The sequence below is a fragment of the Nonomuraea sp. SYSU D8015 genome, from assembly GCF_008065375.1.
In the GTDB taxonomy this organism is placed as follows: Bacteria; Actinomycetota; Actinomycetes; order Streptosporangiales; family Streptosporangiaceae; genus Nonomuraea.
In genome coordinates this window covers 1-57319 of record NZ_VJYI01000009.1, presented here as the reverse complement: position 1 = coordinate 57319, position 57319 = coordinate 1, and the positions used below count along the sequence as shown (strand labels likewise).

The 57319-nt window shown below is 71.9% G+C and carries 53 protein-coding genes, 1 pseudogene and 1 riboswitch (1 of these 55 cut by a window edge); of the genes and pseudogenes, 44 read left to right on the top strand and 10 right to left on the bottom strand.

What is annotated here, in order from left to right; all coding sequences use genetic code 11:
* On the top strand, nt 1-610 hold the end of the coding sequence (locus ID574_RS32450) for an RsmB/NOP family class I SAM-dependent RNA methyltransferase (RefSeq protein WP_188192807.1). The gene continues 935 nt to the left of window position 1, outside the view; only the last 610 of its 1545 coding nucleotides appear in the window; its start codon lies beyond the left edge, outside the window; its stop codon occupies nt 608-610.
* Nucleotides 611-718: 108 nt separating this feature from the next.
* On the opposite strand, the gene ID574_RS62965 is transcribed toward ID574_RS32450, so the two are convergent.
* Complete coding sequence (locus ID574_RS62965) at nt 719-925, bottom strand: Arc family DNA-binding protein (RefSeq protein WP_188192806.1); 207 nt, start codon at nt 923-925, stop codon at nt 719-721.
* A 17-nt stretch (nt 926-942) separates the two neighbouring features.
* Here ID574_RS62965 and ID574_RS32440 point away from each other — a divergent pair, with 17 nt between their 5' ends.
* From ID574_RS32440 to ID574_RS32380, 13 genes are all read left to right on the top strand, one after another.
* The gene (locus ID574_RS32440; protein ID WP_188192805.1) at nt 943-2172 is read left to right on the top strand and encodes an RNA-guided endonuclease InsQ/TnpB family protein; all 1230 of its coding nucleotides are present in this window, start codon (nt 943-945) and stop codon (nt 2170-2172) included.
* Nucleotides 2173-2225: 53 nt separating this feature from the next.
* Nucleotides 2226-2888: a ribulose-phosphate 3-epimerase gene (gene rpe / locus ID574_RS32435; protein ID WP_188192804.1), complete on the top strand. Its 663-nt coding sequence runs from the start codon at nt 2226-2228 to the stop codon at nt 2886-2888.
* 30 nt (nt 2889-2918) lie between these two features.
* Complete coding sequence (locus tag ID574_RS32430) at nt 2919-3728, top strand: oxygenase MpaB family protein (protein WP_188192803.1); 810 nt, start codon at nt 2919-2921, stop codon at nt 3726-3728.
* Nucleotides 3729-3805: 77 nt separating this feature from the next.
* Nucleotides 3806-3936: riboswitch (FMN riboswitch) on the top strand.
* 104 nt (nt 3937-4040) lie between these two features.
* Nucleotides 4041-5390, top strand: a complete 1350-nt coding sequence (gene ribD, locus ID574_RS32425) for a bifunctional diaminohydroxyphosphoribosylaminopyrimidine deaminase/5-amino-6-(5-phosphoribosylamino)uracil reductase RibD (RefSeq protein ID WP_223167291.1) — start codon at nt 4041-4043, stop codon at nt 5388-5390.
* Nucleotides 5390-5980, top strand: a complete 591-nt coding sequence (locus ID574_RS32420) for a riboflavin synthase (RefSeq protein WP_188192802.1) — start codon at nt 5390-5392, stop codon at nt 5978-5980. The genes ribD and ID574_RS32420 overlap by 1 nt, the downstream gene beginning before the upstream one ends.
* The gene (locus ID574_RS32415) at nt 5977-6639 is read left to right on the top strand and encodes a nicotinamide mononucleotide transporter family protein (protein WP_188192801.1); all 663 of its coding nucleotides are present in this window, start codon (nt 5977-5979) and stop codon (nt 6637-6639) included. The genes ID574_RS32420 and ID574_RS32415 overlap by 4 nt, the downstream gene beginning before the upstream one ends.
* Nucleotides 6636-7853 carry a bifunctional 3,4-dihydroxy-2-butanone-4-phosphate synthase/GTP cyclohydrolase II gene (locus ID574_RS32410; RefSeq protein ID WP_188192800.1) on the top strand — a complete coding sequence of 406 codons (1218 nt, stop codon included), beginning with the start codon at nt 6636-6638 and terminating at the stop codon, nt 7851-7853. Before ID574_RS32415 ends, ID574_RS32410 begins: the two co-directional genes overlap by 4 nt.
* 112 nt (nt 7854-7965) lie before the next feature.
* The gene (ribH, locus tag ID574_RS32405) at nt 7966-8433 is read left to right on the top strand and encodes a 6,7-dimethyl-8-ribityllumazine synthase (RefSeq protein ID WP_188192799.1); all 468 of its coding nucleotides are present in this window, start codon (nt 7966-7968) and stop codon (nt 8431-8433) included.
* A gap of 19 nt (nt 8434-8452) precedes the next feature.
* The gene (locus tag ID574_RS32400) at nt 8453-8905 is read left to right on the top strand and encodes a PH domain-containing protein (RefSeq protein WP_223167290.1); all 453 of its coding nucleotides are present in this window, start codon (nt 8453-8455) and stop codon (nt 8903-8905) included.
* Nucleotides 8906-8949: 44 nt separating this feature from the next.
* Nucleotides 8950-9816, top strand: a complete 867-nt coding sequence (locus ID574_RS32395) for an AAA family ATPase (RefSeq protein ID WP_188193117.1) — start codon at nt 8950-8952, stop codon at nt 9814-9816.
* Nucleotides 9809-10882 (top strand): vWA domain-containing protein, encoded by a 1074-nt coding sequence (locus tag ID574_RS32390; RefSeq protein ID WP_188192798.1) that lies wholly within the window; start codon nt 9809-9811, stop codon nt 10880-10882. The genes ID574_RS32395 and ID574_RS32390 overlap by 8 nt, the downstream gene beginning before the upstream one ends.
* Complete coding sequence (locus ID574_RS32385; RefSeq protein WP_188192797.1) at nt 10875-11966, top strand: XdhC family protein; 1092 nt, start codon at nt 10875-10877, stop codon at nt 11964-11966. Before ID574_RS32390 ends, ID574_RS32385 begins: the two co-directional genes overlap by 8 nt.
* The gene (locus tag ID574_RS32380) at nt 11963-12535 is read left to right on the top strand and encodes a nucleotidyltransferase family protein (protein WP_223167289.1); all 573 of its coding nucleotides are present in this window, start codon (nt 11963-11965) and stop codon (nt 12533-12535) included. The genes ID574_RS32385 and ID574_RS32380 overlap by 4 nt, the downstream gene beginning before the upstream one ends.
* Before the next feature lie 415 nt (nt 12536-12950).
* On the opposite strand, the gene ID574_RS32375 is transcribed toward ID574_RS32380, so the two are convergent.
* Nucleotides 12951-13838, bottom strand: a complete 888-nt coding sequence (locus tag ID574_RS32375; RefSeq protein WP_223167288.1) for an endonuclease/exonuclease/phosphatase family protein — start codon at nt 13836-13838, stop codon at nt 12951-12953.
* A gap of 82 nt (nt 13839-13920) precedes the next feature.
* Between ID574_RS32375 and ID574_RS32370 the strand changes: the two genes are divergently transcribed.
* Nucleotides 13921-14961 (top strand): LLM class F420-dependent oxidoreductase, encoded by a 1041-nt coding sequence (locus ID574_RS32370; protein WP_188192796.1) that lies wholly within the window; start codon nt 13921-13923, stop codon nt 14959-14961.
* Between the two features lie 224 nt (nt 14962-15185).
* Nucleotides 15186-16475 carry a dicarboxylate/amino acid:cation symporter gene (locus ID574_RS32365; protein WP_188192795.1) on the top strand — a complete coding sequence of 430 codons (1290 nt, stop codon included), beginning with the start codon at nt 15186-15188 and terminating at the stop codon, nt 16473-16475.
* Between the two features lie 16 nt (nt 16476-16491).
* Here ID574_RS32365 and ID574_RS32360 read toward each other — a convergent pair whose 3' ends face one another.
* Together ID574_RS32360 and ID574_RS32355 are read right to left on the bottom strand one after the other, a co-directional pair.
* On the bottom strand, nt 16492-16701 hold the full coding sequence (locus ID574_RS32360) for a helix-turn-helix domain-containing protein (RefSeq protein ID WP_188192794.1): 210 nt from the start codon (nt 16699-16701) through the stop codon (nt 16492-16494).
* Complete coding sequence (locus ID574_RS32355) at nt 16701-17306, bottom strand: DUF2975 domain-containing protein (RefSeq protein ID WP_188192793.1); 606 nt, start codon at nt 17304-17306, stop codon at nt 16701-16703. The genes ID574_RS32360 and ID574_RS32355 overlap by 1 nt, the downstream gene beginning before the upstream one ends.
* A 113-nt stretch (nt 17307-17419) precedes the next feature.
* On the opposite strand from ID574_RS32355, the gene ID574_RS32350 reads away from it, so the two are divergent.
* From ID574_RS32350 to ID574_RS32315, 8 genes are all read left to right on the top strand, one after another.
* Entirely contained in the window at nt 17420-19168 is a 1749-nt protein-coding gene (locus ID574_RS32350; protein WP_188192792.1) for a protein kinase domain-containing protein, read from the top strand.
* Nucleotides 19169-19201: 33 nt separating this feature from the next.
* Nucleotides 19202-20239 (top strand): M24 family metallopeptidase, encoded by a 1038-nt coding sequence (locus ID574_RS32345; protein WP_188192791.1) that lies wholly within the window; start codon nt 19202-19204, stop codon nt 20237-20239.
* A gap of 29 nt (nt 20240-20268) precedes the next feature.
* On the top strand, nt 20269-20829 hold the full coding sequence (gene efp / locus ID574_RS32340) for an elongation factor P (protein ID WP_188192790.1): 561 nt from the start codon (nt 20269-20271) through the stop codon (nt 20827-20829).
* Nucleotide 20830: 1 nt separating this feature from the next.
* A complete protein-coding gene (gene nusB / locus ID574_RS32335; RefSeq protein ID WP_188192789.1) occupies nt 20831-21241 on the top strand; it encodes a transcription antitermination factor NusB in 411 nt (136 codons plus the stop codon).
* Between the two features lie 235 nt (nt 21242-21476).
* Nucleotides 21477-21815, top strand: coding sequence for an MmcQ/YjbR family DNA-binding protein (locus ID574_RS32330; RefSeq protein WP_188192788.1), 339 nt, complete (start codon nt 21477-21479; stop codon nt 21813-21815).
* Nucleotides 21816-22785: 970 nt separating this feature from the next.
* Nucleotides 22786-23505, top strand: coding sequence for a methyltransferase domain-containing protein (locus tag ID574_RS32325; protein ID WP_188193115.1), 720 nt, complete (start codon nt 22786-22788; stop codon nt 23503-23505).
* A gap of 54 nt (nt 23506-23559) precedes the next feature.
* On the top strand, nt 23560-24801 hold the full coding sequence (locus tag ID574_RS32320) for a DNA polymerase IV (RefSeq protein WP_188192787.1): 1242 nt from the start codon (nt 23560-23562) through the stop codon (nt 24799-24801).
* A gap of 228 nt (nt 24802-25029) precedes the next feature.
* On the top strand, nt 25030-25437 hold the full coding sequence (locus ID574_RS32315; protein WP_188192786.1) for a DUF3040 domain-containing protein: 408 nt from the start codon (nt 25030-25032) through the stop codon (nt 25435-25437).
* Nucleotides 25438-25907: 470 nt separating this feature from the next.
* Here the strand turns inward: ID574_RS32315 and ID574_RS32310 are convergent, their stop codons facing one another.
* From ID574_RS32310 to ID574_RS32300, 3 genes are read right to left on the bottom strand one after another with little or no spacing between them, the layout of a single operon-like run.
* A complete protein-coding gene (locus tag ID574_RS32310; protein ID WP_188192785.1) occupies nt 25908-28427 on the bottom strand; it encodes a transglutaminase TgpA family protein in 2520 nt (839 codons plus the stop codon).
* Nucleotides 28424-29689: a DUF58 domain-containing protein gene (locus tag ID574_RS32305; RefSeq protein WP_188192784.1), complete on the bottom strand. Its 1266-nt coding sequence runs from the start codon at nt 29687-29689 to the stop codon at nt 28424-28426. The genes ID574_RS32310 and ID574_RS32305 overlap by 4 nt, the downstream gene beginning before the upstream one ends.
* A gap of 55 nt (nt 29690-29744) precedes the next feature.
* Nucleotides 29745-30782 carry an AAA family ATPase gene (locus ID574_RS32300; protein WP_442939339.1) on the bottom strand — a complete coding sequence of 346 codons (1038 nt, stop codon included), beginning with the start codon at nt 30780-30782 and terminating at the stop codon, nt 29745-29747.
* A gap of 409 nt (nt 30783-31191) precedes the next feature.
* Here ID574_RS32300 and mraZ point away from each other — a divergent pair, with 409 nt between their 5' ends.
* From mraZ to ID574_RS32200, 20 genes and pseudogenes are all read left to right on the top strand, one after another.
* Complete coding sequence (gene mraZ, locus ID574_RS32295) at nt 31192-31623, top strand: division/cell wall cluster transcriptional repressor MraZ (RefSeq protein ID WP_188192782.1); 432 nt, start codon at nt 31192-31194, stop codon at nt 31621-31623.
* 217 nt (nt 31624-31840) lie between these two features.
* Complete coding sequence (gene rsmH, locus ID574_RS32290) at nt 31841-32806, top strand: 16S rRNA (cytosine(1402)-N(4))-methyltransferase RsmH (RefSeq protein ID WP_188192781.1); 966 nt, start codon at nt 31841-31843, stop codon at nt 32804-32806.
* On the top strand, nt 32796-33332 hold the full coding sequence (locus ID574_RS32285; protein WP_188192780.1) for a hypothetical protein: 537 nt from the start codon (nt 32796-32798) through the stop codon (nt 33330-33332). The genes rsmH and ID574_RS32285 overlap by 11 nt, the downstream gene beginning before the upstream one ends.
* Before the next feature lie 710 nt (nt 33333-34042).
* On the top strand, nt 34043-36229 hold the full coding sequence (locus tag ID574_RS32280) for a peptidoglycan D,D-transpeptidase FtsI family protein (protein WP_223167287.1): 2187 nt from the start codon (nt 34043-34045) through the stop codon (nt 36227-36229).
* A 40-nt stretch (nt 36230-36269) separates the two neighbouring features.
* Complete coding sequence (locus ID574_RS32275) at nt 36270-37808, top strand: UDP-N-acetylmuramoyl-L-alanyl-D-glutamate--2,6-diaminopimelate ligase (RefSeq protein ID WP_188192779.1); 1539 nt, start codon at nt 36270-36272, stop codon at nt 37806-37808.
* Nucleotides 37808-39037, top strand: a pseudogene (locus ID574_RS32270) (UDP-N-acetylmuramoyl-tripeptide--D-alanyl-D-alanine ligase); the annotation flags it as partial. The gene ID574_RS32275 and the pseudogene ID574_RS32270, both read left to right, overlap by 1 nt.
* A gap of 935 nt (nt 39038-39972) precedes the next feature.
* Nucleotides 39973-41028 carry a phospho-N-acetylmuramoyl-pentapeptide-transferase gene (gene mraY / locus ID574_RS32265; RefSeq protein WP_188192778.1) on the top strand — a complete coding sequence of 352 codons (1056 nt, stop codon included), beginning with the start codon at nt 39973-39975 and terminating at the stop codon, nt 41026-41028.
* Nucleotides 41028-42404, top strand: coding sequence for a UDP-N-acetylmuramoyl-L-alanine--D-glutamate ligase (murD, locus tag ID574_RS32260; RefSeq protein WP_188193113.1), 1377 nt, complete (start codon nt 41028-41030; stop codon nt 42402-42404). The genes mraY and murD overlap by 1 nt, the downstream gene beginning before the upstream one ends.
* A complete protein-coding gene (ftsW, locus tag ID574_RS32255) occupies nt 42388-43674 on the top strand; it encodes a putative lipid II flippase FtsW (protein ID WP_188192777.1) in 1287 nt (428 codons plus the stop codon). Before murD ends, ftsW begins: the two co-directional genes overlap by 17 nt.
* A 12-nt stretch (nt 43675-43686) precedes the next feature.
* A complete protein-coding gene (gene murG, locus ID574_RS32250) occupies nt 43687-44763 on the top strand; it encodes an undecaprenyldiphospho-muramoylpentapeptide beta-N-acetylglucosaminyltransferase (RefSeq protein WP_188192776.1) in 1077 nt (358 codons plus the stop codon).
* Complete coding sequence (gene murC, locus ID574_RS32245) at nt 44760-46157, top strand: UDP-N-acetylmuramate--L-alanine ligase (RefSeq protein ID WP_188192775.1); 1398 nt, start codon at nt 44760-44762, stop codon at nt 46155-46157. Before murG ends, murC begins: the two co-directional genes overlap by 4 nt.
* 639 nt (nt 46158-46796) lie before the next feature.
* Complete coding sequence (locus ID574_RS32240) at nt 46797-47462, top strand: cell division protein FtsQ/DivIB (protein ID WP_188192774.1); 666 nt, start codon at nt 46797-46799, stop codon at nt 47460-47462.
* A 334-nt stretch (nt 47463-47796) separates the two neighbouring features.
* Entirely contained in the window at nt 47797-49260 is a 1464-nt protein-coding gene (ftsZ, locus tag ID574_RS32235; protein ID WP_188192773.1) for a cell division protein FtsZ, read from the top strand.
* Between the two features lie 98 nt (nt 49261-49358).
* Complete coding sequence (locus tag ID574_RS32230; protein ID WP_188192772.1) at nt 49359-50051, top strand: YggS family pyridoxal phosphate-dependent enzyme; 693 nt, start codon at nt 49359-49361, stop codon at nt 50049-50051.
* Between the two features lie 140 nt (nt 50052-50191).
* Nucleotides 50192-50692 (top strand): cell division protein SepF, encoded by a 501-nt coding sequence (locus tag ID574_RS32225; protein ID WP_188192771.1) that lies wholly within the window; start codon nt 50192-50194, stop codon nt 50690-50692.
* An 80-nt stretch (nt 50693-50772) separates the two neighbouring features.
* Nucleotides 50773-51060 (top strand): YggT family protein, encoded by a 288-nt coding sequence (locus ID574_RS32220; protein ID WP_188192770.1) that lies wholly within the window; start codon nt 50773-50775, stop codon nt 51058-51060.
* A 107-nt stretch (nt 51061-51167) separates the two neighbouring features.
* Nucleotides 51168-52037, top strand: coding sequence for a DivIVA domain-containing protein (locus ID574_RS32215; protein WP_188192769.1), 870 nt, complete (start codon nt 51168-51170; stop codon nt 52035-52037).
* A gap of 41 nt (nt 52038-52078) precedes the next feature.
* Nucleotides 52079-54385 carry a hypothetical protein gene (locus ID574_RS32210; protein WP_188192768.1) on the top strand — a complete coding sequence of 769 codons (2307 nt, stop codon included), beginning with the start codon at nt 52079-52081 and terminating at the stop codon, nt 54383-54385.
* 429 nt (nt 54386-54814) lie between these two features.
* Nucleotides 54815-55357, top strand: coding sequence for an ATP-binding protein (locus tag ID574_RS32205; protein WP_188192767.1), 543 nt, complete (start codon nt 54815-54817; stop codon nt 55355-55357).
* A gap of 69 nt (nt 55358-55426) precedes the next feature.
* The gene (locus ID574_RS32200) at nt 55427-55834 is read left to right on the top strand and encodes an STAS domain-containing protein (protein WP_223167286.1); all 408 of its coding nucleotides are present in this window, start codon (nt 55427-55429) and stop codon (nt 55832-55834) included.
* Between the two features lie 97 nt (nt 55835-55931).
* Here the strand turns inward: ID574_RS32200 and ID574_RS32195 are convergent, their stop codons facing one another.
* The 3 genes from ID574_RS32195 to ID574_RS62465 are packed head-to-tail and all read right to left on the bottom strand — an operon-like array spanning nt 55932 to nt 57302.
* Nucleotides 55932-56816, bottom strand: a complete 885-nt coding sequence (locus tag ID574_RS32195) for an aldo/keto reductase (protein ID WP_188192765.1) — start codon at nt 56814-56816, stop codon at nt 55932-55934.
* Nucleotides 56813-57184 (bottom strand): cupin domain-containing protein, encoded by a 372-nt coding sequence (locus tag ID574_RS32190; protein ID WP_223167285.1) that lies wholly within the window; start codon nt 57182-57184, stop codon nt 56813-56815. Before ID574_RS32190 ends, ID574_RS32195 begins: the two co-directional genes overlap by 4 nt.
* A complete protein-coding gene (locus ID574_RS62465; protein WP_336245581.1) occupies nt 57177-57302 on the bottom strand; it encodes a hypothetical protein in 126 nt (41 codons plus the stop codon). Before ID574_RS62465 ends, ID574_RS32190 begins: the two co-directional genes overlap by 8 nt.
* Between the last annotated feature and the right edge of the window lie 17 nt (nt 57303-57319).

The window sequence follows — 57319 nt, the reverse complement described above, 5'->3', positions numbered from 1 at the left end:
CGTGCCGGTGGAGCGGGAGGGCGAGGAGCTGTGGCTCGACATGTGCGCCGGGCCCGGCGGCAAGGCGGGGCTGCTCGACGCCATCGCCGCGTACGGCGATCCCTCGGGATTCCCGGGCGGGGCGCGGCTGCTCGCCGCCGACGTGCAGCACCACCGGGCGCGGCTGGTCTGGCAGACCACCCGGCGCGCCGTGGTCGTCACGGCCGACGGCACGGAGCCCGCGTGGCGACCGGGGGCGTTCGACCGCGTCATGCTCGACGCGCCCTGCACCGGGCTGGGCGCGCTGCGCCGGCGGCCCGAGGCGCGGTGGCGGCGCGATCCCTCCGGCATCCCCGAGCTCGGCAGGCTGCAGCGGCGGCTCCTCGCCACCGCTCTCGACTCTCTGCGTCCCGGCGGCGTCGTGGCGTACGTCACCTGCTCGCCCCACCTCGCCGAGACCCGCGTCGTGGTGGGAGACGTGGTAGGGCGCCGCGACGACGTCGAACAGCTCGACGCCCGCGACTACCTTCCCGGGGTGGACGGGCTGGGAGACGGCCCGCACGCCCAGTTCTGGCCGCACCGCCACGGCACCGACGCCATGTTCCTGGCCCTGCTCCGCAAGCGCCCCTGACACCCGGCCCGCTCAGCGGCTAACGGGAGACGCCGCGAGTGGAGCCCCCAAGCAAGAAGAAGAGGAAGCGCAGGTCGGCCTCCAGCAAACCGGAGGATGCCTTGGCTTTCATGCCTGGGAGGGATCCGGCTTTCCGGGGCGCGGGGTAGGAGAAGCCGGATCGTCGCCGGGCGATTCAGCTTCTGCCGCAGGAGTGCTGAGAGCGACCTCCAGCAGGGACAGGATCTCGGAGTTGATGGACCGCCGGTCAGCGGCCGCCCGAGCGGCCAGCCTGGCGTGGAAATCTTTGGGAATGCGCAACGCGCAACGAATCATGATGCTATTACGATGTCATGACGACATCGGCGATTGACGAGGACACCCGGCATGCCCGGTACACCTTCCGGCTTCGCCTGTCGTCCACCGCTCGCACGGCACTGCTGGCAGAGTGGGATCGTTGCCGCTGGATCTGGAATGAATGCGTGGCCAAGTCCAAGCAGATCAACGCCTCCAACACGACCCGCCCGGACGGTGAGCCCAAGCGGACCTGCGGTCCGGCACAGCTCGACAAGATGCTGACCGAAGCACGCCGGATAACGCCATGGCTGCGCGAAGGAAGCAGTGTTCCGCAACAGCAGATCATCCGCGACTTCAGCAAGTCCCGCGCCAAGGCGTTGAAGGACATCAAGGACCGGCTGCCCATGGCACAACGAGCCGGGATGCCCAGGTGGAAGACGAAGCGCGAGGCGCTGCCGACACTCGGCTACACCAAGCGGGGCTTCCGGTTGCAGGACAGTCGCCTGCACCTCGCGGGCGGGATCACACCGACGGTGGTATGGTCCCGCGGGCTCCCCGCCGAGCCGTCCAGCGTGCGCGTGTACCAGGACAACCTCGGTCACTGGTACGCCTCGTTCGTCCTCCCCGCCCAGGCTGAACCGCTGACGAAGACCGGCCGGGCGATCGGCATCGACTGGGGCGTGAAGGAAACCGCGACCACCACCAGCGAAGCCTACGACCTACCCCATGCCGAGCACGGTAAGAGGGCCGCCGCGAAGCTGGGCCGGTACGACCGGATGATGGCCCGGCGCAGGCCAAAGAAGGGGCAGGCCGGCTCGAAAGGCTACCGGGAGGCCAAAAGGTTGCGGGCCAAGCGTTACAAGAAGGTCGCCCGGCAGCGCCAGGACACCGGCCGCAAGTGGGCCAAGAAGGTTGTCCGCGACCACGATGCCCTGGCGGTGGAGGACTTCAAGCCGAAGTTCCTCGCCAGGACCACCATGGCCCGTAAAGCCGCCGACGCCGCCATCGGCGCCACCAAGGCGGCCCTGATCGAGATGGGCCGCAAGCACGCGCGTGACGTGCATCTGGTCCACCCCGCGTACACCACGATGGACTGCGCGCACTGCGGAGCGAGAGCCAAGCACGCATTGCCGCTGGGTGAGCGCACCTACACCTGCAGCGCGTGCGGAGCCGTCTCCCCCCGGGACAAGAACTCCGCACGCGTCATGCTCGTCCGGGCTGGTCTGAACCCGGCTGGTGTTGATCGCGGAAGACCTGACGTCCCGCCTGGACGCCAGGCAGCGTGAGCCAGGAATCCCGAGGCTTCAGCCGAGGGAGTAGTCAATAAACTTGGGGAATCATGGCCGTACAGATCTCGCCCAGCATCCTCGCCGCCGACTTCGCCAGGCTCGCCGACGAGGCCGCCGCCGTGCCCAATGCCGACTGGCTGCACGTCGACGTCATGGACTACCACTTCGTGCCCAATCTCACCCTCGGGCTGCCCGTGGTCGAGGCCCTGCGCAAGGCGACCTCGACGCCGCTCGACTGCCACCTCATGATCGAAGACCCGGACCGCTGGGCGCCGCAGTACGCGGAGGCCGGGGCTGGCAGCGTGACCATCCACGTGGAGGCGGCCAAGGCCCCGATCCGCACGCTGCGCGAGATCCGCTCGCTCGGCGCCCGCGCCGGGCTCGCGCTCAACCCGGCCACGCCCGTCGAGCCTTACGAAGACCTGCTCGGCGAGGTCGACATGCTGCTGCTGATGACCGTCGAGCCCGGGTTCGGCGGGCAGAAGTTCCTCGACGTCGTGCTGCCGAAGATCCGCCGGGCGCGGGCGCTCGTCCAGCGGCACGGCGGCGCCGTCTGGATCCAGGTGGACGGGGGAGTGGACGCCGACACCATCGGGCGCTGCGCCGAGGCGGGCGCCGATGTGTTCGTGGCGGGCAGCGCCGTCTACGGCGCCTCCGACCCGGTGGCCGCCGTCGACCGGTTGCGTGCCGCCGCCACCCGCGCCATGACATGAAAGGCCGCTCATCTGGGTAACTATCCACTTATGGGCGACTATGGGATCTTTGGTCCCTCCTCGGTGACGTGGCGGGTGATGGGCGAGCCGATCCTGCTGGTCGGCGGCATCCGTGCGCTGCTCATGCAGGGGCTGCACCCGCGGGCGATGCGCGGCGTGCTGCAGAACTCCGCGCTCATGGACCCGGACGAGGCCTGGTCGCGCTTCGTGCGCACCACCGAGTTCGTCCGGGTGCGCACGTACGGCACGACCGAGGAGGTCGAGCGCGCCGGGCGTCGGGTGCGCAAGATCCACGCCCGGCTGACCGCCTGCGATCCCGACACCGGAGACACCTTCCGCCTGGACGACCCGCCCGCGCTGCGCTGGGTCCACGTCGGCGAGGTCGACTCCTACCTGTCCGTCGCCCGCCGGGCGGGCGTGGGGCTGACGGACGCCGAGGCCGACGCGTTCGTGGCCGAGTGGCGGCGGGCCGCCGAGGTCGTCGGGCTCAAGGCCGACGAGGTGCCTGGGTCGGTGGCCGAGCTGCGCGACTACATCGAGGCCGAGCGGCCGGGGCTGCGCTTCGTCCCCGAGGCCGCCCACCCGCTGCGCCTGTCGCTCAACGCCCCGCTCCCGCGCCTGCTGCTCCCGCTCAAGCCCGCCGTGCCCGCGCTCATGCTTCTCTCCTTCGCCACGCTGCCACGCTGGGCCAGAAGACTGTACGGCCTGCCCGCCACGCCCGTCGGCGACCTGTGGGCGACGGCGACGCTGCGCACCCTGCACACCGGGCTCGGCCTGGTCCCCGCCCAGGTCCGCTACTCCCCGGCGGCCCGGCGCGCGCACCGGCTGACGGCCGCCTAAAGCGGACGCTTGGTCAAAAACGCGGGGGTGGTCGCATGTGTCGATTCGGGCATGGCACACTGATACCGGAAGAAAGCTAGCGTGCTCCGGGGTCGGTGAAACTCCGAACCGGCGGTGATAGTCCGCGACCCGGCCGATGCCATCGGCCGGTTGACCCGGTGAAACTCCGGGACCGACGGTTAAAGTCCGGATGGGAGGCAGCGCGCGAGGCGTCCGGTGTACGGCCGGATGCCTTCTGTGGTGCATTCGTGCACCACTCGAGTCCCCCGGGGCCCGCCGTGGCTAGGAGCTACTGGCGAGTAGGAGACCCGGGTGGAGATACCCGAGCAGGACGCCGCGCACATGGCGCGCGCCGTCGAGCTGGCCGCGCGCGGACACGGCACCACCAGCCCCAACCCCGTCGTGGGCTGTGTCGTGCTCGACGCCGCCGGGGCGGTGGCGGGCGAGGGGTTCCACGCGTACGCGGGCGGGCCGCACGCCGAAGTCGTGGCCCTGTCGCAGGCGGGGGAGCGGGCCCGGGGCGGCACGGCGTACGTGACGCTGGAGCCCTGCGACCACACCGGCCGGACGGGGCCGTGCAGCCGGGCGCTGCTCGACGCGGGGATCGCCCGGGTGGTGGTCGCGGTCGCCGATCCCAGCCCGAAGGCGGCGGGCGGGGCCGCGCGGCTGCGGGCCGCCGGGGTCGCCGTGACGATGGGGGTGCTCTCGGCCGCGGCGGAGCGGGTCAACGAGGAGTGGCTCACGTACGCGCGGCTCGGCCGGTCCCACGTCACCTGGAAGTTCGCCGCCACGCTCGACGGCAGGTCGGCCGCCGAGGACGGCACCAGCCAGTGGATCACCTCCGCCGAGGCCCGGGCCGACGTGCACCGCCTGCGCGCCGCCGCGGACGCGATCGTGGCCGGCATCGGCACCGTCCTGGCCGACGACCCCCGCCTCACCGCCCGCCCCGCCCCGGCGCCCTGGCCCGGCTCGGTCGCACGGTCTTCGCTGGACGGCGATCGTGATGGGAGCACGCGCTCGGACACCGCCGTCGCCGCCGCTCCGGGAGCCGCCGCTCGCGTCGGTGCCGGGGGTGCAGGTGAGGCGGACACGGTCCGCGCCGCCCCGCCGGCCGAGACCGGAGCCGCCGGCGTCGGCGCGAGCAGCCCGCGTGGGACAGATGCCGCGCAGGCGCTGAATGCCGGGCGTGTGGTGGGCGCAGGCGGAGGGGCGAACGGCCGCGTTCCGTTGCGGGTCGTCGTGGACACCGAGGCGAGGACGCCGCCGGGCGCCCGGGTGCTCGATGACGAGGCGCCCACGCTGATCGCCGTCGCCGAAGGCGTCGGCACCGAGCTCAAGGCCGACCTCCTGCGCCTGCCCCGCCACGGCGACGGCCTCGACCTGCACGCCCTCCTCCGCGAGCTGGCCGCGCGCGAGGTCGTCAGCGTGTTCCTGGAGGGCGGGCCGACGCTCGCCGGTTCGTTCCTGCGGCAGGGCCTGGTCGACCGCGTGGTCGCGTACGTCGCGCCCGCGTTGCTGGGCTCCGGCCGCTCCGCGCTCGGCGCGGCCGGGGTGGGCACCATCGGCCGCATGCACCGCCTGACCTTCGACGAGATTTCCCCCATCGGGCCGGACGTGCGGCTGATCGCCCGGCCCATCGCACACCCATGCAGGGAGCAGTGATGTTCACCGGAATCATTGAGGAAAAGGGCGAGGTCATCGCCATCGAGCAGGCCGGCGGCGGAGCCCTGCTGTCGGTGCGCGGCCCGCTGGTCACCTCCGACGCCAAGCATGGCGACTCGATCGCCGTCAACGGCGTGTGCCTCACGGTCGTGAAGGTCGAAGGCGAGGTGTTCACGGTCGACGTGATCAGGGAGTCGCTGGACCGCAGCTCCCTGGGCACGCTCACCGAGGGCTCGGCGGTGAACCTGGAGCGCGCCGTACGCGCCGACCAGCGCCTCGGCGGCCACATCGTGCAGGGCCACGTGGACGGCACCGCCGTGCTGCTGTCCCGCGACCCCGGCGAGAGCTGGGACGACCTGCGTTTCTCCCTGCCGGAGCCGCTGAGCCGGTATGTGGCGGAGAAGGGCTCGATCGCGATCGACGGAATCAGCCTGACGGTCACGACGGTTGACGACGAAAGCTTCGGCGTGAGCCTCATCCCCACCACGCTGAAGCTCACCACCATGGGCGAACGCCAGGTGGGCGACATGGTGAACATCGAGGTCGACGTGATCGCGAAGTATGTGGAAAGGCTGGTGGCGCGACAGTGAACTGGGCCAACGCCGGATTCACGATATTCGGCACACATGTGCTCTGGACCGACCTGATCGGCAACATCGCCGCTCTGTCCACGGTCCTGCTGGCCATGCGCAAGTCGATCTGGACGTGGCCGGTGCAGTTCACCGGCTCGGTGCTGCTGTTCATCGCCTCAGTCAACGCCCACATCACCGGCAACGCGCTCAAGCAGGCGATGTTCGCCGCCCTGGCCGTCTACGGCTGGTGGGCGTGGCGGCGCGGCACGCAGAACGGCAGGCAATTGGCCGTCCGCCCGGCCGACTGGTGGGAGCGGTCGTTGCTGATCGCCTTCATGCTGCTCGGCACCGTCGTCGTCGGGCTGCTGTTCTACTTCACCGGCCTGTCGTGGGGCGCCCATGAGCCGCTGCCGAAGGGCGCCTTCCTGGTGGCCGCCGACGCCTACATCTTCGTGGGCAGCGCCATCGCCACGTGGGCGCAGGGGCGGGCGCTGGTCGACTTCTGGATGGTGTGGGTGGCCGTGGACCTCGTCGGGGTGCCGCTGGCGTTCAGCTCGGGTCTGGTCGTGTCCGGCACCGTGTACGGGATCTTCTTCGTGCTGGTGGTGATCGGCTTCGTGAAATGGCTGCGCGAATACCGGTCCTCCTCGCTGGCCGTGGCGGCGGTGGCGCGATGAGCGAGATCAAGCTCGACCCGATCGAGCGCGCGATCGAGGACATCCGCGACGGCAAGGCGGTCGTGGTCGTCGACGACGCCAACCGGGAGAACGAGGGCGACCTCATCTTCGCCGCCGCCAGGGCCACGCCGGAGCTGTGCACGTTCACTATCAGGCACACCAGCGGGATGATCTGCGTCGCCATGGAGGGCAAGGAGCTCGACCGGCTCGGCCTGCCGCTCATGGTGTTCCACAACAAGGAGCGCATGCGCACGGCGTACACGATCACCGTGGACGCCCGCGACGGCGTCACCACGGGCATCTCCGCCGCCGACCGGGCCAAGACCATCCGCACGCTCGCCGACTCCGCCACCGAGCCCAACGAGCTCGTCCGCCCCGGCCACATCTTCCCGCTGCGCTACCACGAGGGCGGCGTGCTGGCCCGGCGCGGCCACACCGAGGCGGCCGTCGACCTGGCCAGGCTGGCCGGGCTGTCGGCGGCGGGCGCGCTGGCCGAGGTCGTCAACGACGACGGCACCATGGCCAGGCTGCCCGAGCTGCGCCGCTTCGCCGACGAGCACGACCTGGCGCTGGTCTCGATCGAGCAGCTCGTGGACTACCGCAGGCGCGTCGAGAGCATGGTCACGAGGGTCGTCGAGACCAAGCTGCCGAACGTGTACGGAATGTGGCGCACCTTCGGCTACGCCAGCGACCTGGACGGCGGCGAGCACGTCGCGCTCGTCTTCGGAGACCTCGGCGACGGCGAGAACGTCCTGGTCAGGGCCCACTCCGAGTGCCTGACCGGCGACGTGTTCGGCTCGTTGCGCTGCGACTGCGGCGTGCAGCTCGAAAACGCCATGTCGGCCATCGCCCACGAGGGCCGCGGCGTGGTCGTCTACCTGCGCGGCCACGAGGGCCGGGGGATCGGCCTGCTGGCCAAGCTGAGGGCGTACAACCTGCAGGACAACGGCAGCGACACCGTCGACGCCAACGTGGAGCTGGGGCTGCCGATCGACGCGCGCGAGTTCTCCAACGCGGGGCAGATCCTCGCCGACCTGGGGGTCAAGTCGGTGCGGCTGCTCACCAACAACCCGGCCAAGCTCAAGGGCATGGACGGGTACGGCATCAAGATCCTCGGCCGCGAGCCCATGCCCGTGGCCATGAACCCCCACAACGAGCGATACCTGACGGCCAAGCGCGACCGCCTCGGCCATGACATCTCGGAGGCGTCGTGAACACCTCCCCGACCCGCCGGCCGGGCCTCGCCCGGCCGGCGGGTCCCGCGGCGTCGTGCCGCGTTCCGTCCCCGGGGCCGAAGCCCGGGGTCTCCACACTCCAGGAGGTTCGATGAGCGGAGAAGGACGCCCCGGGATCGCGGTGCCCGACGCCTCGGGGCTGACGGTGGGCGTGGTGGCGGCCAGCTGGCACGCCAAGATCACCGACCAGCTGGTGGCGCGGGCCGTGCAGGCGTGCGACGACAGCGGCGCCCGGGCCACCGTGGTACGTGTGCCGGGCTCGCTGGAGATCCCGGTGGTCGCCCAGGCGCTGGCCCGCCGCTGCGACGCGGTGGTGGCGCTGGGCGCGGTCATCAGGGGCGAGACCGCCCACTTCGACTACGTCTGCGACTCGGTGACCTCGGGCCTGACCCGGATCTCGCTGGACGAGGAGACCCCGGTCGGCAACGGCGTGCTCACCTGCGACACGCTGGACCAGGCTCTGGATCGTTCCGGTCTGCCGGGCAGCAAGGAGGACAAGGGGTACGAGTCCACCGTGGCCGCGCTGGAGACCGCCCTCCTCCTGCGGACCCTCCGGTGACCTGAGGTAGGTTTCCCTCGTGTCAGAGCCCGTCCAGCCTCCGTCCCTGCCCGTCACCTGGCGTCCGCGCCGGACCAGGATCGTCGCGTACGGCTTCGCCGTGCTGATCGTGGCAGGGGCGGTGATCATGGCCGTCTTCATCGCGGAGCCGTTCAAGCTGCCCGACCGGCTGGCGATCGTGGCGTTCGGATGCGCGGTGGCGTACGTACTGCACCTGCTGGGCCGCGTGCGGGTGGAGGCCGACGAGGAGGGCGTCACGATCGTCAACGCCGTCCGCACGCACCGCTACACCTGGCCGGAGATCCTGGACGTCACGCTGCTGGTGGGCGATCCGTGGCCGCGGATCGACTTCTCCGACGGCCGCACCATCGGCGCCATGGGCATCCAGGGCTCGGAGAAGCCCCGCGCCCGCCGCGCGACGGCCGAGCTGGAGGCCCTGATCCGCGAGCGCGGGGAGGCCAGGGAACGATGACGCTGGCGTAGCCTGAAGGCGTGCTGCGGCGGACAATCAAGGCAATGGACATCGAGTCGCCGGACAGGCTCATCGAGCTCCTCGACCGGCACGCCTACCTCGCCGACGAAGGCCTGGCCACGGCCGCCTTCCTGGCGCTCAGGATGGGGCGGCCGCTCTTCCTCGAAGGGGAGGCGGGGGTCGGCAAGACCGAGCTGGCCAAGACGCTCGCGACGCTGCTCAAGGCGCCCCTGATCAGACTCCAGTGCTACGAGGGTCTGGACGCCGCGCAGGCGCTCTACGACTGGGACTTCGCCCGCCAGCTTCTCCACCTCAAGGCCGCCGAGGCCGCGGGCATCACCGACGTGAGCAGGCTCGAAGGCGAGATCTACGACCGGCGGTTCCTGATCGCGCGGCCGCTGCTGAAGGCCATCGAGACGCAGCCGAGCGTGCTGCTCGTGGACGAGATCGACCGGGCCGACGACGAGTTCGAGGCGTTCCTGCTGGAGGTGCTCTCCGACTTCACGATCTCGATCCCCGAGCTGGGCACGGTCAAGGCGAGCACGCCCCCGGTGGTCGTGGTGACCTCCAACCGCACGAGAGAGGTCCACGACGCGCTCAAGCGGCGCTGCCTCTACCACTGGCTCGAGCACCCGAGCTTCGACCGCGAGGTCGCCATCCTGCTGCGCCGCCTGCCCGGCTGCACCGAGACGCTCGCCACGCAGGTGGCGCGGGCGGCCGAGCGGCTGCGCCAGGCCGACCTGGTCAAGCCGCCGGGGGTGGCCGAGACGCTCGACTGGACGGAGGCGCTGCTGACGCTGGGCGCCAAGGAGCTCGATCCCGGGCTGGCCGCGGCGACGCTGGGGGCGGCGCTGAAATACCGCGAGGACGTCGCGACCGTCCTCGGGAACGGGCTGCTCGTCCATGGATGACCTGATCGCCACCGTGACGGGGTTCGCCAGGACGCTGCGCGCCGCCGGGGTGGGCGCCGATCACGACCGCACGCAGAACATGCTGCGGGCCCTCGACCACCTCGACGTCACCGACCGGGACGAGGTCTACTGGGCCGGGCGGCTCACGCTGTGCGCCACGCCCGACGACCTACCCCGGTACGACCGCTGCTTCGCCGCCTACTTCGGCGGGCAGCGGGCGGCGACGGCCCGTACGACCACGACGAGCGTCACCCGGCACCTGGCCATGCGCGAGGACGCGGGGGAGGGGCGGGACGACGGCACGGCGGCGCCCGCGACCGCGAGCCGGGCCGAGATCCTGCGCCACCGCGACGTGGCCAGGCTGACCGAGGCCGAGCGGGCCGAGGTGCACCGGATGCTGGCCATGCTCAAGAGCGGCCGGGCGCGGCGGCGCTCGCGCCGCTTCGAGAGCGCCCACCGGGGCAGCCTCGACCAGCGCCGCACCATCCGCGACGCGCTCAGGAAGGGCGACGTGGCCAGGCTCCGCCACAAGAGACATGCCACCAGGCCCCGCGCGGTCGTGCTGCTCGTCGACGTCAGCGGCTCGATGGCCCCGTACGCCGAGACGCTGCTGCGCTTCGCCCACGCGCTGGTCAGGAGCGAGCCGCGGGCCACCCGGGTCTACTCGGTCGGCACCCGGCTCACCCCCATCACGGCCGAGCTGCGCCACCGCGACCCCGGCACCGCGCTCAACGAGGTCTCGAAGGTCATCCCCGACTGGAGCGGCGGCACCCGGCTGGGGGAGGAACTGAAGGAATTCCTCGCCCGTTTCAGCGCCCGAGGGGCGATTGCGGTGATCGCCTCGGACGGGTGGGAACGCGGTGATCCGGAGCTGCTCGGCACGCAGATGGCCAGGCTGGCCAGGCAGGCATACCGGGTGATCTGGGTCAACCCACACAAGGGGTACGAGGACTACCAGCCGCTCACCGGCGGCATGCGGGCCGCCCTGCCGTACCTCGACGACCTGGTGGCCGGGCACAGCCTGGCCGCCTACGAGCAACTCAGCGAAAGGCTCGCCCATGCGTGACGTGCTCCCGGAGATCATGCGGTGGTGGAGGTCGGGGCTCAAGTTCGGGCTGGCGACAGTGGTGGGCACGTGGAGCAGCGCGCCGCGGCCGCCGGGCGCGGCCATGGCGGTGCGCGGCGACGAGGTGGTCGGCAGCGTGTCCGGCGGGTGCGTCGAGGGCGCGGTGTTCGAGCTGGCCGCCGAGATCGACCGGCCGGTCCTGCAGCGGTACGGCGTCAGCGACGACGACGCGTTCGCCGTCGGGCTCACCTGCGGCGGCATCATCGACATCCTCGTCGAGCCCGTCTCGATCGAGACCTTCCCCGAGCTGGGGGACGTCGCGGCGTCGGTGGACGCCCACGAGCCGGTCGCCGTCGCCACCATCGTCTCCGGCCCCGGCCAGGTCGGCGCCCGCCGGATCATCTGGCCGGACCGCTCCTCGGGCAGCCTCGGCCTGGAACGCCTCGACGAGGCCGTGGACGACGACGCCCGCGGCATGCTCGCCCAGGGCCTGACCGGCATCCGCCGCTACGGCGGGCAGGGGGAGCGGCGGCTGGACGACCTGGCGGTGTTCGTGCACTCGTTCGCGCCGCCGCCGCGCATGCTCGTGTTCGGCGCCATCGACTTCGCCGCCGCGGTGGCCAGGGTGGGCAAGTTCCTCGGCTACCACGTCACGGTCTGCGACGCCCGCCCGGTCTTCGCCACCGCCAAGCGCTTCCCCGAGGCCGACGAGGTGGTGGTCAAGTGGCCCCACGACTACCTGGCCTCGGTGCCGGTGGACGAGCGCACGGTGATCTGCGTGCTCACCCACGACCCCAAGTTCGACGTGCCGCTGCTGGAGGTGGCGCTGCGCACCGACGCCGGCTACGTCGGCGCCATGGGCTCGCGCCGCACCCACGAGGACCGCATGGCGCGGCTGCGCGAGTCCGGCCTCACCGAGGAGGAGCTGGCCAGGCTGAGGTCGCCGATCGGGCTCGACCTCGGTGCCCGCACTCCCGAGGAGACGGCCGTGTCGATCGCCGCCGAGCTGATCCAGCTGCGCTGGGGCGGCACCGGCCGGCCGCTGTCCACCACCGAGGGCCGCATCCACCACGAGGTGCCGTGAGATCCTCCAGGGTGGCGGGGTTGCTGCTGGCCGCCGGCCGGGGCGCCCGGCTGGGCACGCCCAAGGCGCTGGTCGAGTACGCGGGCGAGCGGCTGGTCGACCGGGGCGTGCGACTGCTGGAGGAGGGCGGCTGCCACCCCGTCGTGGTGGTGCTCGGCGCGGCCACGGTGCAGGTGCGCGGCGCGGTCACCGTACGCAACCCGGACTGGGCGTCGGGCATGGGCTCGTCCCTGCGCGTCGGCCTCGCCGCGCTGCCCGAGGAGGCGGAGGCCGTCGTGATCGCGCTGGTGGATCAGCCGCTGATCCGGCCGGGAGCGGTGCGCGCGCTGATCGGCGCGGGCGCCGGCGTGGCCGTCGCCACGTACGGAGGGCTCCGCAGGAACCCCGTGTTGATCGCTCGGGAGCACTTCACCGAGGTGGCCGAGCGGGCCGTGGGCGACGTCGGCGCCCGGCCGTTCCTGAAGGCGCACCCGGAGCTGGTCACCGAGGTGCCGTGCGACGCGCACGGCGACCCCGCCGACATCGACACTCCCGAGGACCTCCGCCTCCTCGACCCCCACTCCGCCTGATCCGCCCTCTCTCGACGCGGGACGCCCCACCGTCCGCCACCGTCCCTGGAGGGCCCCCGCCCGGTGCCATCCACCGCTGTCGTCCCCCCAATGCCCCGCCCGCCGCGGATCCCCTGGAAGGCCCCGCCCGGCGTCCTCCGCCGCGCCTCGGCTGTCCCCGGCAAGCGCACCCGGCTCTCTCCGAAGAGGACGCCGGTCGGGGGTGTCGGCGCTACAGACCTCCGCCGTCCCCGGACAGGCCGCTTCCGGCGTCCTCCGCCGCAGCACGCCGCCTCCCGAGAGCTCGGCACCCCTGACTTTCCCCAGGAGGACACCAGCCGAAGTACGGCGGGGTGGGTGTGTCAGCGTCACAGGCCGGGCCGCACCCCAGGAGGACGCCGGCCGGACTACGGGAGCGATCGGCGGCGCGCCAGGGCTACAGGCGGAACGAGGCGAGAGCCGCACGATGGTCGCTGCCGGTCGCCGGCGCCACCCCCGCCTCCGTCGCCTTCATCCCCTTGAACAGGATGTGGTCGGGCCGCGTGATCGGGAACTCCGACGGCCACGTGAACCCGAACCCGTCACCCGCGACGCTCTGCGCGTCGGACAGCGGCGGGATCAACCCCCGCATCCCCCGGTCGGTGGTCGCCGTGTTGAGGTCGCCGAGCAGCAGGATCCGCTTGCTGGAGTCGGCGTCGATGAGCTTGCGCGCACGGGCGAGCGAGGCGTCGCGCCCGGCGGTGTGACCGGGGCGGGCGGAGGCCAGGTGCATGACGTAGACGGTGATCTTGCCCTTGGGCGTGGCGACCACCGCGCGCAGGGCCCGCGGCCAGCCGAGGCCGACGTCCAGCGGCTTGGTCTCGGTGATCGGGTAGCGGCTCCACAGGCCGACCGTGCTGACCGGATAGTGGTATTTGAACAGCTTGTTGAGCTGTTTGGCCGCGGGGCCGCCGGCGGTGAGCTCCTGGGCGGCCAGCAGATCGAGGCCCTTGGCGATCTCACGTACGGCCTCGCCCGAGGCGTTGTTGCGCACCCCCACGTTGACCGTGCCCACGGCGAGGTCGCTGGGGCCGCCCGGCGGCGTGCGGAACAACGTGGAGCCGAACATCGCCGCCCACACCACGCCCGGCACCAGCGCCGCCGCGGCGGCCAGCGTGGAACGTGCCAGGGCGGCGGCGAGGAGCAGCAGCGGCACGGTCAGCCCGAGCCAGGGCAGCAGACTCTCCAGCACCGGCGTGAACCCGCCGAGCGCAGGAATCAGCTGGTGCCCCGCCAGGGCCGCGGCCACGACGATCGAGGACACCACGACAACCCGTCTCAGCACCCGCACCAGGCTACTCGCTCCCCTGACGCGATAGCCTGTTCCGGTCGAAACGGAACAACATTCGGTTCAGTGGGAGTCCGGCATGCGCATCGGTATGGCACTCAACTACTCGGGGGGCTTCAAGGAGTCGGTGGCCGAGCTGTCCGACTACGAGAAGGCCGGGCTCGACATCGTCTTCGTGGCCGAGGCCTACAGCTTCGACGCCGTCAGCCAGATGGGTTACATCGCGGCCAGGACCGAGCGGCTGGAGATCGCCTCCGGCATCCTGCCGATCTACTCGCGCACGCCGGCGCTGCTGGCCATGACGGCCGCGGGCATGGACTACGTCTCCGACGGCCGCTTCACGCTCGGCCTCGGCGCCTCGGGGCCGCAGGTGATCGAGGGCTTCCACGGGGTGCCGTACACCGCGCCGCTCGGGCGCACGCGCGAGATCATCGAGATCTGCCGCCAGGTGTGGCGGCGCGAGCGCCTGCAGTACGAGGGCAAGCACTACACGGTGCCGCTCCCGCCGGACCGGGGGACGGGCCTCGGCAAGGCCCTGAAGATCATCAACCATCCTGTTCGCCCCCGCATCCCCATCGTCGTCGCCGCCATCGGCCCCAAGAACGTCGAGCTGGCCGCCGAACTGGCCGAGGGCTGGGAGCCGATCTTCTACGTGCCGGAGAAGGCCGGCGAGGTGTGGGGCCCGTCGCTGGCCGCGGGCAAGGCCAAGCGCGATCCCGAGCTGGGCGGGCTCGACGTGATCGCGCAGGCGTCGCTGGCGATCGGCGACGACGTGGCCGGGCTGCTGGAGTTCGGGCGGCCGATGGCGGCGCTCTACATCGGCGGCATGGGCGCCAGAGGCAAGAACTTCTACAACGACCTGACCAGGCGCTACGGCTACGAGAAGGAGGCCGAGCTCATCCAGGACCTCTACCTCCAGGGCAAGAAGGAGGAGGCGGCCGCCCGGGTGCCCGGCGAGCTGCTGGAGAAGATGTCGCTGATCGGCAGCGAGGGGTTCGTGCGCGACCGGGTGCAGGCGCTGAAGGAGTCGGGGGTGACCACGCTCAACGTCACGCCGCTCGGCCGGACCCACGAGGACCGGGTGCGGCTGATCGAGAAGATCAAGGAAATCGCCGGATAGTGGGCTGAATCACCTTTCATGGAGGAATGCCCCGGATCTGACAGGTGTTGTCGCACCTCGTGAGGTTCTCCGTGGTGATCGTGTGGCTCGTGGAGCGGCTGCACGTCGATCTGTGCCGGCTGCGCGGATCGCTCTGTCGCTGACCGCCGAACCCCGATCATCCATCACCTCACCCATCCGGCGTGTCTTCGGCATGCCGTGAGATTTCCGGAGCTTTCCTCCCTGTGAAGAGATTCTCTTTCTCCCTGCAGCTGCTGGCCGGCCTCGCCGTCGGCGTCGCGCTGGGGTTCGTCGCCAAGATCTGGGACGTGGCCTGGCTGGCCGAGACCCTGACCCGGGTCGGCCAGATCTTCGTCCAGTTGCTCAAGCTGGCGGTGCCGCCGCTGGTCTTCACCGCCGTGCTGGTCAGCGTGGCCAACCTCCGCAACGTCAACGGCGCGGCCAGGCTCGCGTCCAAGACGCTGCTGTGGTTCCTCGTCACCGCCGCCATCGCGGTGACCCTTTCCATCGGGCTCGGCCTGATCATCAACCCCGGCAGGGGCGTCGCCCTCGACACCTCCGCGGCCAAGCCCGCGGAGACCTCGGGCACCTGGCTGGACTTCGTCACCGGCATCCTGCCGACGAACGTCGTCACCGCCTTCACCGAGGTGAACGTCCTCCAGATCGTGTTCCTGGGGGTCGTCCTCGGCGCGGCGGCCCTGGCCGCCGGCGAGAAGGCCGAGCCGTTCCTCAACCTGAGCCGCTCCGTCCTCGAGCTGGTCCAGAAGGCCCTGTGGTGGGTCATCCGGCTGGCTCCCATCGGCACGGCCGGCCTCATCGGCAAGGCCGTGTCCACGTACGGGTGGGACCTGCTGGCGCCGCTGGCCAAGTTCAGCGCCGGCGTGTACGCCGGATGCCTCGTGGTGCTGCTGGTCGTCTACCCGACGCTGCTGGCGGTGTGGGGCAAGGTCAACCCCGTCCAGTTCTTCCGCAACGCCTGGCCGGCGATCGAGCTGGCGTTCGTCTCCCGCTCGTCGGTCGGCACGCTGCCGCTGACGCAGCGGGTCACGATCGAGCGCAACGGCGTGGACCGCGACTACGCCTCGTTCGCGGTGCCCTTCGGCGCCACCACCAAGATGGACGGCTGCGCCTCGGTCTACCCGGCGCTGGCCGCCATCTTCGTGGCCCAGGTGTTCGGGGTGCCGCTGGGACTGGGCGACTACCTGCTGATCGCGTTCGTGTCGGTGGTCGGCTCGGCCGCCACGGCCGGTCTGACCGGCGCGACCGTCATGCTGACGCTCACGCTCAGCACGCTCGGGCTGCCGCTGGAAGGCGTCGGCCTGCTCCTGGCGATCGACCCGATCCTGGACATGATGCGCACCGCCACCAATGTCGCGGGGCAGCTCGTCGTGCCGGTCCTGGTGGCCGGCTCCGAGGGCCGCCTCGACGCGGCCGTCTTCAACGCGCCGCCGCAGCCGCTCGACGACGCCCCGCGCGAGTCCGCGCCGCGCGTCGCCCAGCCCGCGGCGGCCTGATCCTGCGCCGGGCGGCCTACTCGAAGGTGAGCAGGTCGCCCGGCTGGCAGCCGAGCGCCTCGCACAGGCGGGCCAGTGTGGAGAAGCGGATGGCCTTGGCGTGGCCGTTCTTCAATATCGACAGGTTGACCACGGTGATCTCGACGCGGTGCGACAGCTCGGTGAGCGTCATGCCGCGCTCCTGGAGCAGCTCGTCGAGCCGTACCCTCACGGCGCGGTCGCCCATCAGATGGTGGCCTCGACCTCTTCGAGCAGGGCCAGACTCCGCCGGATGATCTCCGACACGCCGAGAGCGGCGAATCCCGCCACGACCACCCCCACCAGCTCGCCCGACGGCGGATAGAACGGATGGCTCTCGGTCAGCAGCATGGAGGAGAGTATGGCCTCCGCGACCATGCCGATCGCGGCCGACACGAGCGAACCGGCGATCAGGATCCAGCCGAGCGTGCGCAGGTCGCGGGCCGTGGCGGCGGAGAACAGCGCCCGGTCGCCGGAACGCGCCCTGCGCAGCGCGCGGACCAGCGTGAACAGAGCGAGCAGCCACGTCGCCGTGCCCGGCGCCCACATCAGCAGGTAGAGCAGGCCCTGGAGCGGCGCGGCGCCGCGCGGCCTGACCGTCACCTCGGCGCTCACGGCGTCGATCGTGGCCCCGCCCGCCGTCAGGCCCTCCGTCGGCACGTCGAACACACGCAGCGGGATGCCCATCCCGTCGGGTGTCCCGAAGAACGCCATGCCGGCGTTCATGAGAAGGCCCGCCAGGGCGCCCAGGCAGCCGAGGACGAGCCCGACGCTCAGCAGGATCTCGAGTCTGATGATCCATCGTGTTGGCATAACGATAATCGTAAATAACGAAAGTCGTTATGTCGAGCCGGTTGTGAAGCGGAGGGGGCCGGGTGGCCCTATCGTGGGTCGAAAATCCTGATGTTCGAGTTATTGGCGGGGATATGTCCGACGCGACACCGACCGTGGTCGCCGACCGTTACCGGCTGGACGAGCTCATCGGCAGCGGGTCCATGGGCGAGGTGTGGCGGGGGTACGACACGCGGGCCGACTGGGTCGTGGCCGTGAAGGTGCTCGGCGCCGAGGCGGCCGGGTCCGCCGCGCGGGAGAAGCTCAGACAGCATGCCCGAGCCGTGGCCAAGGTGATCCATCCGAACGTGGCCATGGTGCTGGACATGGGGGAGCACGACGGTGCGCCGTTCCTCGTGATGGAGTACCTCACCGGGCTCAGCCTCGGCGAGGAGCTGGCCGCGGGCGGGCCCATGAGGATCGTCGACGTGTGCGATCTCATCGGGCAGGCGGCCGCGGGGCTCGACGCCGCCCACCGGGCCGGGGTGGTGCACGGGGAGGTCGATCCTGACAGCTTCCGGCGGGCCGCGAGCGGAGTGCTCAAGGTCGTCGGGTTCGGCATGGACGATCCGGGGCCGTCGACCGGCCCTTACGTGGCGCCGGAGGGGAACGGGGAACCCTCCGCGGATCTGTACGCCCTCGGGTGTGTTTGCTACGAACTGCTGTGCGGCCGCCCGCCCTTCGACGGCGACGGAGAGACCGGTGCGGAGGCGGGTGCGCCGGGCGCGGCCGGGTCCTCTGCCGGGACGGGTGCCCCACGCGCGGAGCCCGCGCCGCCCAGCGCGCTCAGGGCCGAGGTGCCCGCCGAGCTGGATCGGCTGGTGCTGGCGATGATCGACGCGGACCCCGCGCGGCGGCCGTCCGGCGGCGAGGCGATCCGGCGGGCGCTGGCCGCCATCGCCCGCCCACGCGCCGACTCCGGGCCGCTGCCTGCGAGCGGCGCCGATTCCGGGCCGGTGCCCGTGGGCGGCGCCAACCTCGGGCCGGCGCCTCTCGGCGGCGCGAACCTCGGCCCGGCGCCCCTGGGCGGCGGCGGCCTCGGGCCGGCGCCCGTGGGCGGCGGCGGGAACCCCGGGGCGGTGCCCGTGACCGGCGCCATCCTCGCGGGCGGCGCTCCTACGGGTCGCGGGGCGGGCGCCGGGCAGGGCGTCACCGAGGTCTTCCAGTTCGGCGGGCCGATGGGCGCCGGGCCCGGCGGCGGGGCGCGGGCCGGTGACACGGCGATCTACCACGCGGGAGACCTGGAGCCGGAGCCGGGGCCGTCGTCCAACCGCAAGCTGTTCCTGCAGCTCGGCCTGGCCGTCGCGGCCATCGTGGTGGTGACCGTGGCCATGGTGACGTGGGCGGGATCGCGCGATCAGCCGGCGGCGGTGTCCACGCCGACCGCCGCGCCCACCACGTCCGCGCCCCCCACGGAGTCGCCCACCGACACGCCGGACGTGCCCACCAGCCCGCCCACCGGCGACCGGTACCCCAATGTCGTGACCACGCTGCCGGCCGACGCCGACCCGCCCGCCTCCCTGCGCGAGACCGCGCCCCCCAAGGCCACCTTCGGGCCCGGGGCCCAGAGCCCGCCGGACGGGTGGGGCGAGTGGTTGCGACGCTTCGACGAGGCTGTCGGGTATCAGGAGCGCGCGGAAGGGATCAACCCCAAGGTCGCCGCCAAGGCCCGTCAGAAGATCCAGCAGGCGGCGAGGAAGGCCCAGGAGGGGAAGACCGACGCGGTGGTCGGTCAGATCGCCGAGCTGTACCGGGAGCTGCTGCAGGCTCAGCAGAGGGGCGACATGGACCCGTTCGGCCCGGCGGCGGAGTTCATGAGGGAATTCCGCATCCAGGAGAGATGAGCGACTTCCAGGCCTTACACGTACATTCGCACCATGACCTTCGACTACCCCGCGCGCCGGGCGCGGCTCGCCGGGCTGCTGCCCGCCCACGAGGTTCCCGCCCTGCTCGTCACCTCCCCCGTCAACGTCCACTACCTCACGGGCCTGTCCAGCTCGAACGCGGCCGTGCTGGTCAGGGCCGACGGGTCGGCGCTGCTGGCGACAGACAACCGCTACATCGACAAGGCGCGCACGCTGGACGTGCCGTCGGTCGAGGCGTCGGACGTGGCGGCCGCGCTGGCCGAGCCGGGCGTCGGGATCGAGGCGGCGGGCATGAGCGTGGCCACGTACCGGCGGCTGGGTGAGGGGCTGAAGCCGGTGGGGCCGGTGGTGGAGGAGCTGCGGGCGGTCAAGGACGACGGCGAGCTGGAGTTGCTCCGGACGGCCTGCGAGATCACCGATCAGGCGTTCGCCGACATATCGGTGCGTATCGTTACGGGCATGACCGAGCGCGCCCTCGCCCGGCTCCTGGACAACCGCATGACCGAGCTCGGCGCGGACAAGCCCGCGTTCGACACCATCGTCGCCGCGGGGGAGAACGGCGCGATCCCGCACCACGCGCCCACGGACCGCGAGCTGAACGCCGGCGACCTGGTCACCATGGACTTCGGCGCCCGCTACCACGGCTACCACGCCGACATGACCAGAACGGTCTGCCTCGGCCCGCCCGCCGGCTGGCAGCGCGAGCTCTACGACCTGGTCGCGGCGGCGCAGCGCGCGGGCCGGCACGCGCTCACCCCAGGCGCCGAGGCCAGGGACGTGGACGCGGCCGCCCGCTCCGTCATCGAGGACGCCGGCCACGGCGGGCATTTCCGGCACGGGCTGGGCCACGGCGTCGGACTGGAGATCCACGAGGAGCCGTTCCTGGGCCCCTCGAGGACCGGTAGACTAGAGGATCGAGTTCCGATCACCGTCGAGCCTGGGGTTTATCTCCCGGGCCGGGGCGGGGTCCGCATCGAGGACACCCTCGTGACACGTGAGGGCGGGCCGGAACTTTTCACCAAGACGACCAAGGAGCTGCTCGTCCTTTAGAAGAGCGGCCGCATCCGGGAGAAGAACGAGTGGCGACGACCAACGACCTCAAGAACGGCATGGTACTGAGGCTCGAAGGCGGTGAGCTCTGGAGCGTTGTCGAGTTCCAGCACGTCAAGCCGGGCAAGGGCGGCGCGTTCGTGCGCACCAAGCTCAAGAACGTGCTCTCCGGCAAGGTCGTCGACAAGACCTTCAACGCCGGCGTCAAGGTCGACGTGGCCAACGTCGACAAGCGCGAGATGCAGTATTCGTACCGCGACGGCGACGACTTCGTGTTCATGGACACCGAGACCTACGACATGGTCAACGTGCCCAGCGCCACCGTCGGCACGGCCGCCAACTACATGCTGGAGAACACCCTCGCCACGGTGGCGTTCAACGAGGGCGCCGCGCTCTACGTCGACCTGCCCGCCGCGGTCGAGCTGACCATCGCCAACACCGAGCCCGGCCTGCAGGGCGACCGCTCCACCGGCGGCACCAAGCCCGCCACGCTGGAGACCGGCGCCGAGATCAAGGTCCCGCTGTTCATCACCACCGGCGAGAAGGTCAAGGTCGACACGCGCAGCGGCGAATACCTCGGCCGGGCCTGAGGTGTCGGCACGCGGCAAAGCACGCAGGCGGGCGCTCGACATCCTCTTCGAGGCCGAACTGCGCGGCGAGGATCCGTTGAAGATCCTCGCCGAGCGCGTGGAGCGGCAGGAGCCCCCGGTCAACGAATACACCTCGGCCATCGTCGAGGGCGTCGCCAGGCACCTCGCGCGCATCGACGAGCTGATCACCACGTACGCCGAGGGCTGGACGCTCGACCGCATGCCCGCGGTGGATCGCAATCTGCTGCGCGGGGGCACGTACGAGCTGCTGTGGATGCCCGACGTGCCCGAGGGTGTGGTCATCAGCGAGTGGGTCCACCTGGCCGGCGACCTGTCGACCGACGAGTCACCGCAGTTCGTCAACGGACTGCTGGCCCGCTTCAAACAACTCAAGCCAAGCCTCACCCTTTAGACACCCTTTTGGGCGGGCCAGGGCCGCGTGTTCGGGGTACGTTCCAACCACGCCGGCCTGCACGGCTCGCGAGGCGAGGGACGTGTACCGTCACGCGGTCAGGCGTCCGACCGCCGCCATGGCGGGAGCCTGGCCGTGTGACGCGGGCAGTTGCGACCGTACGGAGAATGGCGCGTCACCAGCCGCGACGCGCCCTTTTCCGTTTCTGTCCCAGCAGTGTGTGAGCATCGGGTGCATGGTGACGGAAGACGACGTCCGCCGGATCGCGCTGGCGCTGCCCGAGACCGGTGAGAAGACCATGTACGGCACGCCCGCCTTCTACGTGCGCGGCAAGTGGTTCGCCAGGGTCAGGGAAGAAGGCGACGCGCTGGTCGTGCCGGTGGCCACCGTGGAGGAGAAGGCCGGGCTCATCGCGGCCGAGCCCGCCACGTTCTTCACCACGCCGCACTACGACGGGTACGCCTGTGTGCTCGTGCGGCTCGGTGCGGTGGACCCCGAGGAGATGACCGAGCTCCTGACGGACGCCTGGCGCCTGCGGGCACCGAAGAAGCTGGTGGCCGCCTTCGACGGCTGACCGCCCGACTGCCCCGACTGCCCACGTGTCCGCCGGCTCCCCGGCGACTCGGGGTCGGCGCCTCACTCGGGTCTGTGGCGGGTGGCTCTGGGGTGCAGTGGCCCACCCCATGCCAAGCTGCTGGCGATGGCGGCGCGCGGCGGGACTTCAGGTGGGCTGGCACAGCGCCATGGAGGTGTTACGGGCGGTCTGGAGGGGGCTCGTCCGGCGGACGGTCCGGGGTAGGGCGGCTCGTCTGGCCCGGGCGGTCTAGTAGAGCGGCTCATCTGGCGGGCTGTCGGTAGGGCGGGCTCGCCGGCTCGGCGGTTGCTGTCCAGTGGTCCGACACACTCGCCCCCCGTGCCCAGCGCCCTCTGCGGTCTGGAGCGGCGCTGCAGCCGGTGCCGTGGGCCGTCTGGCGCGGCGCTGGGCTCGGTGCCGTGGGCTGTTTGGCGCGGTCCCTTGCACAGCGCTGTGGGCCGCCCTGGTTGCCCCCGGACCACTCCCGGACGCACCCCCGGGGCACGGTTGCGAGCCCCCGGGCTGCCGCACGGGCGGCGCTTTCAGCGGCGGGTAGCAGGCCTGTGGCCGCTCGGCACCGTCGGCACCGCTTGCTGGGGCGGTGCGTGCTTGGCTGCCGGCAGGGCATCCGCGGGGCGGCGGTGCCCACGTGCCCGTAAGCGGCTGCGGCCAGGCGTCGGCTCGGCGGCAGGTGCCCCACAGGCGTCGGCCGCGGGCAGTGGTGCCCACAGGCGTCTCGGCAGTGGCCTCCAGGCGTCGGCGCCTCGCCGGGCAGCCGCTCGGTGGGCGGGGTGTGCGGGTGGTGGGTCCGTGGGGTTCGATGGTGGGTGGCGGCCGGTGGGGAGCGGGGAGCGGGCGCACGGCGTAGGCTGGGCCCGTCCGCGAAGGAACCGACCGCGAGGACCCAGTTCGCGGGGGAGAGGGAGGCGAGCCGACGTTGCGTTCTGAAGGCGTCACGAGGACCCCGGCGGTGCGGACCGCCGTCGTCTGGGACGCGCTGCGATCGGTGCTGGCCGAGCGGACGGCGGCCACGGGCCGCGAGGCGCTCGACATCGTCGACGCGGGGGGCGGCACGGGCGGGTTCGCGGTGCCGCTGGCCGCGCGCGGCCACACCGTCACCGTCGTCGACCCGAGCCCCGACTCGCTGGCCGCGCTCGAGCGCCGGGCCAAGGAGAAGGGTGTGGGCGTCAGCGCCCTGCAGGGCGACGTCGCCGACCTGGGCGAGCTGCTCCACCGCGACAGCGCCGACCTGGTGCTGTGCCACAGCGTTTTGGAGTACGTCGAGGACCCGATCAGCGCGCTGACCGCGGTCGCCGGCGTGCTGCGCAGGGGCGGTGCCGTGAGCGTGCTGGCCGCCAACCCGGTCGCCAGCGCCATCCACCGGGCGCTCGTGGGCCACTTCGACGAGGCGCGGGCCGTGCTGGACGACCCGGAGGGCAGCTGGGGCGACCGCGACCCCACCCCCCGGCGCTTCACCGCCGAGACGCTCGTCGAGCTGCTGACCACGACCGGGTTCGCCGTCGGCGCCATCCACGGGGTGCGGGTCTTCGCCGACCTGGTGCCGAGCAGGCTGGTCGACGGAGAGCCGGGCGCGGCCGACGCGCTCGTGGCGCTGGAGCAGGCCGCCTCCACCCATCCCGTGCTCCGCGACATCGCCACGCAGCTGCACGTCCTCGGACACCGGGCCTGACAATCGGTGTTCACGCCCCTCGTTATCGAATTTATGTTCGGATAGAATTGAGGCGTGTCTCGTAAGCAGATCACCGGCATCGGCCCCGCTCCGCGCACCGGGGTCGATGACAGCGGCTGCCCGATCCTCCACGTCGACATGGATGCCTTCTTCGCCAGCGTCGAGTTGCTCGAGCGCCCGGAGCTACGCGGACGGCCGGTGATCGTGGGCTCGCCCGCCGGGCGCGGCGTCGTGCTCAGCGCCACATACGAGGCCAGGGCCTTCGGCGTGCACTCCGCGATGCCGATGAGCCGGGCGCGCAGGCTGTGCCCGCAGGCCACGATCATCCCGCCCAGCCACGGCAAATACTCCGAGGTCTCCAAGGGCGTCATGGAGATCTTCCACACGATCACCCCGCTGGTCGAGCCGATCGCCTCCGACGAGGCGTTCCTCGACGTCGGTGGCGCCCGGCGGCGGCTCGGCTCGCCCGCCGTCGTCGCCGCCATGATCAGGGAGCAGGTCCTCGACCGCTACGGGATCACGTGCTCTGTGGGCGTGGCCAGCAGCAAATTCGTGGCAAAACTCGCCTCGAAGCAGTGCAAGCCGGACGGCCTGCTGGTGGTGCCCGCCGACGAGGTGGTCGCCTTCCTCCATCCGCTGCCCGTGTCGGCCCTGTGGGGCGTCGGCGAGCGCACCGAGCAGTCCCTCGTGCGCCTCGGCATACGCACCGTCGGAGACCTGGCCAGGGTGCCCCTCAGTACGCTCCACCGCGAGCTGGGGCAGGCCGCGGGGAGCCATCTGGCGGCGCTGGCCTGGGGGCGCGACGAGCGGTCCGTGAGCCCTCACGCGCCGGACAAGAGCATCGGCAACGAGGAGACCTTCGCCACCGACATCGACGACCCCGAGATGATCAAGCGAGAGCTGCTGCGCCTGTCCGAGCGGGTGGCCGCCCGGATGCGTAAGGGCGGGCACGTGGGAAGAACTGTAAGTGTGAAGCTGCGCCGAGCCGATTTCACCACCATCAACCGGTCGCGCACGCTCCGCGAGCCGACCGACGTGGCCCAGGTGATTTACGCCACTGCCTGCGAGCTGTTCCAGGCCGCCGGGCTGGAACGGGTGCGGTTGCGCCTGGTGGGGGTCAGGATGGAAAACCTGCGGCCCGCCGAGGAGGCCACACGGCAACTGAGCCTGGGTGAGCGGGAGACCGGCTGGCGCGAGGCCGAGCAGGCCATGGACAAGGCGATCCGGAGATTCGGTCCCGATGCGGTGCTCCCAGCATCGCTTGTACGTGGCAAGCTTGATGAAATAGAGACATGACGCCGATGTCCGGACTTGGTGATGCATCGGTGTCGCGATTTTGGGGGAAGGGGGGCGAGATGGGCCACAATGGAGCCATGACGTCACCTCCGGTTTGGTCTGCGTTGGACGTTTGCTTTCGCCTACGTCTACAGCCTCGTATTCTGGGGATAACCGACCGCGAGGTTCGGACACCCCGTGTCGTCCGTTGCCGTCTTCCCCGTCCTGGGGCCGTCCTTGGGAGGCGCCGTGCCGCTCTCTGAGCACGAGCAGCGCTTGCTCGACCAGATCGAGCAGGCCCTCTACGCCGAGGACCCGAAGTGGGCCAACACCGTAAGGATCAGTGACCCGCGCCGCCACTACAAGCGTCGCCTGATCAAGGCCTCCATCGGCTTTGCTCTCGGCGTCGTCGTCATGATGGTCGGCGTCGTGTTGAGTGGCAGTGCTCTGATCCCTCTCGGCGTCGGCGGTTTCGTGGTCATGCTCGCCGCGTGTCTGTGGGGCCTGTCCAGCTGGAAACGCATGAACGGGTTCGGCGACTCGACGCCGGCCCCCGGCACGGGCGTGCCGCCGGGCAAGCAGGCCCGCCGGGGCAACCGGGGCAGCTTCATGGAGCGCATGGAGGAGCGCTGGCGCCGTCGCCACGACGAGCGCTGAGCCGGACCCACAGGACATAGCCCGGTGACGGGGCCGTGACGGGGGTCGTGCCTGGATAGTAGGCTGGCCGCCAGGCGCCGGGCCGGGCGTGTGCAAGCGCGACGCCTGACCGGCGCGATGAGCGAACGGCGGGCGTCGCTTCGGCATGCCGGAGGGTCGACGCCGGGGCAGCCTCGGACGGACCGAACCCCCGCCTCACCGATCGGCCCGGCTTGGCGGCTCTCGCGGCGTCTCGGTCGGCCCGGCCGGCGGTCCTCACGGCGTCTCACCGGTCGGCTCGGCCGGTGGTCCTCACGGCGTCTCGCCGGTGGCGGCTCTCACGGCGCTTGGTCGGCTCGCGGCTCTCACGGAGCCTCGCCGGCCGGCGGCACTCACATACCGCAGGCGCGCTCCCCGGTGGCGGCACTGAGGCCACCGGGGAGCGCGGGCCGCTGAAATCGCGAGTGCCGGGGGCGTGGGAACCGCACGCCTCATGGGGAGCGGAGCGCCAGAGCCGTGCGGCCGTCTTCACCGGGGAGACGGCCGCACCGCGCTCCGGCCGGTGCGGGGCAGGCGCCCCGGGAGGCGGCCGTCCGCCGCAGGCGGATGGTCTCCAGCAGGTCGAACCCGTCGAGCAGGCGCTCGCCGACCCCCAGCAGCCGCCGCAGCGTCGACGGGGGCAGCAGCACCGCACGCAGCCGCCTGCCGCGTGACACCGTGGCCGCCAGGGCCTGGCGCACCGTGCGCAGGTCCTTCCTCATGGGCCCGATCCGGCCCGGATCCCTGGCGAACAGCACCCGCTCGACGGCCGAGGCGATGGCGGAGATGGCCGCCGCGGCCGCGGAGTCGAACTCGTACTGCTGGGTCAACCGTCGCGCGAGCGCCCGCGGGGTCTCGCTGGTCTGGCGGGCCATGCCGTAGTCGTACAGGATGTCGTCCAGCTCGGCCCAGGCCGCGGCGACCGACGGGTGCCGGCCCGTGGCGCCCTTGCCCGACACCATCCTGGCCGTGAGCTCGTCGGCCGGTTGCGACACCTTCCAGCCCAGGCTGCGCACCCGCCGGTTCCTCGTGATCAGCCGCACGCCGGCGGGGATCAGCAGGATGAGGAGCAGCGCGGCGGCGCCGATGCCGATCTTGGCGATCAGCGGCATCGACTCGTCCGCCGGCAGCCCGCCCTGGTTGAGCTGGGCCTCGCGGTCGACCTGGTTGGGGTTCGGCCGGTCCGACGGGGCGACGGGCTCATCGGCCGACGAGCTGGTGGGGCCCGTCGTCGGCGTGGTGGGCTCGTCCGTCGGATCGGGCGCGGGCTGCGTGTAGTCCGGCACGCGCGCGCTGCCCTGGCCGAACGCTCCCGCGGGAGTCGGCTCGAACGGCAGCCAGCCCACGCCCTCGAAGTACAGTTCGGGCCAGGAGTGGGAGTCGTTCGTGGCGACCTGCCACCGGTCGCCGATCTTGGTGCCTCCGGTGTAGCCGATCGCCACCCGCGACGGGATGCCGACCATCCTGGCCATCACCGCCATGGCCGATGCGAACTGCTCGCAGTAGCCCGCCCGGACGTTCAGCACGAAGTCCGCCAGCGCGGAGCTGCTGTGCCCCTGCGTACGCAGGCTGTAGGTGAAGCCGCCGGTCTTGGTGAAGAACTCCTGCAGCTTCACCGCCCGCTCGTAGGCGGACGTGGCGTTCGCGGTCTCGCTCAGGGCCAGCTGGTGGACCTCCGGAGGCAGGTTTTCGGGCAGCGACAGGTACCGCTCGCTGACCCCGCCCCGGGCATTGCCCAGCGACTCCAGCAGCTCCGGGGTCGGCGCCGGTTCGCCGGAGGCCACCCTGTACTCCAGGCCGGACGCCTCGTCGGGAACGGAGAAGACCATCAGCGAGTCCGCGTCGGCGCGCCAGTCGCCCTCCACCTCGATCTCCGAGGGCGGGTACGGCAGCGGCAGGAACCGAAGATCCGAGACCTCGTCGCTGACCTGAATGTTGGTCACCACGTTGTTGATCTTCGGCTTCCCGCTGAGACCGGGCGGCGGCGGCAGCGGGCCCTGGTCCGTCCTGTTCTCGGGGGCGCCCTTCGGCTGCGTCATGCCGAACTGCTGGCCGTCGAACGTGTCCAGCGCGTAGATCCGCAGGTAGCGGGGCTGGTCGTCGTTGTTGGTGTACGTGAGGACCACCCGGTGCTCGGGCAGCTCCAGCTGGCCTCTCAGACCCGCGATCGGGTTGGGGATGCTGATCGAGTTGCCCTTGCCCGTGCCCCTGCCGCCCACGCCGAACTGGAAGAACGACACCGGCTCCATCGTCGGCAGCAGGGCAGGCACCAGCACGGCCAGCGCGATCGCGGCGAACCCGATGCGCTTGCCGGACAGCCGCAGGCCGCTGGTGTCCGCGGCGGTGCGCGTGCGGGAGGCCGACGGCGAGGCCGCGACGCGGCTGCGGCGCACCAGCACCGCCCGGCCCCAGTGGCCCACCCGCTCCCGCCCGTCGGCGATCAGCAGCCCGACGAAGCCGAGCGCGGCCACGATGAACGCCGGCCAGCTGATCGGGTCGGGCAGGATCGTCGCGGGGACCGTGGCCAGCGCCAGCAGCGGCAGCCCGGCCAGCGCCGCCCGCCGCAGCCGCGCGGCCATGAGGTCCACGGTGATCGCGATGAGCGCCACGCCGCCCGCGGTCAGCAGCGTGATGCCCTCCGTGGTCGGCACGGGGGCGGCGAACCGCTGGATGTCGGCCCAGCCGACGCCGAGCAGCCGGCCCAGCTCCGCCACCGACCCCTTCGTCGGCACGAACACGCCCCACGCCTCCTCGGCGGCGAAGGACGCGGTCAGATAGATCCAGGTCGCCGCCAGACCCAGCAGCGGCGCCGCCCACGCGGGCAGCGACAGGCGGCTGCTCACCAGGCCGGCCGCCACCACGGCGAGCACGGCGCCCAGGGACGACCAGAACCACACTCCGCCCTCGAAGAGCGGGTAGAGCAGCACGGCGGCGGCGAACGCCGCCGCTGCCGAGGCGATCGTCAGTCTCATGCCGCACCTCCCGCCGGGTTGAGGACGAACCTGCCGCCGCGTCCGGCGGCGTCCTGCCAGACCGACGCGATCGAGGTGCCGGCGGGCAGGCGCACGATGCGCCAGCCGTACCCGGCCAGCACCGTCTGCGCCGCCTGGTAGTCCTCCTCCGCCGCAGGGTCGCCGCCGTCCCACGTGCTCACGTCGAGCAGGACCGCGACCCCGGTGATGCCGCTGTGCCGCAACCTGGCCAGCTCCCTTGCCTCCTCCGCGTCCAGCGAGCCGAGCACGGCCACGATGAGCCCGTCGCCGCCACCCTGGCGCAGGGCGGACACGCCCATCTCCAGAGAGCGGGCCGGGCTGTGGCGCACCACGGCGAGGGTGTCGAGCAGCGAGTAGCTCAGGCCGGTGTCCGTCAGGTGCTCGGCGCCCTGGTCGGTCACCAGCCGCAGGCCGAGGCCCTCGTGGGCGAGGTGCACGCCGATGGAGGCCGCGGCCGAGACGGCCACCTCGAACGACGAGCGCGGGCCCTCGCCGCGGTGGGCGTGCCTGCGGGTGTCGAGCAGGAGCGCGCCGCGGCTCTGCCACTGCTGCTCCTCACGGCGCACCATCAGCTCGCCGTGGCGGGCCGTCGAGCGCCAGTGCACCCGCCGCAGGTCGTCGCCCTGCCGGTATTCGCGCGGGGCCACGTCGTCGTCGCCCGCCGCCGCCACGCTCCTGGTACGGCTGTCGCCGCCGCCCGTCCACTCGCCCGACAGCCGTACGTGCGGCAGCGCCGCCACGTGCGGCGTCACCACGAGCGTGTCGCTGATCGTGAACGAGCGCGTCAGCTCCACCAGCCCGAACGGGTCGGCGATGCGGATGGACAGCGGCCCGATGGTGTAGCGGCCGCGCAGGTCGGAGCGCACTCGGTAGTCGATCTCCCGCACGCCGCGCGGCTCGACCCTGTCGAGCACGAACCTGGGCCGGACGCCCAGCGCGTACGGGACGGTGTCCTCGATGAGCAGCAGGCCGGTCGGCAGCCTGGTGACGTTCTCCAGCCGCAGGGTCACGGTGGCCTCGCCGCCCACCTCCGCCCGCGGCGGGTCGAGGCGCCTGGCGCAGCTCAGCCGGTAGCGGGTCCGCGCCACCACCAGTGCGGCCAGCAGCGGCAGCGCCGCCACCAGCACCCCGATCCTGAACAGATCGTTCTCGCCGAGGAAGACGGCCATCAGCAGCGCCGCGATCCCGGAGGCGAGGAACGACCTGCCCCTGCTGGTCAGCGCCCGGAGTCCGGCCCTCACTGTGTCTCACTGAACCCGTGTCGTTGACGGATGCCCTCGCTACGCTGCGGATCCATCAACGGCCTCGCGTCTCCGGCACGGGCACGCGCCTGATCAGATCCGTCACCACCTGCTCGGGCAGGCGGCGCTGGCCCTGGGCCTCGACGCTGGGCAGCAGCCGGTGCGCCAGGACGGGGACGGCCAGGTCCTGCAGGTCGTCGGGGATGACGTAGTCGCGTCCGGCCAGCGCCGCGTGCGCCCTGGCCGCCCTGACCAGCTGCAGCGTGGACCGGGGCGAGGCGCCCAGCCGCAGGTCGGGGGAGTGGCGGGTGGCCACGACGACGTCGATGGCGTATTTCTTGACCGCCTGCGAGACGTACACGCCGCGCACGGCCTCGATCAGCGCGCGCACCTCCGCCGTCGTCGCCACCGGCTCCAGCTTGTCCAGCGGCGAGGTGCTGCCGTGCACGTCGAGCATCTCCAACTCGGCCGTCGGCTCGGGGTAGCCCATGGCGACCCTGGCGGTGAAGCGGTCGCGCTGGGCCTCGGGGAGGGGATAGGTGCCCTCCATCTCGATGGGGTTCTGAGTGGCGATCACCATGAAGGGCGCGTCGAGCTGGTACGTCACACCGTCGACCGTGACCTGGTGCTCCTCCATGCATTCCAGCAGCGCGGACTGCGTTTTGGGGGAGGCGCGGTTGATCTCGTCGCCCACGACGATGTTCGCGAAGACGGGCCCGGGCTTGAACTCGAACTCCCGGGTCTGCTGGTTGTAAGCGCTGACGCCGGTGATGTCGCTCGGCAGCAGGTCGGGGGTGAACTGCACCCGGCGGACGGGACAATCGATGGAACGAGCCAGCGCCTTGGCCAGCATGGTCTTGCCTACTCCCGGGACGTCCTCGATGAGGAGATGGCCCTCGGCGAGCAAGACGGTCAGCGTGAGGCGGACGGCATCGCTCTTGCCCTCGATCACCGATTCGATGGCCTCCCGAATCCGGTGGGCTGTGGTGACCAGCTCGTCGAGCTGGGGAGGGACGTCATGGGTTACTGCCACCAGGCCTCCACGAGAAGTGCGACGGCTGCCCCGTAAGATCCTTTGCGGCAGCCATGCCATTCCTTTTCCATTGTGATTACGACCCTACGACGCTGCGGGTTCTGGAGCGACATTTGTGGATATTCCAGCGAACCTGGGCGATGTTCCCGCTCCTGTCCCATAGCTGTGCGAATCCCGTGACAGACGGGCCCCACCCGGCGCCCCACTTTCCTCCACCCGGACCTCTCCGAAGCGCCGGATCCCGTATTTCTCCGATCTTTTGAACCCTCGACACGCCCATGAGGGTTGCTCGCGACTGCGTCGCCCCCCACCCTGCTCCATCGCTCTGACCTGCGGTAACGCAACGGAAACCAATGATGAAGACGGTTCGAATCAGTTGACGGTGGGGAGAAGTGGAGTATGGTGGTGCGCAGTGGAGGGCACGGTGCGCCAGCGCTGAGCGCTTCACGAGGCACGGGAGGTGGGGCCGATGTTCCTCGGCACCCATCAACCGCGTCTGGACGACAAGGGACGGCTGTTCCTGCCGGCTAAGTACCGTGAGGAGCTGGCGGAGGGTCTTGTGATCACCAAAGGCCAGGAGCGATGCCTCTACGTCTTTCCCGTGGAGGAGTTCCAGCGCATTACCGAGGCTCTCCGGACCGCCCCGGTCACCGCCAAGGCGGTGCGTGACTACAGCCGCGTCTTCTTCGCCAGCGCGTCCGACGAGAAACCAGACAAGCAGGGACGCATCACGATCCCGCAGAGCCTGCGCCAGTACGCGGGCCTGGAGCGTGACTGCGTGGTCATCGGGGCCAACACCCGGCTGGAGATCTGGGACGCGCAGGCTTGGGACACCTACCTCAGCGAACAGGAGCAGGCGTTCGCCGATCTGTCGGAGGAGGTGCTGCCAGGGATCTTGTAGGAGCCACGGTCGATCCGTCGGTGATGTCGTTCGGCGAGGTCTCCACCCGCAACCACTGTCTGCCAACTGATGCACCTTCCCCGGTGTCAGTGGGCAGGCGTCCACGAAGAGGGTGCGGATGGGGACCTGGCCGGGCGGCGCCGGGTGGGGACCCAGGAGGACCGCGATCGATCATTACGCGTCATCCGCGAGCAAGGACGCGAGAGGGGGGTTGGAGATGGGCGACAACGTCGGCACGGGCGGTCACGTTCCGGTGATGCTCGAGCGCGTTCTGGAACTCCTCGGCCCCGCGCTGACCGGTCCCGAGCCGGTCGTCGTCGACGCCAACCTCGGCCTCGGTGGCCACTCGGAGGCCCTGCTCGCCGCCTACCCGGCGCTGCACCTGATCGGGATCGACCGCGATCCCTTCGCGATCGAACACTCCACGCGCAGGTTGAGCCCGTACGCAGAAAGGATCACCCTGGTCCACGCCTCCTCCGGCGACCTGGCCGAGGTGCTCGCCCGCACGGGGCGCACCACGGTCAACGGAGTGCTGTTCGACCTGGGGGTCTCCTCGCCGCAGCTCGACGAGGCGGAGCGCGGGTTCGCCTATTCCTATGACGCGCCTCTCGACATGCGGATGGACACGCAGCAGGAGCTGACGGCGGAGACGGTGGTCAACACCTACTCCGCCGCGGACCTGACGCGCATCCTGCGCGACTACGGCGAAGAACGATTCGCTCCGCGTGTCGCGAACCTGATCGTCAAAGAACGCGCCAAAGAGGCCATAACCTCGACCAAGCGGCTGGCGGACATCGTCCGCGAGGCGATTCCCGCCGCTACCCGGCGCACCGGGGGAAACCCCGCCAAGAGGACTTTCCAGGCGCTGCGCATCGAGGTGAACGCGGAGCTGTCCGCCCTGGAGGCGGCGCTCCCCGCGGCACTCGACGCGCTGGCGCTGGGTGGGCGAGTCGTCGTGCTCTCGTACCACTCACTCGAGGACCGGCTCACCAAGCAGGCCCTCACGGCGCGAACCAGGGACACCAGCCCCCCCGGACTGCCCGTCCCGCTGCCGGCTCACCAGCCGCGGTTCCGCCTCCTGACGAGGGGAGCAGAGCTCCCAAGCGAAGAAGAGCTCGCCCGCAACCCGCGGGCGGCCTCGGCCCGGCTACGGGCGGCAGAGAGGATCCGTGTTGACGACTGAGCAGGAGATCGGGCGGCAGGCGCCCCTTCGCCGCGCGATGCCGAAGACGGGCACGCGGCGGCACACGGCGCCGCACCAGCCCAAGCCGCGGCCCCGGCCCGACGGGCGCCCCGACGTCGAAGGGAAGCGCGCGGCGACGGTCACGCGGCCGGAGACCGGCACGCGAGCGGGTGCGGAGGACGCGCGGGCCGCCGCGCGTCGCGCCGTGCCGCGGCGGCGTCCCGCGCGCCGCCAGCGCACGCCGTTCGTGCTGCTCGTCGTCGGGCTGATGTCCGGCGGCCTGGTCAGCCTGCTGCTGCTCAACACCATGCTGGCCCAGGACGCCATCACCGACGCGACCCTGCGCGACGAGATCTCGGTGGCCCGGCAGGAGAACGAGCGGCTGCAGCTGAAATACCAGCTCGACACGCAGCCCGGCGCCGTCGCCGACGACGCCGAGAAGCAGGGCTACGCCCCCGACTGGGGCAACGTCAACGGCTGGAGCACCGCGGGCGACCGGGCCGGTCAGGTGGACACGGAGCGGTGAGGGACTCAGGCGGCAGGGGGCAGGGTCCCGGCCGCGGCGCTGGCGGCGCCGGCTCTCAAGGAGGGCCTGGCGCCGTTCGTCGTACGCCGGGCGGACCGGGACGGGCAGGGCGCCAGGGGGGCTCTGCCCGTTCAGAGGGGGCGGGCCGCCCGGCGTCGCCGGACGATCCGCCGCGCCAGCCGCGCAAGCGGCCCGATCCCCTGGACCTGCCGTTCGGGCGCGACGACGCCTTCCGCGGCCGTCCGCCTCAGGATTCCTCCGGCGACGACCGGCCTCGCCAGGGGCGCCCCGGTGACTCCGCCCGCTCACGGGACGGGGTGGACCGTGCCCGTGAGGGCGACGAGCGCGCCCGCTCGCGGGGCGACGGTCCGCGAGGGCGGTCGGGCGACGAGGGCGCGCGTACCCGGCAGAGGGGCCCACGGGACGAAGACGATCGCCGCAGGGGCCGCGCCTCCCAGGAACGCGACGGAGGCGGCCGCCCCCGGGGGCGGCTCTCCCCGGGGCGCGACGATACCGACCGTTCCAGGGGCGCCGCGGGCGCGGGTCGTGACGGCGGTGCGCGTCCCGGGCGTGACGACGCCGACCGTCCGAGGGGTGGTGCGCGTCCCGGGCGTGACGACGCCGACCGTCCGAGGGGTGGCGCGCGTCCCGGGCGTGACGATGCCGGCCGCCCTAGGGGCGCTGCGGGTGGTGACCGGCCCAGGGGCCGTGTGGCGCCGGACCGTGGCGACGGCGACCGTGGACGTCCCTCGCCGGGACGGGACGACGGCGACCGGCTCAAAGGGCGCGTCCAGGGACGAGACGACGATCCGCGCGGCCGGACGCGCCGCGAGGCCGACGTGCGCGGCCGGACCCGTGGGGAGGACGACCCGCGCGGCCGGACCCGGCAGGAGGATCACCCGCGCGAGCGGGGGCGGCAGGACGACGACCCGAGGCAGCGCAGCAGGCGGGACGACGACCCGCGGGGCCGTGCCAGGCAGGAGGAGGACCTGCGGGGCCGCGGGCGGCAGGAGGACGGGCCGTTGCGCCGTACACAGGCCGGGGACTCCCGGTCCGAGGCGGTGCGGGGCCGTGAGCGGGTGGCGGGGCGCCGCGGCGGAGACGTGCCGCCGCCCAGGGGACCGCGGCGGCCCCCCACGCCGCCGCGCCCGCCCAAGCCGCCGCTGGTGCTGCGGCTGGGCAGCCCGCGCAGGCGCATCAACATCGGCCTCATCGGCATGACGTTCGTGCTGTCGATCTTCGCGGGCCGGCTGATCCAGATGCAGGGCCTGGACTCCAAGGTGTACGAGGCCGCGGCCGTGGACCAGCGCCGCCACACCGAGACCATCCCCGCCAAGCGCGGCTCCATCACCGACGTCAACGGCCACGAGCTCGCCGTGACCGTCGAGGCCCGCGAGCTGGCCATCGACCCCTCCAAGGTCGACCCCAGCGTCCGCGCGAAGGTCGCCACGACCCTGGCCGGGCAGCTGGGCAAGACCGAGCAGGAGATCACCGCCAAGCTGGCCAGGACCGACACCCGCTACCAGCTCCTGGCCAGGGACGTCGATCCGGTCGTGGCCACCCGCCTGATGCAGGCCGGCGTGCCCGCGCTCACCTCCAAGAGGACCTACCGCAGGCTCTACCCGGCCGGCGACCTGGCGGGCAGCCTCATCGGGTTCGTCGGGGACGAGGGCAAGGGCCTGGCCGGCATCGAGCAGGCCAGGAACTCCCTCCTGGCCGGCCGCGACGGCAAGCAACGCGTCGAGACCGGCCGCGACGGCCAGCGCATCCCGATGACGAGCAGCCAGCGCACCGCCCCCGTGGACGGCCGGGACGTGCGGCTGACCATCGACCGCGACATCCAGTGGGCGGCCCAGAAGTCGATCGGCGAGCAGGTCCGGAAGTCCGGGGCGGACAGCGGCACGGTGATCGTCATGGATGTGCAGACCGCCCAGATCATCGCCATGGCCAATGCCCCGGAGCTCGATCTGAACAACTGGCGCAAGGCCCCCGAGTCCGGATACGTCAACAAGGCGGCCGCCGACGTGTTCGAGCCCGGCAGCACCAACAAGGTGATCACCGCGGCCGCCGCGCTCGAGGCCCGCGCCGTGACCCCCGACACGGTGTTCCAGGTGCCCGACCGCATCAGGTGCGCCGACCAGGTGCTGAAGGACGCCCACGCGCACGCGTCCGAGCAGATGACCTTCCGGCAGGCGATGGCCCAGTCCAGCAACGTGGCCACGATCATGGCCGCGCGCAAGGTCGGGAGCGAGCGCCTCTACTCCATGCTGAAGGCGTTCGGGTTCGGCACCGCGCCGGGCGGCGGCGTGCCCGGCGCCGAGGCGGGCCTGCTGCCCGACTACCGCAAGTGGTCCGGCAGCCAGAGCTGCACCGTCGCCTACGGCCAGGGCGTGTCGGTGACGGCGCTGCAGATGGCCAGCGTGTATCAGACCATCGCGAACGGCGGCGTCAAGATCGAGCCGCAGATCGTGGCCGGCACCACGGATTCCTCCGGCAGGTTCGTGCCCGCTCCCGCAGGTAAGCAGAGCAGGGTGGTGAGTGAGACGACGGCCAGGGAGATCACGACGATGCTGGAGAGCGCGGTGGGCGAGGAGGGCACCGGCCGGCTCGCCGCCATCCCCGGTTACCGGGTGGCGGGCAAGACGGGCACGGCCAACCGCTACGATGCCGAACTCGGCCGTTACGAGGGCTACACCGCCTCGTTCGCCGGGTTCAGCCCGGCGGACAAGCCCAGGCTGGTGGTGCTGTCGGTGCTGCAGAACCCGAAGAACGGGCACTTCGGCGGGCAGTTGGCGGCCCCGGTCTTCAAGGATGTGATGACGTTCGCCATCAAGAGCAAGAAGATTCCTCCCACAGGCTCCGCCGCGCCGCCGGTGCGTACGCGCGCGGGACAGTGACCAGGGAAGGTACGCTCTCGCCGTGCGTCCCCCGTCGTCTATGCGTCCCACGACCAGCCCGCCCCGGCCCCTGACCGGGCTCGCGACCATGCTCGATGCCGATTCGGGCACGTCGCGGTCGCCCCATGCCGCGCTGACCGGCGTCACCATCGACTCCCGCGACGTCAGGCGCGGAGATCTCTACGTTGCCCTGCCGGGCAACCGCGTCCACGGCGCCGCCTTCTCCGCCGAGGCGATGGCCCGCGGCGCGGTGGCCGTCCTCACCGACAGGGAGGGGCGCGACGCGGCCGTCGCCACCGGGCTGCCCGTGCTGATCGTGCCGGACCCGCGCGCCCTGCTCGGGCAGATCTCCTCCTGGGTCTACGGCCAGCCGGCCCATGACATCCAGATCCTCGGGGTGACCGGCACCAGCGGCAAGTCCACCACCACGTTCATGCTGGAGGCGGGCCTGCGGGCGGCCGGTCACACGACGGGCCTGGTGGGCGGCGTCGAGATCCGCGCGGCCGGGCTGCGCTTCCAGCCGACGCTCACCACGCCCGAGGCGTCGGTGCTGCACGGGCTGTTCGCCCTCATGAGGGAGGAGGGCGTCACCGCGGCCGCCATGGAGGTCTCCAGCCACGCGCTCGCCCTCGGCAGGGTTGACGGCGTCTACTACGACGTGGCTCTCTTCACCAACCTCTCCCAGGACCACCTCGACTTCCACAAGGACTTCGACGACTACTTCGCGACCAAGGTGCGGCTGTTCCAGCCGGAGTTGAGCCGCGTCGGCGTGACCAACCTCGACGACCTCCACGGCCGCGAGCTGCTGCACCTGGCGAAGGTGCCGATGACCACGTTCTCCGCCCAGGGCGACCCGGAGGCCGCCTGGCGGGCGCTGGAGGTCAGGCTCGGCGCGGACGGCAGCGCGTTCCGCGTGGTGGGCCCGGGCGGCGTCGAGGCCGACGCCCAGATCGCGCTGCCGGGGCCGTTCAACGTCGCCAACGCGCTGGGCGCCATCGTCACCCTGGTCGAGGCCGGGGTGCCGCTCCAGACCGCCGTGCACGGCGTCGGCACGCTCACCGGCGTGCCCGGGCGCATGCAGCGGGTCACGGCCGCCGAGGACGAGTTCCAGGCGATCGTCGACTACTCCCACAAACCGGGCGCCGTGGAGTCGGTGCTGCGGTCGCTGCGGGCCGTCACCGCCGGCCGGCTCACCATCGTGCTGGGCTGCGGGGGCGACCGCGATAAGGGCAAAAGGCCCATCATGGGTGAGATCGCCGCGCAGCTGGCGGATGTGGCAATTTTCACGAGCGACAATCCCCGTTCCGAGGATCCGCTCGCCATCCTCGCGACGATGATGGAGGGAGCGCTCCGCGTTCCGCAGCACGACCGCGCTCATGTGATCATTGAGCCCGACCGCGCGGCCGCCATCGGCCTGGCGATCGCCCGGGCCGGGCGCGGCGACGTGGTCGTCGTGGCAGGCAAGGGTCACGAGCAGGGCCAGTACGTTTCAGGCGAGGTGATCCCCTTCGACGACCGCGAGGTGGTCGCCGAGGCGATCGACGCACGTATGGAAAGCACGGAAAGCAGGAAGCACTGATGATCCCGTTGCCTCTGGCCAGGATCGCCGAGATAACCTCGGGCGCCCTGTCGGGCATGGCCGATCCCCGCGCGGTGGTGCGCGGGCCCGTCGTGATCGACTCGCGGGCCGTCGAACCGGGATCGCTGTTCGTCGCCTTCAGGGGCGCGCGGGTCGACGGCCACGACTACGCCGCGCAGGCCGTACGCTCCGGAGCCGTCGCCGTCCTGGCCACCCGGCCGGTCGACGCGCCCGCCGTGATCGTGCCCGACGCCGCCGTCGCCCTCGCCGAACTGGCCGCCGCCCAGGTGGCCGCGCTGCCCGACGTCACCGTGATCGGCGTGACCGGCTCGGCGGGCAAGACCAGCACCAAGGACCTCCTGGCAAGGCTCACCGGCCGGATCGGCCCCACGATCGCCCCGGTCGGCAGCTACAACAACGAACTCGGACACCCTCTGACCGTGCTACGCGCGGACACCGACACCCGGTTCATGGTGCTGGAGCTGGCCGCGCGCAACCTCGGCCACATCAAGGACCTGACCCGCATCGCGCCGCCCAGGATCGGCGTGGTGCTCAACGTCGGCACCGCGCACCTCGGCGTGTTCGGCGGCAAGGAGGCCATCGCCAAGGCCAAGGGCGAGCTGGTGGAGGCGCTGCCGCGGTCCGGGGTGGCGGTGCTCAACGCCGACGACCCGTACGTGCGGGAGATGGCCTCGCGGACCGACGCGCGGGTCACGTACTTCGGGCGCGGCGAGGACGCGGCGATCCGGGCCGAAGAGGTCGTGGTGGACGCCCGCGGGCGGGCCGCCTTCACGCTGCGCACCCCTTCGGGGACCGCGCACGTGTCGCTGCAGCTGTACGGGGCGCACATGGTCGAGAACGCGCTGGCGGCGGCCGCGGCCGGATACGAGCTCGGGCTGCCCGTCGCCACCATCGCCGCGGAGCTGTCGGCGGCCACGCCGCGCAGCCGGTGGCGGATGGAGGTCACCGACCGGGCCGACGGGGTGACGGTCGTCAACGACGCGTACAACGCCAATCCCGACTCGATGCGGGCCGCCTTCGAGACGTTCGCGGTGCTGGGGCGGGGCCGGCGGCGGTTCGCCGTCATCGCTGCGCTGCGGGAGCTCGGCGACGAGGGGCCCGCGCTGAACGCCGAGCTCGGCCGGCTGGCGGGCGGGTCCGGGCTGGCCGGCCTCATCGTCGCCGGTCCGGACGCCGGCCCCGTCCTGGAGGGCGCCCACGCCGCCGCTCAAGCGGCCGCCGCAGGCGCCCCCGGCGTCCCCCACGCTCCCGCCACCCCGCCTCCCGGCCCGGGCGTCCCGGTCTCCGGCCCTCAGACGCCCGCTGCGCCCTCACCGGCGGCCCCGCCGCCCGGCACCCCCGGCCCGCTCCAGGGCGGCGCCGAGAGCCGGCACGAACAGGGCACGCCGCAGCCCGGCACCGGCCCTCAGCCGCCCGGCCCGTTCCAGGGCGCGCCCCATGACGCCCAGGAGCAGGGCGGCGGAGTGCCGGGTCGGCACGGACCGGCCGTGGGCCAGGGCGGCCCTCAGCCCGGCGGGCAGGGCCCGGAGGGCGGTGCCGCGCATGGTTGGCAGGTGCCGGAGCAAGGGGCGCCGCAGCCCGGCTCCGGCGCTCGGCCGGCCGACGGCGGGCTTCCGCCGGCGCCGCCGCCGACCGGCCCCCAGGCGTCCGTCCCTCACCAGGGCCTGCCTCAGGACGGGGGCGCGCCGCACTCCGGTCGCCGCGGCCCTGACGTCGGCGGTGGGCAGGTGCCGGAGCAGGGCGGCGCGGTGCCGGGTCGGCACGGAGCCGCCGCGGCTCAGGGAGGTCCTCAGCCCGGCCGGCAGGGGCCTCACGGCGGTGGTGTGCCGCAGGGCGGCGCGCAGGGTTCCGAGGCCGCAGGGTCGTCGCACGGGTGGCAAGGGCCGCAGCAGGGGGGCGTGCCGCGAGGATGGCAGCCGCCTGCGGGCGGTGCTCCCGGAAGCGGTGCTCCCGTCGGGGGTGGTGCGGCCGGAGGGCCGCCCGGGACGGGTGGCGCGATGCGGATCGTGCACGTGCCCGACGCCGAGGCGGCGGCGGCCGAGCTCAGCGCGTGGCTGCGCCCGGGTGACGCGGTGCTGATCAAGGGCCCGCGGGCGATGGGCCTGGAACGGACGGCCGAGCTGCTGCTCGGGGGTGCCGCCCAGTGATCAACATCGTCATCGCCGGCGCGGTGGGCCTGATCCTGTCGATGCTGGGCACCCCGCTGGCGATCAGACTGTTCTCGCGGCGTGGCTACGGCCAGCAGATCCGCGAGGAGGGCGTGCAGGCCCACCACGGCAAACGCGGCACTCCCACCATGGGCGGCACGGTGTTCGTGCTGGCCTCCCTGTTCGCCTACGGGGCCTCCCACATGGCCACGATCTCGCCGCCGACCGTGTCGGGCATGCTCGTGCTGTTCCTGATGACGGGGCTCGGCGCGGTCGGGTTCCTGGACGACTTCATCAAGATCTACAAGCAGCGCAGCCTCGGCCTCCGCAGCGGCGCCAAGGCGCTCGGCCAGCTCATCGTCGGCGCCGTCTTCGCGTTCCTGGTGGTACGCCAGCCGAACGTCTACGGCATCACCCCCGCCGAGACCCGCCTGTCGTTCCTTCGCGACATCGGCCCGTCCATCGGCCTCGCCGGGTTCACCATCTGGGTCCTCATCCTGATCGTCGGCTTCTCCAACGCGGTCAACCTCACCGACGGCCTGGACGGTCTGGCCAGCGGCGCGGCCGGGGTGGTGCTGGGCGCGTACGTGCTGATCGGCAACTGGCAGCTGCGCAACAACTGCATCGACCAGCTCGGCCCCAACTGCTACTGGGTACGCGACCCGCTCGACCTCGCCGTGGTCGCCTCCGCCGTGCTCGGGTCGCTCATCGGGTTCCTGTGGTGGAACGCCCCGCCCGCCAAGATCTTCATGGGCGACACCGGCTCGCTGGCCCTGGGCGGCGTGCTGGCCGGCCTGGCGATCGCCACCCGCACCCAGCTGCTGCTGATCATCCTCGCCGGGCTGTGCGTGATGATCACGGCGTCGGTGATCATCCAGGTCGGGTTCTTCAAGATGACCGGCAAACGGGTGTTCAGGATGGCGCCGCTGCAGCACCACTTCGAGCTGAAGGGCTGGGCGGAGACCACGATCGTGGTCCGCTTCTGGCTGATCGCGATGCTCTGCGCGGCGCTCGGGATCGGCCTGTTCTACGTCGAGTGGATGCCGAGGTGATGGGCGTCACCTGCGTCGCCGGGCTCGGCGTCTCGGGCACCGCCGTGGCCCGGGTGCTGGCCGAGCGCGGCGAGCGGGTCGTCGTCGTGGAGTCCACGCGGGGCGAGCGGCAGCTCGCCGCCGCGGCCGAGCTGGCCAGGCTCGGCGTCGAGACCAGGTTCGGGGAGATGGCGCTGCCCGAGGGCGCCGCGCGGCTCGTCACCACGGGCTGGGCGCCGCACCACCCGCTCATCGCCGCCGCCGCGGAGGCCGAGGTCGAGGTCGTGGGTGAGGTGGAGCTGGCCTGGCGGCTGCGTCCGCCCCAGGCCGCCCCGTGGCTGGCGCTGACGGGCACCAACGGCAAGACCACCGCCGTGCGCATGCTCACCGCGATCCTGCAGGCCGCCGGGCACAAGGCCCTGGCCGTGGGCAACGTGGGCGTCCCCGTGGTGCGCGCCGTGCGGGAGCCGTACGACGTGCTGGCCGTCGAGCTGTCCAGCTTCCAGTTGCACTGGTCGAGCACGCTCGCCCCGCACGCCGCGGCCATCCTGAACGTGGCCCCCGACCACCTCGACTGGCACGGCTCCATGGAGGAGTACGCCGCCGCGAAGGGCCGCATCTTCGAACGCGCCGGCACCGTGATCTTCAATGCCGACGACCCGGAGGCGACCCGGCTGGCCGCGCCCTACCCCGGCGCCGTCGGGTTCACGCTGCGGGTGCCCAAGCGCGGCGAGATCGGCGTCGTCGAGGACCTGCTGATCGACCGGGCGTTCGTGGCCGACCCGGTGGAGGCGGCCGAGGAGCTGGCGACGCTGGAGGACGTGCGGCCGTTCGCGCCGCACAACGTGGCCAACGCGCTGGCCGCGGCCGCCCTGGCCCGCTCGTTCGGGGTGCCGTCCGAGGCCGTGGCGCGCGGCCTGCGCGACTTCGTGCCCGACCCGCACCGCCTGTCCCACGTCGACCGGATCGGCGAGGTCGACTACGTCGACGACTCCAAGGCGACCAACCCGCACGCGGCCGCCGCGGCGCTGGCGTCGTACCCGTCGATCGTGTGGGTCGCGGGCGGGCAGCTCAAGGGCGCGGACGTGGACGACCTGGTCCGCCGCGCGGCCCCCCGGTTGCGCGGCGCGGTGCTGCTCGGCGCCGATCGTGCGCTGATCGCCGAAGCCATCGCGCGACACGCCCCGAATGTCCCCGTCGTGGACATCGCAGATCGGGACACTGGTGCGATGGAAAAAGTCGTCACAGAAGCCGCCCGCCTGGCCTCGCCGGGCGACACCGTGCTGCTCTCCCCGTCGGCGGCCTCCCTCGACATGTTTCCCGGCTATCCCGCGCGAGGGGAGGCCTTCGCGCGTGCCGTACGCGAGCTGAGGCGGCGACGTGAGCACAACCGCTGACGAACGCGGGCGGCCGGCCGCGGCGGAGGGGCCCGGCAGCTGGGCCCGCGAGCAGCTCGCCGCGCTGAAGGAGCTGCTCGACAAGCCGCTGACCACCTACTACCTGATCATCATGTGCAGCGCGCTGCTGCTCGCTCTGGGCCTGATGATGGTGCTGTCGGCCTCCAGCGTCGAGGCGCTGCAGAAGACCGGCAGCCCGTTCTCGTGGTTCATCAAGCAGTCGCTGTCGGCCGCGATCGGCGTGCCGGTGATGTACGCCTGCTCGCGTCTGCCGGTGAAGTTCTTCCGCTGGGTCGGCTACCCGATGATGGTGCTGTCGATCATCGGGCTGGTCATGGTGCTGTTCATCGGCTCGGAAGAGCTGGGCGCGCAGCGGTGGATCTACCTGCCCGGCGGGCTGACGATCCAGCCGTCCGAGCCGGCCAAGCTCGGGCTCGTGCTGTGGGGCGCCGACCTGCTGGCCAGGCGGGCGCGGCAGGGCCGGATCGAGTGGCGGCAGATGCTGATCCCGCTCATGCCGGGCACCGCGATCCTGGCCGTGCTCGTCATGCTGGGCCGCGACCTGGGCACCACGCTGGTGCTGTTCATGATCTTCCTGGCGCTGCTGTGGGTGGTCGGCGCGCCGATCAAGTTGTTCGGCGGCCTCATGGCGCTGGCGGTGCTGGCCGCGGTCATCATGATCAAGGTGGAGCCGTACCGCATGAAGCGCATCGGCGCCTTCCTCAACCCGTGGGCCGACGCGCAGGACGGTGGATACCAGGCCGTGCAGGGGCAGATCGCGATGGGCTCGGGCGGCTGGTTCGGGCTCGGGCTCGGCGCCAGCCGGCAGAAGTGGAGCTGGCTGCCGCACGGCGAAAGCGACTTCATCTTCGCCATCCTGGGCGAGGAGCTCGGCCTGATGGGCACGCTGATGGTGGTGATGCTCTTCGGGCTGCTCGGGTACGCGGGGCTGCGCGTCGCCGTACGGGTCAACGACGCCTTCATCCGGCTGGCGGCCGCCGCCATGGTGGCCTGGATCGTCGGGCAGGCCACCGTCAACATGGGGGCGGTGATCGGCGTCCTGCCCATCACCGGCATCCCGCTGCCGCTGGTCTCGTACGGCGGCTCCGCGCTGCTGCCCACCCTCGCCGCGCTCGGCATGCTGCTGTCGTTCGCCAAGCGCGAGCCGGGAGCGCGGGAGGCCTTGGCGGCCCGTGGCCCCGGACCCGCCGCCCGGGCCCTAAGCTGGCTTGGCCTGGGAGGCACGACCAGAGGCCGAGTGACACGTTAGGGAGTGACCGACATGAGGGTGGTCCTCGCCGGTGGGGGGACGGCCGGGCACATCGAGCCCGCGCTCGCCCTTGCGGACGCGCTGCGCCATCTTGACCGGGGCATCGGCATCACCTGCGTGGGCACCGAGCGCGGTCTGGAGACGCGGCTCGTGCCCGCCAGGGGCTACGAGCTGGAGCTGGTGCCGGCCGTGCCGCTGCCAAGGGCGATCACTCCGAGCCTGCTCACCATGCCGGGGCGGCTGGCCGGGGCGATCAACGCCACGTCCGGCGTTCTCGACCGGGTCAAGGCCGACATCCTCGTCGGCTTCGGCGGCTACGTCGCGACGCCCGCCTACCTGGCGGCCAAGCGGCGCGGCCTGCCGATCGTGGTCCACGAGGCCAACCCGCGCCCCGGTCTGGCCAATCGGCTGGGCGCCCGGCTCACTGAGCACGTCTTCACCGGCTTCCCCGACGCCGCGCTGCCCCATGCCGAGTTCATCGGCACCCCGCTGCGCCGCGACATCGTCAACCTCGACCGGCTGTCGACCGGCGACAAGGCCCGCTCCTGGTTCGGCCTGGAGAACGACCGGCCCACGCTGCTGGTCTTCGGCGGCTCGCAGGGCGCCAGGTCGCTCAACCAGGCCGCGCTCGCCGCCGCGCCGGTGCTGCGCCGCGCGGGCGTTCAGGTGCTGCACGTGCTGGGCCCGAAGAACACCGTCGACCACGAGCCGCCGCCCGGCGACCCGCAATACGTCCTGCTGCCCTACGTCGACCGCATGGACCTCGCCTACGCGGCCGCCGACCTGGTGCTGTGTCGCAGCGGCGCGCTGACGTGCGCCGAGCTGACCGCGGTGGGGCTGCCGGCGGCGTACGTGCCGCTGCCGCACGGCAACGGCGAGCAGCGCATCAACGCCGAACGCATCGTCCGCGGCGGCGGCGGCCTGATGGTCGACGACGCCGAGCTGTCACCCGATTGGATCATCCACAACGTGCTGCCCCTCCTCCACGACCCCGAGCGGGTCGCGGCCATGTCGGAGGCCGCCTCCCGGCTGGGCCGCAAGGACGCCGATATCATGCTCGCCAGGAAAGTGTTGGAGATAGCCCGATGAGTCTCGTCAAGCTGGTCGATCCCGTCCGCCCCGAAGATCTGGGGCGGGTGCACTTCATCGGCATCGGCGGCGCGGGCATGTCCGGCATCGCCCGCATCCTGCTCAAGCGCGGCGTGCGGGTGTCGGGCAGCGACGCCCGCAGCTCCGAGCTGATCACCGAGCTGCGCGAGCTGGGCGCCATCATCCACATCGGGCACGCCGCCTCCCACATCAGGGACGTCGACACCGTGGTGGTCTCGACCGCCATCCGCGACTCCAACCCCGAGCTCGGCGAGGCGCTCAAGCAGGGGTTGCGGATCATCCCGCGGGCGGCCGCCCTGGCCTCCGTCATGGTCGGGCGCACCGCCGTGGCCATCGCGGGCACCCACGGCAAGACCACCACGACGTCGATGCTGACGGTGGCGCTGCAGAAGTGCGGCGCCGACCCGTCCTATTGCGTGGGCGGCCAGCTCGTCACCACGGGGCTCGGCGCCGACGACGGCCAGGGCAGCGTGTTCGTGGCGGAGGCCGACGAGAGCGACGGGTCCTTCCTCATGCTCGCCCCCGACATCGCCGTCGTGACCAACGTCGAGGCCGACCACCTCGACAACTACGGCGACCCCCGGGCCGTGCACGACAGCTTCGCCAGGTTCGCCGACCGGGTCGGCTCGCTGCTCATCGCCTGCGCCGACGACCCCGGCGCCGCGGAGCTGGCCCGCAAGGCGCGGGCGCGCGGGCTGCGGGTCAAGACCTACGGCGCGACGGGCGAGGACTACCGCGTGAGCGGCGTCCGGCCCGACGGGTTCGGGACCGTGTTCGAGATCGAGGGCAGGGGGGACGTGCGGCTGGCCGTCCCGGGCGCGCACAACGCGCTCAACGCCACGGCGGCGCTCGCCGTGGCCGACGAGCTGGGGTTGCCGTTCGAGGAGATCAGAGAGGGCCTGGGGGCCTTCACGGGGGCCAAGCGGCGCTTCGAGGCCAAGGGCGAGGCGGGCGGCGTCGCGGTGTTCGACAGCTACGCCCACCACCCGACCGAGCTGGCCGCGGACCTGAAGGCCGCCCGCGATGTGGTGGCCTCCTACTCCGGCACCGGGCGGGTCATCGCGATCTTCCAGCCGCACCTCTACTCGCGCACCCGGTTCTTCGCCGACGAGTTCGGGGCGGCGCTCGCGCTCGCCGACGAGGTCATCGTGCTCGACGTCTACGGCGCCAGGGAGGACCCGGAGCCGGGGGTGTCCGGGGCGATGGTGGCCTCGCGGGTGCCGCTGCCGCCCGAGCGGGTCTCGTACGCGCCGGATCGGGGCTCGGTGCCGGCGCTGGTGGCCGAGCGGGTGCGGCCCGGCGACATCGTGCTCACGATGGGCGCGGGCGACATCACGGAGCTCGGCCCGCAGATCGTGGCCCGCCTGTCCTGACTCCCGGGCGGCGCCACCTCGGCTCGTGGGCGAGTCTCCGCCCGGCCGCGAGGGCCGGGCCTTTCCCGGCCTCTGCGGGAGGGCGGGTCGCTGCCCGGCGGCGTCCCATCGTCCTGACCGGGGTCCTTGGGGGAGAGGAGGGCGCCTGGTCCTGCGGTCGGCGTTCGTCCAGCGGCAATTGGGCCCGATCCGCCTCTCTTCCCGCGAAGGATCTCAGTCCCGGACGGCGGATCCGCCTCTCTTCCCTCGAAGGACCTCAGCCCTGGACGGTGGGAGAGCGGCGGAGGCGCGTGAATAGGAGGGGCCCCGGACCGGCGGAGTGTGGCGCCGGGTGCAGGGTGGCGTCGCGCCTCGTCGGGGCCGCGTCGCTGGACGTGGGTGGTGTGCCCCCCGGCGACCGTGGCCGAGTCCCTTGGGGCGGGAAGCCGGGTGTCGTGGCGGATGCCGGGTGGTGTGGAGGAGGGACGGCCGCTCCTCTTCCCGAAGGGGCCCGAGCCCCGGACGGCGGGAGAGGGGCGGAGGCTCGTGAGCGGGCCGGGCCGGGCGGCGGGCCGGGCCGGGCCGGGCGGTCGGTTGGGCGTGGCGCGCGGTGTGGGGCCGCGCGTCGGCGTAGGTTCTGTGCCGAAGCATGGGAGGGCGATGAAGGCGCGGACGGCGTTCCTGGTGTTGCTCACGGCCGGGGTGGTGGGCACAGCCGCATGGCTGGTGTTCTTCTCACCCGTCCTGGGCGTGCGCTCGATCGAGATCGTGGGAAATCTCACAGTTCCGAGCGAACGCATCAAGCAGCAGGCCGGGGTGGCGGATCTGCACCCGCTCGCCACCGTCAACCTCGCCGACGTCCAGACCCGGGTCCTCGGCATCAGGCAGCTGGCCTCCGCCAAGGTGGACCGCGTCTGGCCGGGCACGCTCAAGATCGAGGTGGTCGAGCGCGAGCCCGTCGCCGCCGTCCCGGCGGGGGACAAGGTAGCGATCGTGGACAAACAGGGCGTGGTGATCGAGCTCAAGTCCGCGCTGCCGCCCATGCTGCCGCTGCTCAAGGTCGACCGCCCCGCCTCGGGCGACCCGGCCATGATGGCGGCCCTGCAGGTCATCCAGGCGCTTCCGGACGAGGTTGCCCCCAAGGTCAGAGAAGTGCGCGCGGGCACGGCCGAGGGCGTCACCCTGCTGCTTTCCGACGGCCGCAGCGTCGTCTGGGGCGGGCCCGACCGCCCGGAGGAGAAGGGCCGCATTCTGGCCTCACTGCTCAAACGGGAGAAGGCCAATGTGTACGACGTCAGCTCCCCGGACGTGGTGACCCTGAAGTGATCAAGAGTGTCAGGGTCTGGCAAGTCCGCGGCAAGGGCATCGCCGAGCCTGTGCGAGGTGGGGGTCGCGGCGTGAGAGCCTAAAGTCGGAGGTGGGCATTGGAGTGCCCCGACCAGGCGCGACTTCGGAGCGAAACGGACAGCCCGCGACACGCCGGACGTGCTTGCGGCGAGGTTAGTTGACCCGCCAGGCAGGGGACTCCTACTGTCCGTATCAATCCTCAGGTTGACATAAATCTAAATCTCAACCTGAGGTTGAGAGTTACCCGAACTGACAAAAAGCGGAGACAATCCGCACCGAAATGGCAAGTCAACGAGCGGAAAGGCCCCTCGTCGTGGCAGCACCGCAGAACTACCTCGCGGTCATCAAGGTCGTCGGCATCGGCGGCGGCGGAGTGAACGCCGTCAACCGGATGATCGAGGAGGGACTCAAGGGCGTCGAGTTCATCGCCATCAACACCGACGCCCAGGCGCTGCTGATGAGTGACGCCGATGTGAAACTCGACGTGGGCCGTGAGCTCACGCGCGGACTGGGCGCGGGCGCCAACCCCGACGTCGGGCGCAAGGCGGCCGAGGACCACCGTGAGGAGATCGAGGAGGTCCTCAAGGGGGCCGACATGGTCTTCGTCACGGCGGGCGAGGGCGGCGGCACCGGCACCGGCGGCGCGCCGGTGGTCGCCAACATCGCCAGGTCGCTCGGCGCGCTCACCATCGGTGTCGTGACCAGGCCGTTCAGCTTCGAGGGCCGCCGCAGGGCCATGCAGGCCGAGGCGGGCATCGAGACGCTGCGCGACGAGGTCGACACGCTGATCGTGATCCCGAACGACCGGCTGCTGTCGATCTCCGACCGGCAGGTGAGCGTGCTCGACGCCTTCAAGGCGGCCGACCAGGTGCTGCTGTCCGGTGTCCAGGGCATCACCGACCTCATCACCACTCCCGGTCTGATCAATCTCGACTTCGCCGACGTCAAGTCGGTCATGTCCGGCGCCGGCTCGGCGCTCATGGGCATCGGCCACGCCCGCGGCGACGACCGTTCTGTGGCGGCCGCCGAGATGGCGGTCTCCAGCCCGCTGCTGGAGGCCAGCATCGACGGCGCCCACGGCGTGCTGCTGTCCATCGCGGGCGGCTCCGACCTCGGCCTGTTCGAGATCAACGAGGCGGCCCAGCTCGTCTCCATGGCCGCCGCGCCCGACGCCAACATCATCTTCGGCACGGTCATCGACGACGCGCTCGGCGACGAGGTGCGCGTGACGGTGATCGCGGCCGGTTTCGACGACGTGCCCGGCCCGTCGGCGAAGGAGGTGCCGCGGCCCGTGAGCCGTCCCGCGGCGCAGGCGCCCGCGCCGCCGGTGTCCTCGCCCGTGCGGCCGAACGTCCCGCAGTCGCCCAGTGTGAAGCCCGAGCAGCCCGCACTGCGCCCTGAGCCGCGCGCTGAGGTGCGTTCCGAGCCCCGCCCCGACTTCCGGCCCGAGCCGCGCCCTGAGCCCCGTCCTGAGCCGCGTGCGGAGTTCAGGCCGGAGCCGCGGGCCGAGATCCGTCCGGAGCCGCGGGCCGAGTTCAGGCCCGAGCCCCGTCCCGAGCCGGTGCGTTCCGTGGAGCCGGTGCAGGCCGCCGCCGAGCGGGACGACGAGCGCGTGGCCGACGAGCCGTCCGGCCCCGTCTCGATCCCCCGGCCCGCTCCCGAGCCCGCCAACCCGCCCACGCCCATCACCTCCCGCATGTCGGAGCCGACCAAACGTCCCCGCGTGGTCTTCGAGGAGCAGGAAGAGGAGCTCGACGTTCCCGACTTCCTCAAGTAGCACGGGCGTCCCACGCCGCTCCCCCACGGTCACGGGAGCGGCGCCGTCATGTGCGCCGGGGGCTGTGGCGGGAACGCCGGTATCGAGAGGGGAGTCACGTGAGAAGGGACGAGATCGCGGCCGGGCTCGCCGAGGTCGACGCGCGCATCACGGCCGCCTGTCACGCAGTCGGCCGCGACCGCGGCGAGGTCACGCTGATCGCCGTCACCAAGACCAGACCCGCCGAGGACGTGCGGATCCTGGCCGAGCTGGGCGTGCGCGACATCGGCGAGAACCGCGACCAGGAGGCCGCCCCCAAGGCCCGCGAGCTTGCCGGGCTCCCGCTTACCTGGCACTTCGTCGGCCAGCTCCAGACCAACAAAGTCCGCTCCGTCGTCGGGTACGCCGACGTGATCCACTCCGTCGACCGCCTCCGGCTGGTGGAGGCGATCAGCAGGGAGGCGGTCCGCCAGGGCCGCAAGGTCGGCTGCCTGGTGCAGGTGGCGCTGGACGACGACCCGGCCAGGGGCGGCGCGCGGCCCGCCGACGTGCTCGAGCTCGCCGACGAGGTGGCGCTCGCCGAGGGCGTGTGGCTGGGCGGCGTCATGGCGGTGGCGCCGCTGGGCGAGGACCCCGCCAAGGCGTTCGCCAGGCTCCGCGACATCGCCACGCGCCTGCAGGAGCAGCACCCCCGTGCCACGATGGTCTCCGCCGGGATGAGTGAGGACTTGACGGAGGCGATCGCGTATGGTGCGACACACGTACGGGTCGGTACGGCGTTGCTCGGTGGTCGCAAGCCCTTCGTCAGGTAATGTCCCCTCAAGTGGGTCTCCAGGCCCATGATCAGGTAGAGGTCGATCGGCGGTGAGCTCCAAGGGGGTACGGCCACCGCCTCGGAGCCCGGCGCCGGGCCCCGAGCGAGGGCGACCATGAGCAGGAGGACGACGTAGCGATGGCCGGCGCGATGCGCAAGATGGCGGTCTACCTCGGTCTCGTGGAGGACGACCGCTACGAGAGATACGACACCTACCCGGACGACTACGCCTACGAGGACGAGGTGCAGCGGACCGGCGAGGAACGCCCCGTCGCGGTCCAGGACCGCGACGACGAGCCCGACTCCGCGGTGCCCGCGCCCAGGCCCGCCACGACGATCCTGGAGCGGCGGACGACCGATCTGGCCCGCATCACCACGCTCCACCCTCGCACGTACAACGAGGCTCGCACCATCGGAGAGCACTTCCGCGACGGCACCCCGGTCATCATGAATCTGACAGAGATGGTTGACAGCGACGCCAAGCGGCTTGTCGATTTCGCGGCAGGTCTCGTCTTTGGCCTACACGGCAGCATCGAACGTGTTACCAACAAGGTGTTCCTGTTGTCCCCTGCCAATGTCGAGGTGACTGCCGAGGACAAGGCCCGAATCGCGGAACGCGGGTTCTTCAATCAGAGTTAGAGTCTCTGTATGTCTATCGCACCCAACCAGGTCTCGCCGAGACCGGGAGGGCTCATCAGAAGTGGAGGCGTGGCCGGGCCGTGGCGATCGTCGGTCAGATCTTGGTCGTTGTCCTGTCTCTCTACTTGGTGCTGCTCATCGGCAGGATGATCTTTGAGACGGTGCAGGCGTTCGCCCGCCAGTGGAGCCCTTCGGGCGTCATCCTGGTGCTGGCGGAGGCCACATACACCGCAACAGACCCACCACTCAAGTTCCTCCGCCGTTTCATTCCTCCGCTCCGGTTGGGTACGGTGGCCTTTGACCTAAGCTTCACTGTCCTGTTCATCGTGGTCCTGATCTTGATCCAGATCGCAGGGGTGCTGCGATGACCGGGCACGGTGGGGCGCCGGTCGTGATCCAACTCGTGTCCGCGCTGAAGTGATTCGGATTACCGTCCCTCCGGACAGACTCCAAAGCGCGCCAAGGAGACCAAAAAATGCCGCTGACGCCCGCTGATGTGCGGAACAAGCAGTTCAGTACCACCCGGTTGCGACCGGGCTACGACGAGGAAGAGGTCGACGCCTTCCTCGACGAGGTGGAGGCTGAGCTCGACCGTCTGATCCAAGAGAACGAAGAGCTCCGCGCCAAGCTGGCCGAGTGCCTGCGCGGGAAGGTGCCGGGCGGCATGAACATGCCCATGGCCTCCGCCCCGGTCCAGGAGCAGCCCAAGCCCGAGATGATGGCGCCGCCGCAGCCGGAGCCCATGCGGGCACCCGAGCCGCCGCCGGTGCAGCAGCCGGTCCCCGTGGCCATGAACATGCCTCCCGCCGAGGACAACATGGACACCGCGGCCCGCGTGCTCGCGCTCGCCCAGCAGACCGCCGACCAGGCGATCGCCGACGCCCGCCGGGAGGCGGACGAGACGGTCACCCGCGCCCGCCGCGAGGCCGACGAGATCCTCACCAAGGCGCGCCGCCAGGCCGAGCAGGTCATCGGCGACGCCCGCGCCCGCGCCGAGACGCTCGAGCGCGACGCGCAGGAGCGCCACCGCCAGGCGATGGGCTCGCTGGTGCAGACCCGCGACGAGCTCGAGCGCAAGGTCGAGGAGCTGCGCAGCTTCGAGCGCGAATACCGCAGCAGGCTCAAGCTCTACCTGGAGAACCAGCTGGCCGAGCTCAACGTGTCCGCCGAGGGCAGCGGTGGGTTCCCGGTCATGTCCGGTGGCCCGCAGGGTCAGGCTCCCGCCATGTCGCACGCCGTCCAGGGCGGTCAGCAGCCTCTGCCCGGCAGCCCCAACCCGTTCGGCGGCGAGGGTCCGCAGGGCGCCTTCCCCGGCGGTGACGGTTCGCACAACGACCGCCGGTAAAGTAACGGGTCACTAGGACCTGTCACTCGAAAGAGCCCTCTGTGATCCTTATCAGTGCTGGTTTGGTGCTCGCGGCGGTCGTGCTGCTGATCGCGGGCTTCGTACTGGCGAAGCCGTTCCTGATCATGTGGTCCATCGTGGTCAGCGTCCTGTCCGCGCTGTTCCTGGTGATCGGGGCTTTCCTGCGGCGTCACGAGCTGTTCCCCGGTGGGCGGGCCGCTGCGCCGGCCACCCCTCCGGCAGGGCTCATGCCGCCCGGCTTGCCGTACAACCAGACCGGTCCTGTGGCTCACCAGCCCCCACCCCAGACGCGTCCGCATCCGCCGCAGCGGACGGTGACCGCACCTGCCGTCACCGCCCCGCGCCGCCCCCCGGCAGGCGGCGTCGCGCCGGACGCGATCGTGCTGGTGATCCCCGGACGCAAGCGCTACCACGTGGCCGGCTGCCGGCAGCTGGCCGGCAGGGAGCACGAGGAGCTCACTTACGAGGAGGCACGCGAGGAGGGCTTCACGCCCTGCACGACGTGTCTTCCTGACGCAGCGCTCGGCGGACGGCAGCTGCCGCCTGCCGCCGACCCCGAGCCCGCTGCGGCACCCGGCTCCGCGTTCGCCGCGGAGAGCCGGGCGGAGACCTCCGCGGAGACCCGCGACGTACGTCCGCCGGTCGCCCTGCCGAAGCCCGACACCGAGGCTTCCACCCCCAGCCCGGAGTCCGCCGCCCACGAGGAAGGCGCCACCGGGTGGTTCGGCCGGCCGGCCACTGCAGCAACCGGCCAGGCCAAGGCCCCCTCCGCCGCCGTCCCCGAATCGGAGGACGAGCAGGGGGAGACACAGACTTCCATTTTCCGGCCGCCGCCGTACGCGCTCAGGTCCGAATCGGCGCCGTCGCCGTCGAGCGCACCGGGCCGGCCGCCGGCCGGCGAGCCGTCGCAGGGGGCAGGCACGACGCCGCCCCCGGGCAAGACCTCGGAGCCGTCCGGTAAGACCTCCCGACCCGCCGGTGAGCGCTCCCGGCCGGAGGACGAGACCGCTGCTCCGCCCACTGGCGAGCCTTCCCAGGGCAAGACAGAGCCCGCCGCCGGCAAGGCCGGGCCTTCCACAGGCGCGGGCGCGACCCCCACGGGCAAGAGCGGGCCTTCCGGAGGCACGGGCGCGACCCCCACAGGCAAGAGCGCGACATCCGCTTCCTCCTCGTCCTCGGACGAGACCGACCCTTCCCTGGATCGGCCCGGACAGGGCGGCGCGGCCTCCGAGGGCGTGACCGAGCCGTCCTTGCGCAGGCCCGGGCAGAGCGCGCCGACCGGCGGTCAGGCCAGGCCGGCCGGCGGCCAGGGCCGACCTGCTGCCGGCCGCACCGGGCAGCCGGGAAGCCCGGCCGCGGATCGGGCTGAGACGTCCACCGGCACGTCCGGACCGTCGGCGTCCAAGTCCGCGACGCCCGCCGGGAGGCCCGGCGCGAGCGAGGGCGAGTCCGGCGAGTCGCCCACCGGCACTTCGGGGAGACCCGCGCAGTCCGGCAGGTCCGCCGCATCCGATCGTCCTGCCGCCTCCGGCCGTCCTGCCGCCTCCGGTCGGCCCGCCGCGTCTGCTCGGCCTCCTGCTTCAGATCGGCCCGCCGCCTCTGGTCGGCCAGGGCCGTCGGGTGGGCCGGGGCAGGGCGTGAGCGCCGCCGACGAGGACGACGCCTCCGGCCCGAGCACAGCTCCGCAGCCGCGCGTGCCCTCTTCCGCGGTGCCGTCCCGCCCAGGGGGTCCGGGGGCGTCGGGTGGGTCCGCCGTGCCGCCCCAGCGTCCCTCCGGAGCGCCCACGACGTTCGCGGCGGTGAAGCCGGAGGAGGAAGTGGTGCTGGAACGCCCCGCATCCTCGGCCGAGTCGCAGGCCAAGCCCAAGGGGCCGCTGCCCACGGGGCCCGGCGCCCCCGGAAGGCCCTCGCCGGACCGGCCGTCCGGTACGGGCACGGCTCCCAGGCCGGGATCCGGTACGGGCACGGCTGCCAGATCGGGAACATCCGGCACCGGCTCCGGGCCGGTCGCGCCCGGCGTTGGCCCGAAGCGTGAAGCGCCCGGCGCAGGTCCGAAGGGCGAGGCGCCCGGCGCGGCCCCGAAGACCGAGGTGTCGAAGGGGGGCGACGAGCCCACCGGCACCAAGTCCACCGGTGCGGGGACCAAGGGTGAGCGTCCCGGCATCGTGAAGGTCATCGTCGGCACCCGCCGCTACCACAGCACCGCCTGCCCGCTGATCAAGGGCGCGGGCGAGAGCGGCGTGGAGACGATGACGATCGCCGCGGCTGAGGCGGCCGGGTTGACGAGCTGCTCGGTCTGCCAGCACGACCGCGAGACGGTCGGCTGAGACGAACGCTTCCGGCCGGGCAACGCGTTCCGTGCGCCCGCCGCGGACGGCCACAGGCCCTCGGCCCGAGTCCGGGGTGGTTGTCCTGCGACGGCGGTGTCCCGGGGTGGTTGTCCTGCGAGGGCGGCATCCCGGGGTGGTTGTCCCGCCCGGGCGGCGTCTGGGCCGGTTTGCGCAACCTCCCAGGAAGCGGCCGTCATGGGTCTGAGCACCGTCAAAGGGCTGCGCGGCGCACCCCTCAGCCCCGTGCGGGCCGTCCTTGACCGTCGGAGCCTCTGCGGCTCGGACAGGGGCAGAGGAGCGGGCAGGGGTGTGGCTTGCCGGCGATGAGGGACGGGCGGGCGGTGCCGGGAGGGCTGGTGCTCCAAGTCGCGGACGGCGGGGTTCTCGCTGGTAGAACGACACGTGGGAGCTGTTGGTGGTGCGTGTGTGGCGGGAAGATTGTTTGATGATCTGCTGGTGGGAAAGCTGAAGAAGGCCCGCTTATCGATATTCCCGACCCCAGCGGGTGGCGTGATGATGAATGTGGATTTCGAGCTGTGCTGTCCTGTCAGCACCGACCTGGGGCACATCCGGGATCTGGTGCGGATCCACGGTGAACGTGGCGGGCTGCGTGGTGAGCGGCTGGAGGACCTGGTGCTGGCGGTCAACGAGGCCGTCACCAATGTGCTGGACCATGGCGGCGCGGCAGGGCTGATCACCGCCCGCGGCCACTCCGGAGGGTTCACCGTGGAGGTAGCCGACGTCGCCGGCCGGCTGACGGCCGAGCAGGTGGCCTCCGCCCGAGTCGACCCGACCGGCTCCCATGGGTTCGGCCTGTGGGTGATCCAGCATCTGTGTGACGAGGTCACCGTGGTGCGGACGGACACGGGGTCGCTGTTGCGCATGCACATGCGCCTCTGCTCGGCGAACGGTGTAGGGCTGGACCGGCGCGTCACGCGCGGAGGTCAGGAGACACAGTCTGCCGCCTGAGCAGCGACGTGCGAGCGTGTGGCATCGCAGCGGGTATCGGTATCGACACAGTGGGCTTAGGGTGCGTGCATGGGCGTCTTCGGGCGACAACAGCCTTCGCATCGCCCGGCGAGGGCGGTGACCGCGTTGGTGACTCTGACGCATCAGCATCTTCCCGGCATGAGCGTGATCGCCGTCGCCGGCGAGGTCGATCGCACCAACAGCGCCCAGCTGGCCGACTACATCGAGCGCATCCGCAGGCCTGGCGACCACATGGTGTTCGACCTCGCCGAACTGACCTTCCTGGACAGCTCCGGGCTACGCGCCCTGCTGCTCTGCGCCCAGGAGTGCGGCGCCGACGGCGTCGGCCTGCACCTGGCCGCCGCCCAGGGAGCACCCGCGCGCCTGCTCACCATCACCGGCGTGGACCGGCAGGTCCCCATGCACGCCACCGTGGAGGAGGCCATCACCGCCGTCCTGGCGACCCGCGGCAAGTGATCTGCACGACTTGTGGGCGCCGCGGCGCCGACAAAGTCCCGAGGTGGGGCCGGCGCCGGCGGGTTCCTTCACACGCTCACCGTCACGGGCCGAGCGCTCAGGACAGCTCGTCCCAGAGGGCGCCCGGGATCGGGTGGGCCAGGGACTGAAGGTTGGCGGTGACGTGCCCGGGGGCGTGGGCGCCGACGAGGACAGTGGTCACGGCCGGGTGGCGTAGCGGGAACTGGAGCGCCGCGGCCGGCAAGGGGACGCCGTGGCGGACGCAGGCCGCGGCATACGTGTGCGCCTCGGCGGGCGCGTCCTCGGGCGGCCGGTCAGTGGCCAGCACGCCGCGGTGGAACAGACTGGCGGCGATGACCGGGATGCCGCGATCCAGGCAGAGCGGGAGCAGCTCGGCGAAGGCCGTGCGGCGCAGGAGCGTGACCTGGTTGGCGGCCAGCAGCAGGTCGAGGTCCGTGTGCTTGACGAAGTCCACCAGCATGGGGGACTGGTTCATGCCCACCCCGATCCAGCGCACCACCCCCTGCGAACGCAGCTCCGCCAGCGCCGCATAGGCCTCGTCGAGCGCCTGCGGCCAGTGGCGGTCGGGGTCGTGGATGAAGAGGATGTCCACCCGGTCGAGGCCCAGCCGGTCGAGGGACTCCGAGACGCTGCGCAGGACCCCGTCGCGGCTGAAGTCCCACTCGATGTGCCGGTCGCCGGGCACGGCGAAGCCGCCGTTGTCGCCGGGGCCCGGCCGCACCACGCGGCCGACCTTGGTCGACAGAATGAACTCCGACCGGGGCCGCCCGCGCAGCGCCCGGCCCATGCGCTGCTCCGACAGGCCCAGCCCGTAGAAGGGGGCGGTGTCGAAGTAGCGGACCCCGGCCCCCCATGCCGTGTCCATCACCGCCTCGGCCTGCGCGTCGGAGACCGGGTGGAGGTAGTTGCCGAGCGGGCCCCCGCCGAGACCCACCCGGGGGAGGGCGACGGCGCGGGTCACACTGGCTCCAGGTGCAGCCAGACGGTGACGACCTCGGACACGGCCTCCAGGTGGTGGTCCTCGCCGGCCTCCACGATGAGCACGTCTCCCGCGGCGAAGTCGTACTCATGGTGGCGCTCACTTGGCCCTCGCTGGTCACGCAGGCTGCCGCTCTCGGGCCCAGGCGTTGGCCGCTCCGAGACCTCCCCGTCGATATGGATCTTCCCGGTGCCGGAGAGGATGAGGAAGATCTCCGGATCGGGGTGGGTGTGGCGGCCCGAGGCGTGGCTCACCTGGCCGGGCGGGAGCGTCGAGACCCCGCCCGACGCCACGCGGAACCCGGGCAGCGACACTCCGCCGCCCATGTCCGCCAGCGTGCTCCTACGCATGGACGTCAGCCTCCTTGGCGGCTTGGTCGATGGCGGTCAGCTCCTCGTCGGTGAAGTCGAGGCGGTCCACGGCGGCCACGTTGGCCTCCAGTTGTTCCGGGCTGGAGGCGCCGACCAGGACGGAGGTGATGCGGG

Coding starts and splice junctions, on each gene's coding strand:
- ID574_RS62965 (WP_188192806.1), bottom strand. CDS start 925: ATGATTCGTTGCGCGTTGCGCATTCCCAAAGATTTCCACGCCAGGCTG.
- ID574_RS32440 (WP_188192805.1), top strand. CDS start 943: ATGACGACATCGGCGATTGACGAGGACACCCGGCATGCCCGGTACACC.
- rpe (WP_188192804.1), top strand. CDS start 2,226: ATGGCCGTACAGATCTCGCCCAGCATCCTCGCCGCCGACTTCGCCAGG.
- ID574_RS32430 (WP_188192803.1), top strand. CDS start 2,919: ATGGGCGACTATGGGATCTTTGGTCCCTCCTCGGTGACGTGGCGGGTG.
- ID574_RS32420 (WP_188192802.1), top strand. CDS start 5,390: ATGTTCACCGGAATCATTGAGGAAAAGGGCGAGGTCATCGCCATCGAG.
- ID574_RS32410 (WP_188192800.1), top strand. CDS start 6,636: ATGAGCGAGATCAAGCTCGACCCGATCGAGCGCGCGATCGAGGACATC.
- ribH (WP_188192799.1), top strand. CDS start 7,966: ATGAGCGGAGAAGGACGCCCCGGGATCGCGGTGCCCGACGCCTCGGGG.
- ID574_RS32395 (WP_188193117.1), top strand. CDS start 8,950: ATGGACATCGAGTCGCCGGACAGGCTCATCGAGCTCCTCGACCGGCAC.
- ID574_RS32390 (WP_188192798.1), top strand. CDS start 9,809: ATGGATGACCTGATCGCCACCGTGACGGGGTTCGCCAGGACGCTGCGC.
- ID574_RS32385 (WP_188192797.1), top strand. CDS start 10,875: ATGCGTGACGTGCTCCCGGAGATCATGCGGTGGTGGAGGTCGGGGCTC.
- ID574_RS32370 (WP_188192796.1), top strand. CDS start 13,921: ATGCGCATCGGTATGGCACTCAACTACTCGGGGGGCTTCAAGGAGTCG.
- ID574_RS32360 (WP_188192794.1), bottom strand. CDS start 16,701: ATGGGCGACCGCGCCGTGAGGGTACGGCTCGACGAGCTGCTCCAGGAG.
- ID574_RS32355 (WP_188192793.1), bottom strand. CDS start 17,306: ATGCCAACACGATGGATCATCAGACTCGAGATCCTGCTGAGCGTCGGG.
- ID574_RS32350 (WP_188192792.1), top strand. CDS start 17,420: ATGTCCGACGCGACACCGACCGTGGTCGCCGACCGTTACCGGCTGGAC.
- ID574_RS32345 (WP_188192791.1), top strand. CDS start 19,202: ATGACCTTCGACTACCCCGCGCGCCGGGCGCGGCTCGCCGGGCTGCTG.
- ID574_RS32330 (WP_188192788.1), top strand. CDS start 21,477: ATGGTGACGGAAGACGACGTCCGCCGGATCGCGCTGGCGCTGCCCGAG.
- ID574_RS32310 (WP_188192785.1), bottom strand. CDS start 28,427: ATGAGACTGACGATCGCCTCGGCAGCGGCGGCGTTCGCCGCCGCCGTG.
- ID574_RS32300 (WP_442939339.1), bottom strand. CDS start 30,782: ATGGCATGGCTGCCGCAAAGGATCTTACGGGGCAGCCGTCGCACTTCT.
- mraZ (WP_188192782.1), top strand. CDS start 31,192: ATGTTCCTCGGCACCCATCAACCGCGTCTGGACGACAAGGGACGGCTG.
- rsmH (WP_188192781.1), top strand. CDS start 31,841: ATGGGCGACAACGTCGGCACGGGCGGTCACGTTCCGGTGATGCTCGAG.
- ID574_RS32275 (WP_188192779.1), top strand. CDS start 36,270: ATGCGTCCCACGACCAGCCCGCCCCGGCCCCTGACCGGGCTCGCGACC.
- murD (WP_188193113.1), top strand. CDS start 41,028: ATGGGCGTCACCTGCGTCGCCGGGCTCGGCGTCTCGGGCACCGCCGTG.
- murG (WP_188192776.1), top strand. CDS start 43,687: ATGAGGGTGGTCCTCGCCGGTGGGGGGACGGCCGGGCACATCGAGCCC.
- murC (WP_188192775.1), top strand. CDS start 44,760: ATGAGTCTCGTCAAGCTGGTCGATCCCGTCCGCCCCGAAGATCTGGGG.
- ID574_RS32240 (WP_188192774.1), top strand. CDS start 46,797: ATGAAGGCGCGGACGGCGTTCCTGGTGTTGCTCACGGCCGGGGTGGTG.
- ID574_RS32225 (WP_188192771.1), top strand. CDS start 50,192: ATGGCCGGCGCGATGCGCAAGATGGCGGTCTACCTCGGTCTCGTGGAG.
- ID574_RS32215 (WP_188192769.1), top strand. CDS start 51,168: ATGCCGCTGACGCCCGCTGATGTGCGGAACAAGCAGTTCAGTACCACC.
- ID574_RS32200 (WP_223167286.1), top strand. CDS start 55,427: ATGGGCGTCTTCGGGCGACAACAGCCTTCGCATCGCCCGGCGAGGGCG.
- ID574_RS32190 (WP_223167285.1), bottom strand. CDS start 57,184: ATGCGTAGGAGCACGCTGGCGGACATGGGCGGCGGAGTGTCGCTGCCC.